The following is a 51209-nucleotide window of genomic DNA, read 5'->3' as shown; positions in this document are numbered from 1 at the left end:
TCCAACCCCTCACCACTCACCGAGGCAATCGCAGCCAGCTGCAGTGCTTCGGCCTCTTCGGCATCCGGCAGCAGCCCGGGCAGACGTGAGGCCAACAGCGTCTTGCCGCAGCCCGGGCTGCCGATCAGCAGCAGATGATGGCCACCGGCCGCAGCCACCTCCAACGCGCGCCGCGCATGCCCCTGCCCGCGCACGTCGGCCAGATCGGGCAGCGGCAGCGGTGGGGTGTCCACGCGCTCCACGGGCGGCAACAGGCGCGGGTTGCCCAGCCCGGCGCAGCATTCCAGCAACGTGCGCGCCACCCGTACATCGGCGTGCTCGGCCAGCGCCGCCTCGGCGGCATTGCCGGGGGGAACCACCAGAATGCGCCCGGCTTCAGCGGCGGCAATCGCGGCGGGCAGCGCACCGGCCACCGGGCGTAGTTCGCCAGTGAGTCCCAGCTCGCCCAGGAATTCGTACTGCAGCAGCGACTGCGGATCGACCTGTCCGCTGGCCGCGAGGATGCCCAGCGCAATGGCCAGGTCGTAGCGCCCGCCTTCCTTGGGCAGATCGGCGGGGGCGAGATTCAAGGTGATGCGCCGTTGCGGGAAGTCGAAGCGTGCGCAGAGCAGGGCGGCACGTACACGTTCGCGCGATTCACGCACGCTGGTTTCGGCCAGGCCCACGATCTGGGTAGCGGGCAGGCCACCGGAGAGATGCACTTCCACCCGCACCAGTGGGGCATCAACCCCGGCGCGGGCACGGCTGTGGACCAGCGCCAGGCTCATGAACGGTTTCCTGCGGAGGGACGCTTGATGGTGCGGCAGGCGCGTTGCGGCGAACCATCGGGAATTGCGGGTGAAGTGGCTAGGGGGATTCTGGCAGATGGTAGGAGGTCACCTGGCTTCTATAGTGATGCCGCCGCTACTTGCACTGCTGGGCAACATCAATGCCATCGCGGTACTTCAGGACGATGGAGTTCAACAGGCCGAACTGATCCAACGCTGGGCGTGGATCCAAAGGGGCTCCCGACGGCTGCAGTCGAGCTTCCAGCTGGCTACGGAAGTGCATGACATCAGGCGCACGGGCATCGGCCCCAGCCATGATACTCATGGTCATCAGGATCGAGCTGTTATCGACGAAGAGCAATGGAACGCCTTTGCAGTAGAAGCCGAAAGACGGCGACCCAGGTTCCCCGGCGACGATCCTGATTCCCTTTGATGCTGTCGCACGGGAGAGGTCCATGGCCTCCTTTCGCACAAGCGAAAAGTCGTCGTCGGAGATCGTTCGATAGGTCCTTAGCTCAGCCTCGAATGTGGTCGGATACACCACCCATCCGAGCCCACAAAGCAGGATGATGGCAACGACGAGAAAGTTGGCAAGTGACTTCATCCGGGCGCTCCCACTTTGCCGGACCGATGTCCTCTGGTTTTGAGTAGCACGAAGATTCGGAATTCAATTCCCAAACAGACACCTCTGCTTATCCGGCATCGCCCCATCGAAGCGCATCAACCGCGTCTCAACCCAAGATGGCCCCGCGCGCTCCACCAGCAGCCGCCCCTCAATCTGCTGCACAAACAGCCAGCGCTCGAAGCTCATGCGCAGGCGCTCGATATCCGGTGCCCGCCACGCGGCATCGGCAGGCATCCGGATCAGCACGCGCGAGGGCGCACTCTCCACCTCCATCACCACAACGCCCTTACACCGGATCTCGAAAGACGTCGCCCCAGCATAGCGCGTGTGGAATTCAAAGCCTTCGACGGCCTTGGCGGTAACGAAGCCCAGCGCGTCGCCGTGCAGCAACCGGTAATCGAAGGGCTTCAGCTTCTGGTAGGCCCACTCCCGATCACTCGCTGGCTCGGGCCACGCGGCCCATACCACGGCGATCAGCACGATGCAGGCCGCCGCAGCGACAAGGCTGTGCTTGTTCATCACTCACCCCGACCTCAGGCCTTGGGCCGCATGCGCTCGTGGATGAACGCCGTGAGCGCCATATCGGCCATCACCAGCCCTTCCATCACGCGGTCGCCCACGTACTGATCGGGCTCACCGTTCTGGCGCGTGCGCTCGGCTGCCAACAGGATTTCCTGCACGATGCGCTGGCCGGTTGCCGCGCAGTCGGCGTCGGACATCGCCATCTGTCGGCTGCGCAGCAGGTGGCGTTCGGGCCAGGGCCGGCCGTCGGCGGCAGCGCCTGCGCCGATGGCGCGCAGTGTGGCAATGAGGCTGTTGGGGGCCGGCGCGGGCGCGGGTGACGGCGCTTCCTGGATGGGGCGCGGGGGCGGGGAGTGCGGCGTGGTCATGGCAGGCTCCGTGCAAGCAGGCGGAAGCCGCCACCGATAAAGGTGGCGGACAGGGCGTGGCTCGAAAACCGGTTGCTAGACAAAGCCGGCGGGCACGAGGCCCCCACGCCCCGCCCGCCATAGCCGGCAGACGGATTGCCAGCCGGCACCACGCGCGGTGGTGCCGGCTGGCAAGCGCAAACTTACGTCTAGCAATCCGGGTTTTCGAGTCCCGACCACCGATGCACGGTGGCGCAGTAACGATTACCTGCCGTTGTACGGAATGCCAAGGGGTAGGGGCCAATGCCGCCAAAACCCGAGACGTTTTCGGCATTGTCGCATAGCGCGGAAAGGGGCGAGAGCCTTGGCGGGCTAGGCGTACAGGCACTTCTGGAACGGAGTCGTCAGATCCTTCCATCAAGGATGCAAGGCGCGGCAAATGCGACAGCACTCGCTCATCGGGCATGCGTGATCGCTCATGCAACCGAACCGCTGCGACACCGGCTAGATGGTTTAAATGACTTCCTGCCTATTGAACCTACCGAGTGTCGCGCGCAATCTGACTACCGCTGTAGTCAATCAAGGCCATCCTGCCCGCAGCAGGGATGGTTCTGCAGCGCTCGAATGGATTCCACCCACTGGCGTAGGCTAAAACAAGGATCACTGCACGTGCAACGCCGCAGCCGACTGCTTCTCTGCGCGGGTCTGATCCCGCTTCCGTGGTTCCTGTTCTGGACCAGCGTTGCCGCCGTATTTGCACCGGGCTACAACCCGCTCGCACAGCACGCCAGCGAACTGCTGCAGGCGCCCACACTCGCAAGCATCTGCGCCAGGATCGCCGCCCTCGGCTCCGGTGTGGGGTTCGTGGCGTTCTCCATCGGGATATGGCGGGAGTCCGGCCGCCGGATTGCCGTAGGCGCGATCTGCTGGATGATCTTTGGCATTTCCATGCTGACCAACGGGCTCTGGCCCATGGGCCATCCGATGCACGGCTTCTACACCATCGGTATCGCCAACATCATCGCGCCGGCGATGTCGCACATCGAGTTGAGCGCGTGGTCTGCCAACCGGAGGGCATACGCCGTGACCGCTGTGGTGAGCGTCGCGAGCGTCGTCTATCTCTGGTTGAACGTGGTGGGCGCGGACCCGGATGGCTTCAGGGGGCTGACTCAGCGCGTGTTCTCGTCCATCAACTCGCTCTGGCCGTTCCTGGTTGCGCTGTACCTGCTGCGAAGCGGTTCAAGCGCGCTGAAGGCGGAGCCTGCGCATTGATGGATAGGCATGCAGTTGCATGGATGGCTGTTGAGCGCGTGGTTTTGAGATGGGGATGAAGATCTTTCGCCGTCAGCTGATCTACGTTCGAGTACACCAGGACCACTTCATTGCGCGCGTGGTGGGTGGAGACAGGACCATCTGTCGTCAGTGTCATGCCCTTGGCAATCGCACGGGTCCGATCAAGGACTTTTCGAGTATCCGGCCCCTGCTCAAGGCGATCTTCTCGGAACTCCTGCCTGGGTTCTCTCTCGTCAAGCCATGGGGGATTCTGCACTTTGATCCGGTTGAGTACCCGGTCACGAAGGAAGAACTGGCCGGGTTCCAGAAGGCTGCCATGCGCAGCGGGGTGAGTTTCTGCTTTCTCTCCACGTGGGAGCAGCGGCATGAAGACAAGGACTTGATGGACATCTTCAAGTAGGGGCCGGTCTGTTGCACGTCGGGTTCACATCAACATGGAAGGATTTCAACCCGCTGCGGGGCAGCAGCACTTTCAGGTCTTCCAGGTATTGGACAGCTAACCCTCGATCCGCGTTTCCGGAGCCCTTCTCCTTGATGCGGTACAGCGTCCTGTACCATCCCGTCGAGTCCTCAAGCAGAGTCCTTGTGTCTGCGGATGCGATTACTGCATGACCCATGCTACGTGCGGGCGGGCGCGGCGGTTCGAAACATGCCACAGAACATTCCCGTCCAGATGATCCTTGTACGCACCCGGCAACTGGCGACCGGCCCGGTTGGCGGACTTCTGATAGATTCGAGGTACTTGCAGCTGAGGCCACGGAAGAATCGCCATGGTGTTCAACATCGTAGTGACAGTTGCGGTCGTGTTCTCGCTCATCCATCTTCTGGTCTTCTACCGATTTGCATTCCGCTTCCAAGGACGGTACCCCGAACTGTGGCGAGCTCTGGACTGCCCGGAGCCATTTGGAATCCGCGGGCAAATGACCTATCTGGCCGTGGTGTTGGGCCTTGAGCGGAAGGCGCCCCTGCAAGCGCTGCAAGAGGTTCGAAATGAAGTGATCGTGATGCGAATCGCGTTCGCAATCGCCTTCGCTGCATACGTCGTGACATTCGCATGGTTGGGCTGAGATGATCAGCGTTGCGGCGGGTACGTTGACCGGCGCAGCCGTGAGCAGCTTCGCGGTGCCAGGATGAAGGATCACACGCGATGAAGCTGCCGGCCCGCTTCAGGGTGCATCTTTTCAGCCATCTGGGGTTCGTCGCAATCATGGCCGCGCTCTTGGCAAACTGGGTTGGGGTGTTCTTCGAAGCCCTTGTCAGCCAATCCCATGCCCCAGCCGACGTCGCCCGGGTGGGTGATGTAGGAACGGTGTTCGGGTTCTGCATGCTCGCCCTGTTGCTGCTGGGGGCGCTGAGCATCCCGGGCGAACTGTCGGGGCTGGTCAGGCCGTACGGATGCAAGGCGCCCTATCGGCAGGAGGCGCAGGTGATGCATCGGAAGGTGATGCTGATCACCATGGCGGTACTGTCCTGGGCGGCACTGGCGTCGGCTTTTCTCATTGGATCGTTGCTGCGTTCCGGCTAGGCTCCCCTGCTGCAATTGCCTCGCACGGACAACCTGGCAGCGAGCAACAGATCGCAAACCTATCAGGGATTCAAGCGGCAAAGTGGCTATTCGGTCCTGAAGTCAATACCCATCTATGTGAGACTCCCCCGGCACAAGATCGTCGATCTTGTGCTACATCAAGCAATGGTCTACGACATTCCGACTGAACACCATGACCGTAGAAGGCATATCCAACTCAATGCGGATACGCTCAGATGGCTCATCACGCAGCACTCGCTTTTCGATGAGAAACGCACCAAGTACATGATCCTTCGAAACCGAACTACATTCGCGGGTCGGGTTCAATTTGTCGTTGAGTGACACAGAGGTCTGCCGGAACTTTGAGGAGATATCGCGGCAAGCGACTGGCGCTGTACACAGTACAATTCCGATCGTTCGGCCACGGAGTTAGGCTCAGCGGCAGAGCTTGCTGTTCTCTACGTGCCCAGTGATTTTGGCGCTGCGCTAACGTGTTATCCGCCTTGTAGCTCGAGGCGCTCCCTTGAATAGCGAAAGAGCTTTACTATGACTCTGAGAGCCATAGCTTCGATAGCTTCAATAATCGAGTCCGGATCAGCGGCTGGGCCACGGTAGTAGACTTCCGATTGCTCACTCTCAACCTGAACGGTGGCCGTGAGGTATCCGCTCTCAAATCGAACAACGTGTCGAAACCGAGCCAAGATGTCTGAGCTGTTCTGCAACACCAGGAAAAATTGAAGCTCAACAGCTTGGTTTCGATCGGTGAGGTTTGGCCCGCTACCACCACTTACGAACCCCGTCCCTTGAAGCGCCTTGTGATGGACGTCGAGGTAGCGTTGAGATGCATCTAGCATAGTCTGTGAGGCGGCGGCGACTGCGCGACCTTTGTCGGAGCCCGTAATCTCACGAATCCGAGCGAGTTCCTCCTCCGCTCCGGCGGCCACATCACCGATCGGAGGCGGTAATAGACTATCAAGCCGTTCAAGCACGTCCTCCACAGTCGAGAACCTTGATGCGATGCTTGACTGAAATCCGACATTGAATATGCGGCGCAAGCGAGGCCAGCGTGGATCGTCCGTAACGGCGGGAGCAAACGACGACGAGAACCGCTCGTGAGGCATCGCACCCGATGCATCGCTCAGAATTCTGGGTGCCTGCCGGGCGAGCATGTAGAACAACAGCCCCACCACCATCGTTACGTCCGATGCGCTGTGGTACTCATGACGACCTGCTGCATGCTCAGGCAATCTCAAGAATCGATTTCCGATCTCTTGGCCAACTGCCGTTTCGAACGCCCTAGTATCATCTACGCTCTCTTCTGGCTTTGACCAAGACATTCCAAAGTCAACTAGAACGGGTTCGCTCGCGTTGGGAACGATTACGTTGTCCGGCTTGAGGTCCCTGTGAAAAATTCCAAGTTGGTGGCATCTACCGACGGTAAGAAGCAATGCTCGAGTAACTGAGATTGCATCGTCGAATGGTACTTGGCCGCTATCAACGTACCTCGACAGAGTTGGTCCTTCTACCCATTCCATGACCAAGTAGAGTTCAACTCCTTCTGCCTCCCAACTCTCGGCATTGGTCTCAAGTACTCTCGGACATCCTTGACCATCGAGCGCTCTCAGCGCGGTCACCTCCTGAAACACTCTGGCGCGGCGTTCACGGATCTTCAGATGATCACTGTGCATGCACTTCAGGGCGCCCTTGGCCCCATCTGCGCGCCGAACAACGGCACGAACTTCGCCTTGGCCGCCTTTCGCCGTCCCGTCAGTGCTCACGTTCTGAGCTAGCTCCCAACGCTCGTTCCAAGACATCGAATGATCCATTCGTATGACGCATCCCTTCGTCAGCTATTGCTTAACAAAAGCGTACCGTGAAAGTCGCCTTTCGGCCATGGGACAATAGCGAGAATGGCCCATGCTCGTGATTGACCCATTTCGTCGGGAGAGACGGCCGCGCAGACTGAAAATGGGAACGTCCAGGTCATAATCGTATCCTTGAGTTCAGACGCGTCCGCTCCTGGCCGATAGCCAACATCAACAGAACGCACGCAACTGGAATCCAATGACCATACTCCATCACTCCCTGGTCACCCTCCGGTTCTTCGGGGATGAGCTCAATCCAGACGAGATCACTGCCTTGCTTGGCGCGAGCCCAACCGCCGCGCATCACAAGGGCCAGCAGCTCACAGGCAGCCAACCCGGCGCCGTGCGCATTGCCGGGACCGGAAGCTGGCGACTCAGCGCGCTCCGGCGTGAGCCTGAAGATCTGGAAGCGCAGATCTTCGAGATCCTCGATAAACTCACCGGCGATCTCGCTGCATGGCAGTCTCTGGCACCGTTCCGGCCGAACCTGTTCTGTGGCCTTTTCATGGGCAGCGGCAATGATGGTGTCTCGCTTTCGCCGCGTGCGCTGCTCGCGCTGGGGCAGCGCGGCATCGAGCTTGGGCTGGACATTTACGATGCCGAGGAAGAAGAAGAGCCCACCGCTCCGCGCGCAGCGCCCATCAGTTGATGATCTCCCCACTGCCCGAAGCAACAAACGCCTTCAACTGTCGAACGAACTCCGCGTCGTACAGCTCCCACTCCGTAATCTCCCCCACCACCCGTAACGGTTGCGCACTGCGATACGACCGCGTCGGGTTGCCGGGAAACTTCTTGTTGGTCACATTCGGGTCGTCTTCAAACGGACCGGTCGGCTCCACGATGTACACACGCGGTCGCCCTTCACCCCGGGCCATCTCCGCAGCCAGCCCCGCGCCCTTGGCAATGCTGGTGAAGTAGATGTGGTTCATCACCACGCTGTCGCGATAGTTGGACCTGAAGCCCGCGCTCAGCAGTTCGCCCACCGCCAGATCGGCGCGGGTGCCGTGATAGAACGGCCCGGCGACCTGGCCGCAGGTGTCATGCGTAACGGGTGTCCATTCGGTGTCCTGTGCCATCGGCACTGCCCCTGACTGTCCTGCCGGATCGACAGGCCGGCGAGTCTAGGGCGCCGCACGGGCCTTGCGGCAAGGCCCCATCCGCGAAATACTCTGTAAGTGGGAGGCGCCGTGCGCCTCCTTTTTTCATTCTGCGGCGCTGCGGCCTTCCAGCTCGCGTACGGCCTTTTCCAGCGCGTCCAGCCCCGCGGCCACCAGTGATGAGGTTCGTGCCACAGAGCGGAGTGCTTACGGCACGGAGGCGGTTGTTGCGAAAGGCCTTGGGATCAACATCAGCAAGAGTGAACAGGCCAAGGGGGTGGAGGGTTCTGTTGCAAACTGGGAAGCACGTCAGCCCAAGACCGAGAAGGACAAATGACTATGAAATCAGCGTCATTAGTGCCCATGCTGGGCCTGCTGCTATCTGCCTGTGCCAGTGGGGGAGCGACAACCGTAATCGACGATCCTCATGATGAAGTGCTGTGTGCCATCGCTAAGAATCCCGGCGAATATGATCGGGAAGAGGTCGTGTTGTCAGCTCGATATGTAACGGATAACCGCCACGAAGAGGTTCTGCGTAACTCCCGGTGCAGCGATGGCGCACATATCCTCGGTATCGGCAAGCATGGGGCCGCCAGTTCGGTCGCACGTTTTTACGCCGAACAGAAGCGTATATGCCTGGAGCGTAACAGTCCTGGCCTGTGCAATATCTCTGCCAGCGTGCAGGTGTCCGGGCGGATTCGGCTGACGCAGGATCGTGCCGTGTTCGATCTCGAGGACGTGAGGCACTTCGCGTTTGACGATGAGCGGTAGTCTGCTTTTCGCCTCGCTGTCTGGCGAAAGTGGCGTCAACTCAATCTGACGTCGAGCGCCCTTCCAGTTCGCGCACGGCCGTTTCCAGCGCGTCCAGCTTCTCGCGGGTCTTCAGCAGCACGGCGCGCTGCACTTCGAACTCCTCGCGGGTCACCAGGTCGAGCTTGGCCAGGCCGGCCTGCAGCGCGCTCTTGAAGGTGGCCTGCAGTTCCTCGCGCGATTCGCGCAGGCCCGGCGGCACCATGTCGCTGAGGCGACGCGCCAGGTCATCGATTTGGTTCAGGTCGATCATGGTGTGCTCCGTGAGTGTGGGCCCGTGCATCCTGCGCGGGCAGGGCGTTCAGGCATAAGGATACTGCTGGCCCCATGGCTGCGAACAGGCGGCAGGGGTTTCGCACGGGCCGCGTTCAGGCGCTATCCTCCACGCCGGAATACAGGAGATCGACGATGAAGATGGTCATGGCGGTGATCAAGCCGTTCAAGCTCGACGACGTGCGCGAAGCGCTGGCCGAGCGCGGGGTTACCGGGATCACGGTGACGGAAGTAAAGGGCTTCGGGCGCCAGAAGGGCCATACCGAGCTGTACCGCGGGGCGGAGTATGTGGTCGATTTCCTGCCCAAGGTGAAGCTGGAAGTGGCGGTGACCGACGACCAGGTGGAGGCCGTGGTCGAGGCCATCGTGAAGGCGGCCGGCACCGGCAAGATCGGCGATGGCAAGGTGTTCGTGTACGACCTGGGCAGCGTGGTGCGTATTCGTACCGGCGAACTGGACGCGGACGCGCTGTAACCCGTTCGGCGCGATGTTGTAGAGCCGAGCCGATGCTCGGCTGCATTTCGCGCGATGTACGCAGGGCAGCCGAGCGTGGGCTCGACTCTACAGAACAGCGGTCGAGCAAGCTCGACTCTACGAAGGCGATCAGCGGCGCTTGGCCCACCTGTAGAACCGCTTCCAGCCCTGGCGCACGGCGGCCACCCAGCCCGGGTCGGCCACCAGCGCGGCCTGCGCGGCGCTCGGCGCCTGGCCGGTCACGCGCTGGCGGATCTTCAGCAGGTTCTTCATGTCGCTGCGGCGCATCTGCCGGCTCAGCGGGTTGCGCCGCAGCCAGCGCGGGGCGCGCCAGGCCGAGGTGAAATCCAGCAGCACCGGTACGCCGGCGCTGACCACCACATTGGTGCCGTGCAGGTCGTTGTGGGTGATGCCGGCGGCGTGCAGGCGGCTGAGGGCGTGCTGCAGCTGCTCGAACACTTCGTTGCCCACCGCCTGGGCGCTGCTGAGGGTCTGGCCGGGAATGAATTCCATGCCCAGCGCCAGCCCGCCCAGCGTGCCGAGCAGGGCCGGGGCGTGCTTCCAGCCGCCCAGGCGCTGCAGCATGCGTGCTTCGCGGCGCACCATCAGCCGGGCGATCAGCGAGACCGGGGTGCCGCGGTAGCGGGAGTAGTCCTTGACCACCGCCTCGCGCCCATCCAGGCAGGTGCGGTAGACATCGGGGGCGAGGAAGCGTTCGCCGCGCTTGAGCAGCAGCGGGCCGGCGGCGTCATCGCCGCAGGAGGAGGGGGGCAGGGCAGGAAGATACATGTCGGGGTCTCGGACGACCCGGTGGGTGGCGCAGAGCGTCAAGCGAACCGGTGTTACAGGGAGTTACTAATCTTTCGTTAATTTTAGTACCCGCCAGTTCGGTATTCCACGATTTGTCGGAGAAATGTCGGGGTCGTGGCTGGAACAGTTCGTCGCGTCTGCTCGGACAATTCTGTCTCACTTGTCTGGCAAGTCATTGATGATCAATAACTTACGGCCAATGGCCGGCGGGCCGGGCACGCTGGGCTGAATGCGGCGCACGCTTCGCTTGACCCCGACGCACGCCCTGCCGACCATAAGCTGTTAATCCGCGACATCGGCGGCCGCCCCCTTCGGCACGTCCCCGCTCCCTGCCGCGTTCCCCACCGGTGCTGGCCGCCAGGCCGTGCATCGCCCCCGTTTCCCGTTCCGGCCACGGCTGGAGGAAAGTGCTTTGACCATCAAGATCGTCCTTGCAGTGCTGTTCGTGGCCTGCGTGCTGTACATCCATTTCCGCGGCAAGGTGCGTGCGCGCTGGTCGCGCCAGCTGCTGGACCATTCCAGTTTCATGGCCCCGATCAACGTGATCATGTACCTGTTCTCGAAGGTGCCGACCACGCCGTTCCTGGACCCGGGCAAGGAGCTGCCGCAGCTGGAGCCGCTGCGCCAGAACTGGCAGGTGATCCGCGATGAGGCGCTGGCGCTGCGCGATGCGCAGAAGATCGCCGCCTCCAGCAGCTACAACGATGCCGGCTTCAATTCCTTCTTCCGCCGTGGCTGGAAGCGCTTCTACCTGAAGTGGTACGGCCCGTCGCACCCGTCGGCCAAGGCCATGTGCCCGAAGACCGTGGCGCTGATCGAATCGATTCCCGATGTGCGCGCGGCGATGTTCGCGCAGCTGCCGCCGGGCAGCGAACTGCGCCCGCACCGCGACCCGTTCGCCGGTTCGCTGCGCCTGCACCTGGGCCTGAGCACGCCCAACGACGATGGCTGCTACATCGTGGTGGACGGGGTGAAGAAGAGCTGGCGCGATGGCGAGTGGATGATGTTCGACGAGACCTACATCCACCATGCGCACAACGAGACCGACCAGGACCGCGTGATTCTGTTCTGCGACATCGCCCGCCCGCTGCGCTTCGGCCTGCCGGGCCTGTTCAACCGCGCGGTGGCGGCCACGCTGCTGGCTGGCGGTGCCTCGCCGAACCTGCCGGGTGACCCGACCGGTGGCGTCAACAAGGCCTTCGGTGGCCTGTACAAGGTGCGCCTGAAGGCCAAGGCTCTGCGCGAGCGCAGCGTGGTGGCCTACCAGGTGATCAAGTGGGGCCTGGTGGCGGCGGTGATTGCCGGTATCTGGGCGCTGTGAAGCGCTGGGTTTGATGGGGTTGCCGGCCAGCGGCCGGCACTACCGGAACATGAAAAACCCGCGCTGTTGCCAGCGCGGGTTTTTGTTTGGATCAACCCTTCAATGCAGCCTGCACGAACGGCGGGGTTACCAGCACGCCGGTGTGCAGCGCGGCGGTGTAGTACAGGGTGTTGAAGGTCTTGGCGGCCGAGTCGGCCTGGCGGAAGTCGAAACCGCTCTCGCCCTTGCGCGCCATGGTCACGCTCCACCAGCCGGTGGGGTAGCACGGCTGCGGGAACGGCAGGGTCTTGAACGAGCCGAAGCCAGCCTTGCCCATCTCGGTGCGCATTTCGTTGATCAGCTCCAGCTGCATCAGCGGCGATTCGGACTGCTGCACCAGGATGCCGTCGTCCTTCAGGGCCTTGAAGCAGCTCTCGTAGAAGGCCTTGTTGAACAGGCCTTCACCCGGGCCGACCGGGTCGGTCGAGTCCACGATCACCACGTCTACGCTGCCGGCCGGGCAGTTGGCCATGTAGGCCACGCCGTCGTCGAACAGCAGCTCGGCGCGGGCGTCGTCGTTGGAATCGCACAGTTCCGGGAAGTGCTTGCGCGCCATCACGGTGACCTGCTCGTCGATATCGCACTGGGTCACGCTCTCCACGCCCTTGTGCTTGAGCACTTCGCGCAGGGTGCCGCAGTCGCCGCCACCGATGATCACCACGCGCTTGGGCGCGGCGTGGGTGAACAGCACCGGGTGGCTGATCATCTCGTGGTAGAAGAAGTTGTCCTTGCTGGTCAGCATGATGGCCCCGTCGATGGTCATCAGGTTGCCCCAGTCGGTGGTCTGGAAGATCTCGATCTTCTGGAACGGCGACTGCACCTCGTCCAGCTTGCCGGTGATGCGGTAGCCGATGGCCGAGCCGGTGCGCTCGAAGTGTTCGATGTACCAGTTGTTGCTGTCAGTCATGGAAGTACGGTCCTGTTCGGAGGGGTAAAGCCGGGCTGGCGGGCGGGGCCGCGTGGCACAGATGCCACATCCGGACGGATCGGCCCGTTCAGGTTCAGACCTGCCACGGGCGCGGGCGCGCATGATAACGAACCTGTGGGCATATAGGCGTTATCATGCCCCCCCTTTTATTTGCCACAAGGCCGACTGCAATGACCGATTGGTCCCTCGACCAAGCCCGCAAGACCTACTCGATCCCGCATTGGGCGGATGGTTATTTCGATGTGGATCAGGCTGGGCACATGGTGGTGAGACCGACCGGGGCCGATGGCCCGGTGGTGTCGCTGCCCAAGGTGGTGGACGCCGCGCGCGCGGCCGGTGCCAAGCTGCCGCTGCTGGTGCGCTTCCCGGACATCCTCGGCCAGCGCCTGGGCAAGCTGCAGGCGGCCTTCGCCCAGGCCCAGCAGGACTGGGACTACACCGGCGGCTACACCGCGGTGTACCCGATCAAGGTGAACCAGCACCGTGGCGTGGCCGGCACCCTGGCCAGCCACCACGGCGAAGGCTTCGGCCTGGAAGCGGGCAGCAAGCCCGAACTCATGGCCGTGCTGGCGCTGTCGCGCCCGGGTGGCCTGATTGTCTGCAACGGTTACAAGGACCGCGAGTACATCCGCCTGGCCCTGATCGGCCGCAAGCTGGGCCTGCAGACCTTCATCGTCATCGAGAAGCCGTCCGAGCTGAAGCTGGTGCTGGAAGAGTCCAAGGCGCTGGACGTGAAGCCGGGCCTGGGCGTGCGCATGCGCCTGGCCTCGCTGGGCGCCGGCAAGTGGCAGAACAGCGGTGGCGACAAGGCCAAGTTCGGGCTGTCCCCGCGCCAGCTGCTGGACCTGTGGAAGTCGCTGCGCGATACCGAGTACGCCGACTGCCTGAGCCTGCTGCACTTCCACATGGGCTCGCAGATTTCCAACGTGCGCGACATCGCCAACGGCATGCGCGAAGCCACCCGCTATTTCGTCGAGCTGTCACAGCTGGGCGCGAAGATCACCCACGTGGACGTGGGTGGCGGCCTGGGCGTGGACTACGAAGGCACCCGTTCGCGCAGCTTCTGCTCGATCAACTACGGCCTGCATTCCTATGCCAGCAACATCGTGCAGCCGCTGGCCAACGCCTGCGAAGAACACGGCCTGACCCCGCCGCGCATCGTGACCGAGTGCGGCCGCGCGATGACCGCGCACCACGCGGTGCTGATCGCCAATGTCTCTGAAGTGGAGCAGGCGCAGGAAGGCCGCGTGCCGGACCAGCACGATGACGAGCCGGCCGCGATCCGCCACCTGCGCGAGATCCATGAGGAACTGGACGTGCGCCCGGCGGTGGAACTGTTCCAGGAAGCGCAGCACTTCCACGCCGAAGGCCTGGCCAGCTACGCGCTGGGCCAGATCGATCTGCCGCAACGTGCGCGCATTGACGATCTGTTCTACGCCATCGCCCACGGCGTGCGTGCGCGCCTGAGCTACGACGAAAAGAGCCATCGCCCGGCACTGGATGAATTGAACGAGCGCCTGGTCGACAAGTACTTCGTCAACTTCAGCGTGTTCGAATCGATTCCCGATGCGTGGGCGATCGACCAGGTGTTCCCGATCGTGCCGATCGAGCGCCTGAACGAAACGCCGGACCGTCGCGGCATCATCGCCGACATGACCTGCGACTCGGACGGCATGGTGAAGACCTACGTCGAGAACGAAAGCCTGGACACCTCGCTGCCGCTGCACGCGATCAAGCACGGGGAAAGCTATCGCATCGGTTTCTTCATGGTGGGCGCGTACCAGGAAATCCTGGGCGACATCCACAACCTGTTCGGTGACACCGACGCGGTGGAAGTGCTGGCCGATGCCGATGGCTACGCGATCACCCAGCAGCGCCGTGGCGACACCACCGACGTGATGCTGGACTACGTGGGCTACAAGCTGGACGACCTGCGTGCGGCCTATGCCCAGCGCGTGGCGGCGGCCGACCTTTCGCCGGAACGGGCGCAGGAACTGTCGCAGGCGCTGGAAGCGGGCCTGACCGGCTACACCTACCTGTCCGACGAACCGCTGGTGTGATGTTCATGGGAACGCCGGGCATCGCCCGGCGCCACCTGCCCTGATGAGCGCGCGCGCGATCTTCCACCTGTTCCTGCATGCCGCCGTGCCAGCCCTGCTGGCATGGCTGTTCTGGCGCAAGCGTTTCGCCTCGGCGTGGTTGTTGATGCTGCTGGGCTGGATCATCGACCTGGACCATCTGCTGGCCGACCCGATCTACGCGCCGAACCGCTGCAGCATCGGTTTCCACCCGCTGCATACTGCGCCGGCCATCGCGGTCTACGCCGGCCTGTGCGTGCCGAAGAAGACCCGGCTGGTGGGCATCGGTCTGATCATTCACATCGTGCTGGACGCGATCGACTGCTGGTGGATGCACCACCGCTGAGCCGAGCATGGCTCGGCGCTACAGGAATATGCGCCGCGTTGATGCCATGCTCGGCTGCTGTTCTGGCCACGCCCGGCGATCACCCGGCCAGCGGCAGCTCCAGCCGCGCGCGCAGCCCCGGGTTCTCGTTCGACAGCCGCAGTGAACCGCCATGGCTGGCGGCGATCTCGGCCGCAATCGCCAGGCCCAGGCCACTGCCTTCCACGCGTTCGTCCAGGCGCACGCCTCGTTGCAGCACGCTCTCCAGCTTGGCCTTGTCCAGCCCGGGGCCGTCGTCGCGCACTTCGATATGCAAACGATCCTGCTGGGCCAGGGCGCGCAGGCGCACCTCGCTGCGCGCCCACTTGCCGGCGTTGTCCAGCAGGTTGCCCAGCATTTCTTCCAGATCGGTGCTGGCGCCGGCAAAGGTGAGGCCGGGGGCAACATCCATCTGGAAGCGGATGTGGCGCCCGGCATGCACGCGGGTCATCAGCCGGCACAGCGCTTCGGCGGCCGGGGCCACCTCGCTGCGCTGCCGATGGTCCACCGCCAGCCCGGCGGCCAGATAGCGGTCGATGCTGGCCCGCATGCGTGCGCCCTGCTCGTGCAGGGTGCGCCGCCAGTCGCGGCCTTCGCCCTGGGCCTCGGCGGCCAGCACGCTCAACGGCGTCTTCAGCGCATGCGCCAGGTCTTCGGCACTGCTGCGGGCGCGCGCGACCATGCGCTGGTGGTGATCGAGCAGGGCATCGAGCTCATCGGCCAGCGGCACGATCTCGCGGTCCAGCCGGTCGCGTTCGATGCGCTCGGCCTCACCGCGGCGGATGCGTTCGAGCTGCTGGCCCAGCCCGCGCAGCGGACGCAGGCCGAACTGGATCTGGCTGGCCAGCACCGCCAGCCACGCGGCTACCAGCACGCCCAGGGCGATGAAGCTGCGCTGGCGGAACGTGGCGACGTCAGCATCCAGAGCGCTGCGGTCGTTGGCGACCACGGCGACGAACGGTGCCTGCGCGCGCGGCAGGCGCACCTGCTGCACCCGCGCCCGCAGCGACTGCTGCATCGGCCCGGGCAGGTTGCGTTCTGCCGGGCCATCGGCTGCGGCGGCCAGCGTCTGGTCCCACAGCGAGCGTGACTGCAGCAGCACCCGGCCGCCGCCATCGGCGATCTGCCAGTAGGCGCCGGAGAACACCCGCTGGAAGCGCGCGTCGTTGGGTTCCTGGCGCAAGTGCAGCTGGCCATCGGCGGACACTTCCATCTGCGCCACCAGAGTCAGCATGTCCTGCTGCAGCTCGTGGTCGAGGCGGTCGCGCGCGCTGCGCTTGAACAGTTCGCCCAGCAGCGCGCTGGCCAGCACCGAGACCAGGATCAGGCCGAGGCCGCCGGCCAGCAGCAGGCGGCGCCGCAGTGAGGGTTGCCGGCTCATGGCGCCGCCAGCCGCCAGCCCTGGCCACGCACGGTCTGGATCAGTTCGGCGCCGAGCTTGCGGCGTACCCGCCCCAGCAACACATCCAGCGCGTTGGAATCCGCATCCAGGCCGCCATCGAAGACCTGTTCGCCCAGCCGGTCGCGGCCGATCACCTGGCCGACGTGGTGGATGAAATAGCTGAGCAGGCGGAACTCCTGCGGGCTGAGCGCAAGCGGCTGGCCGTCCAGCTCGAAGCGGCCGCCGTTGATGTCCAGCTGCAACGGGCCGCAGTGCAGGCGCGGGCTGGCGTGGCCATGGCTGCGGCGGATCAACGCGCGCAGGCGCAGCACCAGCTCGTCGGCCTGGAAGGGTTTGGTGAGGTAGTCGTCGGCGCCGGCATCGAAGCCGGCCAGCTTGTCGTGCCAGCGTCCGCGCGCGGTCAGCACCAGCACCGGGAAGTGGCGCCCGTTGCCGCGCCAGCGCTCGATCACGCTCAGCCCATCCAGCCCGGGCAGGCCGAGATCGACGATGGCCGCCTGCAGCGCTTCGATCTGGCCGATCTCCTCGGCCTGGCGCCCATCGGACACCGCCTCCACCACATAGCCGGCCTGTTCCAGCAACGGCACCAGGCGTTGCACCAGCGCAGCATCGTCCTCGACCAGCAGGATACGCATCAGTCGTCCAGCTCCGTCTTCAGCAGCTTTCCATTGCGCGCATCATAGTCCAGCTCCACCACCACGCCGTCGCCACGCAGGATCTCCACCTCGTAGACGCCGTCGTCCAGTTCCACTTCCAGCAGCTGGCCGGGGTAGCGCCGCAGGGCATCGCGGACCACGCCTTCCAGTGGCACGTATCGGCCCTGCTGCACCGCGCGGCGTGCGACCTGCTGGGCAGGGTCCTGCACGGGCGCGGCGGCGACCAGGGAGCCAGACAGGGCCAGCAACAGGGGCAGGGTGGAGAGCATCGCGCACGCCGCAAAGAGAGGGGGGACGGGCGTGAGTGTGCCGATGGCGACTAACCGTTGGCTAACAGCCTTGGCTAGGGCGCTGTTAACCCAGGCGGGCATCGTGGCGTTGCCGGGATGGTCCGGCCACGAACAGGAGAACCCCCATGTTGAAGTCGCTCACCCTCGCCACCGTTGCCACCCTGGCGCTGGCGCCGGCCGTGCAGGCCGCGCCGCTGGGCCTGGCCCAGGCCGAACAGACCCTGCGCAAGGCCGGCTACACCCAGATTCACGAGATCGAACGCGAGGATGGCCTGTGGGAAGCGGACGTGAGCCGCGCCGATGGCCGCTTCAGCGAGGTCTTTGTGGACCCCAGGACCGGCGAGATCTTCGACGAGCACAGCGGCCGTGCGCTGCTGAGCACCGAGCAGGTGCTGGCACGGGCACAGGCGCATGGCCTGCGTGACATCCACTCGCTGGAACGCGATGGCGCGACCTGGACGCTGGAAGCCCGCAATGCGCGCAACCAGAAGGTGGAAGTGCGCCTGAGTGGCCATGACGGCCGCATCCTGCACAGCGAGCGCGACGGCTGGCTGGATTGATTCCGGCCCATGTAGAGCCGAGCCCATGCTCGGCTTTGCGGCCAACAACAGCCGAGCTTGGGCTCGGCTCGACAGAATGATTACCAGCCGTACGGCGGCGGGTAATCCCAGCCCGGGCCACGGCCGTAGTAGCCGCCATAGGGGCCGAAGAAGCCCGGGCCCTTGCCCTCGCTCACATGGATGTTGAGGTTGACCCCGCGGGTCTTGCCTTCATCGGTGGTGTAGTTCTTGCTCAGGTTCAGCGTGGCTGCGTTGTAGTGGCTGTTGCCGCCGCCCTTGGAATAGCCGATGCCGGTGGTGAAGCTGCCGGACACCTTGACCTTGTCGTCGGTCACATCGGCGATCTTCGCGTCGTCGTGCACGCGCGGGCCGCTCTTGTCACCGTAATAGGTGCCGGGTGGATCCTGCTGTACGGACGGATCGTTGAGGTAGCGCATCGGCGCCTGCGGCACGGTCAGATCCAGGCCAGCGGCCTGCGGCGCGGTGGCGCCGGCAGCGGACTGGGCCAGCACGGTTCCCGGCAGGGCCAGGCACAGCAGCAGGGTGAGGGGGCGGATCATCACGGCGCTCCAGCGGACAGGGACCACGCAACATGCGGCGGTACAGCCCGACGCTAGCAGGGCCAGCTTGAATGATGCCTGTCGCGGGCCCGTAGCGTCGAGCTTGCTCGACTGCCTCTGCCAGAAGCAGTCGAGCATGGCTCGACTCTACCCAGGCGTTACGCCATCCGTTCAATCCTCGGCGTCATGCCACCCGCCCGAACCCGAACAGCTCCTCCAGCGGGTGCTTCCGCCGCTCGATCCGGGCCCGCAGCAACTGCGCCCCGATCATGGAATAGGTGATTCCGTTGCCGCCGTAGGCCATGGCGAAATGCACCCGGGGGCCCCACTGCGCATGCGGGCCGAAGAACGGCAGGCCGTCGGCGGTCTCGGCGAAGGTGCCGGCCCAGGAGAAAGCGGGCACCGGGTCCAGCCGTGGGAACCAGTGCCGCAGCTGCTTCATCAGCTGGTCGGCCTTGCGCTGCACACGGCGGTCGCGGCGGGCGGGGATATCGATGGCGTCGTCCAGGCCCCCCACCAGCAGCCGCTGGTCGCCGGTGGCGCGCAGGTACAGGTAGGGCCGTGCGCTTTCCCACACCATCGTGTTCCGTAGCCGCCCCAGCCGGTCCGTGTCGATGGGATCGGTGATGAAGGCATAGCTGCTGCGGTTACGGGCCACGCGCTGATCGAGCCAGCGCTGGTTGGCATAGCCCATCGCCAGCACCACATGACGCGCACGCAGGGTGGCACCGTCTTCGGTGCGAGCGCTCACGCCACGCGTGCTGGGCGTGAGCGTATGCAGGACGGTGCGGTCATGCACGTGGCCACCACGCCGGCGCACGCGCTGCAGCAGTGCATAGGTCAGCCGGTACGGGTCGACGCGGGCCGCCTGCCGGGTCACCAGGGCGCCGCCGCCCGCCACGTCGAACCGCTCGCGCAGCGCGTCCGGCCCCAGCCAGCGGGCATCCAGGCCGATGCCGCGGCGGGCATCACCTTCGGCCATCAGGCGTGGCACGTCGCGCGTGCGGCTGGCCAGGTACAGGCTGTCCATGCGCTGGAAATCCACGTCCTTCAGGCCGTGCGCCACCTCGCCCAGCGCCGGGATCGCCTCGGCACAGGCGAGGTAGGCCCCCGCCGCCGCGTCATGGCCGTAGCGCTGGGTCAGTTCCAGCAGGTGCGTGTCGATTTCGTACTGCAGCAGCGCCGTGCTGGCGGCGGTGCTGCCCCAGCCGATGTCGCGCTGCTCGATCACCGCAACATCCTGGCCATGCCGGGACAGTTCGTCGGCGATCAGCGCACCGGTAATGCCGCCGCCGACCACCAGCACGTCGCAGCGCAGGTCCTGCTGCAGCGGCGGGAAGGCGTGGATCAGGCCGTTGCGTACCGCCCACCACGGGTAGCCACTCTTGAGGTCCATGGGGTGGTGGCTCAGGCCGTGGGCTGGCCGGTATGCGGGGTCTGGATCAGTTCGGACAGATCGAAGCCCTGCAGGCGCGCGGCCGCCAGATAATGGTCCTGCACGGTGGCGTCCAGGCGGGGCTCGCGGGCCAGCAGCCACAGGTACTTGCGATCGGGGCTGCCGACCAGTGACACGCTGTAGTCCGGCGCAACCTGGATCACCCAGTAGTCGCCCTTGGCGAACGGCAGCCAGCGCAGGCCCTTGGGCAGGAAGCTGACCTCCAGCCGCGCACTGTCGTTGTCGATGGCGCAGGCTTCGCCGCTGGCCTCCTCGATCTCACCGTCCATGCGGCAGCGGTTGGTGACCCCGACGTTGCCGTTGTCGAGCAGGGTGTAGTGCGCCGACACATCGGTGCAGCCCTCCGGTTCGTGGCGCATGGGCAGGCGCGCGATCTCGTACCAGGTGCCCAGGTAGCGGGGCAGGCGCAGGTCGGCAACGGTCTTCAGGGGCGGCAGTTCGGTCATCGGTGGGCAGGGCTGGGCAGTGGCCTCCACCATGCCGATGGCCCTGCCACGGACGGGTGAAGCCGGGGCGATGGCCGTGTCCAGAACGTTGCGTCGCCCCGGCGCTGCGTCCGCTGTCACCGGCGCGGCGGTATCCTGCTGCCAGCGCCGGTCTTTTCCGTTCCAACCGAGGTGGAGGTGCCGATGTACCAGGTGATCCTGTTGAAGAGTGAATCCGCGTTCGCACGCGAGCAGTGGCCACAGGTCGATGACTTGGTGGATTACGAAGGCGTCAGCTACAGCCTGCGTGCCGGCCCGCGCCAGCCGCTGCCCACCGACCACGACTGGCACCCGGTGGCGGTGTATGCGCCGGACGAGATCACCGAGGAAGAGTTCCAGGACTGGTACGCGCTGCAGCAGTCCACAGTGGAAGAGCTGCGGCTGAAGTACTGATGCTGGCGATGGGGCGTGGGACCACGCAGACGCGTAGCGTCGAGCTTGCTCGACGGCCCTTCCATCCGCCCTTTACCAGCTCTGCCGTATAGTCGCGCGCAGGCGCGGTGGTCCGCGTGAACCGGTGTGGCTGGCTTGTCTTCCTTCCTGCAATTGATCCGTAAACGGGGGCCCTGGCTGGCCCTGCTGCTGTGCAGCGTCTTCCTGTTGTCCGCGCCGGTACTGGCGCAGGATGAGGACCCCACGCCCAAGCAGCAGCTGGCGGACATCGATGCGAAGCTGAAGGACGTTGACCGTAAACGCGGCGATGCGGAGGCCATCGAAACACTGGCCATGCTGTCCGAGGATGCCTCGAAGGCGCGGCGTGATGCCGAGGCACTGGAAAAGGCGCTGCAGCCACAGAAGGACCGGCTCGACGAACAACTGGCGCAGCTGGGCACGCCTGCCGAAGGCGTTACCGAGCCGCCCGAACTGGCAGCGCAACGACGCACCCTCACCAAGCAGCGCGACAACCTGGCCGCCTCGGTCGCGCAGGCCAAGGCCAGCGCCGTCCGCGCGCAGCAGCTGGCGACCGACATCGACCAGCAGCGCACCGCACAGCGCACTGAAGAACTGGGCCAGAAGGTGGCCTCGCCGTTGTCGCCGGCATTGTGGAGCAAGGTCGCCGAGCGCTTGCCGATCGACATCGCGCGCGTCGCCCCGCTGGCCGAGCAGGGGCGCGCTGCGCTGGTGGCCGGCATCGCCACCCACGGGTGGGGCACCCTGCTGCTGGGCGTGGTGGTGGCACTGGTGATGATGTTCCCGCTGCGGCTGTGGCTCCGCGCGCTGGGGCGGCGCTTTGCCGCGTCCGAGCGTGCGCCCGATGGCCGCCTGCGCCGTTCCGGCCTGGCCATGTGGCTGCTGCTGGTGGGCACGCTGCTGCCCGGCTACGCGGTGGTGGTACTGATGGCGGCACTCAAGGCCATCGATGCGATCGCGCCGCGCCTGCAGGTGGTGGCCGACGGCCTGGAGAGCGCGACCTTCCGCGCGGCCTTCATCGCCGCACTCAGTGCCTGCCTGCTGGTGCCCAAGCGCCCATCGTGGCGCCTGTTGAACCTGGATGACACCGCCGCGCTGAAGCTGCGCAAGTACGCCTGGGGCGCGGCAGCCCTGGCCTGGCTGAGCACGGTGCTGGTGGCGATCGACCAGGCCACGCGCACCAGCGATGTGACCACAGTGGCGCTGGATGGCCTGATCGCGCTGACCTACCTCGGCCTGATCATGGCCATGTTGGTGACACTGGCCCGCCTGCACCGCCGGCAGACCGCCGAAGCCGAAGCCAAGCTGGAGGCACAGGCCGACGGGCAGGGCGCGAGCACGCCAGTGCGGCGCAGCAGCTGGCTGGTGCTGGCCCGGGTGGCCGGCAACATCGCGGTGGTGGCCGCCATCGTTGCAACGTTGCTGGGCTACCTGAACTTCGCCAAGTTCGTGAACCAGCAGCTGATCGGCGGCAGCATCGTGGTGCTGGCCGCGACCCTGCTGTTCAAGTTCGTGGATGACCTGAGCACCTGGATGCTCAACGCCGACAGCAAGGTCGGCCAGACCATCCTGCTCAGCGCCGGCCTGAGCGTCTCGCGGCTGGAGCAGGCCGGCGTGCTGCTGTCGGCGGCGCTGCGTACGGTGGTCGTGCTGCTGGCACTGCTGGCGCTGGTGGCGCCGTTCGGCAACATCGGTGCGGTGGTGGAGCGTTTCGCTTCGCTGCTCACCACCGGCATTCCGCTGGGCGGCACCACGTTGAAGCCGATGGGGATCGTGCTGGCGGTGCTGGTGCTGCTGGCCGGCCTGGCCGTCACTCAGCTGGTGCAGCGCTGGCTGACCGATACCTACCTGCCCAAGACCGAGCTGGATCTGGGCGCGCGCAATTCGGTGAGTACGGTGGCCCGGTATCTGGGCATCATCATCGCCGTGTTCTGGGCGCTTTCGGCGATGGGCCTGCCGCTGAGCAAGCTGGCGTTGCTGGTCAGCGCGCTGTCGGTGGGTATCGGCTTCGGCCTGCAGGTGATCACCCAGAACTTCGTGTCCGGCCTGATCCTGCTGGCCGAGCGTCCGGTGAAGATTGGTGACTGGGTGAAGCTGGGTGACCAGGAAGGCGACATCCGTCGCATCAGCCTGCGTTCGACCGAGATCCAGGTGAGCGACCGGTCGACACTGATCGTGCCTAATTCCGAGCTGGTCACCAAGACCGTGCGCAACATGACGATGGGCAACAACCAGGGGCGCATCCAGATCCAGTTCGCAGTGCCGCCCAGCACCGATGTCGGCAGCCTGCGCGATGCGCTGTTGCAGGCCTACGCCGCGCATACCAACGTGCTGAAGCAGCCGGAGCCGTCGGTCTACATCGACAGCATTGCCGGAGGGCAGATCACCATCAACAGCTTTGCCTATGTGGCCAGCCCGCGGCAGGTGTACGCCACCCGCAGCGATCTGTACTTCAGCCTGCTGCAGATTCTGGGCGAGCGGAACATTCCGCTGTCGACGCCGACCGACATCCACATCACCCGCGACCCGCAGGAATAAGGGGCTCTGCAGGGCTACGCCCTGCACGCGCGTAGTGCCGGCCGCTGGCCGGCAACATCGATCCGGGGTCAGATCCGTCTTCCGCAGGAAAATGGATCTGACCCTTTGCGCCGAGCGTATCCACGCATGCCGTGGATCTACCCGCGCGGTCGGCTGCGCGAGGGCACCAGTGCGAAGGTATCCACCGCCAGCTTCTCGGCATGGTTCAACCACGCGCGGATCTCCAGATCGTCCACTTCGTGGTCCAGCCCGAACGACACGTTGATCTTGCCGTCCGCATCAGGCTGCACCCACTGCTGGGCCAGCACCACCTTGCGCTGCGAGGACACCGCTTCGATCCAGAAGCCGCGATCCGGGCGCGTGCTCGCCACCAGCTGCAGCATGTACTGGCCGGCACGGGTGCGACGGCCCTTCTGGGTGATCATGTGTGCCTGGCGCACGCTCGGACGGGGGCCCTGGAACGCATCCAGCGGCGCATCCACGGCGATGCCGCCGCGCAGGTCGTTGTCGCGGTACAGCTTGATGCCGTTATCGCGGTTGACCAGCAGTGCACACCAGTCGCCGTCGGCCGAGCCATCCTCGAACGCGGTACAGCGATCGACATAGGCCAGCGTGTTGTCCGGGTCCGCATCATCGAACTGGCGTGAGGTGTTCTCCAGGTACACCGACTTCAGGCCCCAGTTCTTGTCGTACTCCAGCAGCACCGGCGGCTGCACCTGCTGCAGGCCGACCAGCACCTGGTCGTCGCCGTTGATCTTCAGTTCGCGGGTGGGCTCGCCCAGCCACAGCGAGCGGGCGAAGGCGAGGTACTGCGGGTAATCGCGGCCGCCCTCGCGGCGGGTGGCCACGCTGGCGCTGGGCGCGCGCTGCGGGTCGATCAGCGAGCGGCCAAAGCCCATCGTCTTCAGGTTCGGGTCCAGCAGGCTGAGCAGGGTGGCGCCCGAATCCAGCGTGGTGCCGGCGTCGCTGGCCAGCTGGCGCGGGGCAATGCCATCGCCCAGGAACAGCAGCAGGTTCTCGCGCTTCTGCTGGGTCAGGATGTGGCTCAGATCGTTGGGCATGGCCAGATGATCGGAGGCGATCACGATCAGCGTGTCCTTGCCGTACGGGCTGGCCTGGATGCGCTGCACCAGCTGCGAGATCAGCCGATCGCTGCACTTCAGCGCGTTGAGCATGTTGATGTTGCCGTACGGCCCCTGGTAACGCTGGCCCTTGCAGGCCACCGGCAGATGCCCGGCCGGGTGGTGCGTATCCATGGTCAGCGTGGTCAGCATGAACGGCGCTCCCTCGCGCGAGAGCTGCTCAAAGTGCTGGTAGGCCGTATCCAGCAGCACGTCGTCGTGCACGCCCCACGGCGAGTAGTGCATCCGGCCGATCTTCTTCTGCTGCTTGAACCAGTCCAGATCGTGTACTTCGTCGAAACCGTGGCTGGCCAGGAACCGGCCCTTGCCGGCGAAACGGCCGTTGGCACCGCCCAGGTAGTGGTTGGTGTAGCCCTGCTGCTTCAGGTAGTCGCCCAGGCACACCGCCTTGGGCAGGAAGCTGCCCATGCGGTCCATGCTGTTCTCATCGCCCTGCGAGGTGGTCAGCGGCACGCCGCACATCGACGACACCAGCCCGGCGATGGTCCAGCCGCTGCCTTCGGCTGAGGCCAGACCGCGAACGTCCAGCGATCTGGCGGCCAGCCGGTTGAGGTTGGGCATCAGGCCGGGAAACACCGCCTCGTCCAGATAGGTGCGCTCCAGGCTTTCACCGTAGATCCAGACGATGTTGCGCGGGCGCTGCAGCGGCTGCGTCGGTACCTGGTATTCAGGGGCGATGCGGGCGAAATCGACCGGGCGCAGCTGCTGGTAAAGACGCTGGCCGTCGCGGGCCAACGGGCTGATCGTGACCGTGGCCAGCCACACCGCCGCGAAACCGGCAAACCATGCACCGCCCGGGCCGGGCCGGCGCCAGCGCTTCACCCGCGTGGCAAACAGCGGCAGCAGCGAGACCAGCGCCAGCACGATGAAACCGGCGATATAGCCCTTGAAGTCGGAGACGCCGGCGCCCTCCATGTCCGCGCCGAGGTGGTACAGGGTGGCGGCGTTGAGCCCATCACCCGAGAGCTTGTCGATCAGCCACCACGCGCTGAGCATGAGCAGCAGCAGCGAGAATGCAGCGGCCTTCCACCACACCCACTTTGCGGACGCGAGGAACAACCAGCACAGCAGCAACAACGACAGCAGCAGTATCCAGAGCATAGGCAGCTTCGGCAGTGACGGGGTGGTGGCGATGGACGTCGTACCGACGCGTGTCCATCCGACCGGCGCTGCCGCAAGCACATACACATGACAGGCCGATGACCCGATAGTGCATGCACGAACCTGACTGAAATGTTTGTTGAAATGACGCGCGCGAAATCGCGCTCAGAAGGTAAAACGAGCGTGAAAGGCTTCGTTGGATTGCATTAAAAACCGCATGAATACGGCGGTTTGTTCGACGTCAGCGATGGCCCCGTTCTTCGCGTGCACGCGCGCGGCGATCGAACAGCAAGGCGCTGGTCACGATGCCCAGCCCCAGCACCACGCCGATCAACAACAGCACCAGCGCGATCAGTGGATAGCCGAACAGATGCCATCCGGTGTCGATCTTCATCATCATCGCAGCGGCCATGATCAAGGCAGCACTGATGATGCCGGCGGCCACGCGGTTGGCGATCTTCTGCAGATTCTCCATCAACCGCGATTCTTCCAGCCCGGTCACTTTCATCTGCAGACGGTTCTCGGCCAGCAACGCCATGATGTCCGACAGCTTGCGCGGCCCGTCGCGCAGCAGCTGCTGCAGTTCCATCGCCTCGCTGGCGATGTTGGCCGCCGACAGCGATTTCTTCAGGCGTGCGCGCATCACGTGCTGCAGCTGGCGCTCGACGATGCGGCGTGTGTCCAACTCCGGCGCCAGCAGCCGGCACACCGTTTCCAGGTTGAGCAGGGCCTTGCCCAGCAGGCTCAGTTCCGGTGGCGTGCGCAGCCCACAGGCGGTGGCGATGCGCACCATGTCCAGCACCACGCGGCCTTCGGAAAAGCTGCCGCTGGCCGCGTAGCGTGCGATCAGCTGGCCGGTTTCGCGCAGGTAGCGCTCTTCGTCGAACGCTTCCAGTCGCGTACTGATGCTGATCAGGTCATCGGCCACTTCCTCGCCACGGCCATCAACGGCGGCGAACAGGATCTTCAGCAGGCGTTCGCGCAGGCGCGGCGGCATGTGCGCGACCATGCCCAGGTCGAAGATCGCCAGGCGCCCGTCGGGCATCACCCGCAGGTTGCCTGGATGTGGATCGGCGTGGATTTCGCCGTGCACGAAGATCTGGTCCAGGTAGCCGCGGATCAGCGCGGCCGCCAGCGGGTCCATCGATTGTTCGGTGCGGCGCACGCCGGGAATCGCATCCACGCGCACGCCGGTGGCCAGCTCCATGGTCAGCACGCGCTGGCTGCTGTAGTCCCAGATCGGCTGCGGCACCCACAGCCGGCGGAAGGGCTTGAGGTGGCGGCCGAAGCGCGACAGGTTCTCGGCCTCGGCTTGGTAGTCCAGCTCCTGCATCAGCGTCTTGGCGAACTCGTTGAGCCAGTCGCGCAGCCGAACGCGGCGGCCGACCTGGGTCAGATGGTCGGCCGCCAGCGCAAAGCTGCGCAGCGCTTCAAGGTCAGAACGTACCTGTGCGGCGACCTCGGGCTTCTGCACCTTCACCGCGACCTGGCGGCCATCGTGCAGCACCGCGCGATGCACCTGGGCCAGCGATGCGCACCCCAGTGGCTCGGGATCGAACGCGGCGAACAGCTTGTTCACCGGCGCCCCCAGCTCCTGCTCGACGATGGCGTGGATGCGCTCGACCGGTACCTCGGCCACCTTTTCCTGCATGCGCTCCAGCGCGGTGGCGAACTCCACTGGCACCATATCCGGGCGCGTGGAGAGCATCTGGCCCAGTTTGACGAAGGTCGGCCCCAGCGCTTCCAGGTCGCTGACGAACTGCTCCGGGTTGCCATCGGCCGGCACGTCGGCATGGTTGCTGGCCGCGTCCAGGTTCATGCCCGAGAACACGCCCGAATGCCGGTAGCGCATCAACAGGCGCAGGATCTGGCTGCGCCGGTTCATGCCTTTGACCAGTGGAGGATTGCCAGCGGCGGTGGGCGGGTTGCTCAAGCGGAACTCCCATGCGGCGAAGACGGGGTAGTGCCGGCCACTGGCCGACAATGTGCGGGTCCTGCAGTGTCGCCGGGGCAGGGTAGGCACGCGGTGAACTCGCCGGCTTCCGCAGCGGCCCCGGTATCGGTCAGAATCCGCACATTCCCTCTCTTGGACGCCCCATGGCCGGTGCCAGCCTGTTTGCCCTGCTCGACGATATCGCTTCCCTGCTCGACGATGTCTCGGTGCTGACCAAGGTCGCTGCCAAGAAGACTGCGGGCGTGCTCGGCGACGACCTGGCGCTGAACGCGCAGCAGGTGACCGGCGTCAACGCCAATCGCGAGCTGCCGGTGGTATGGGCGGTGGCCAAGGGCTCGCTGGTGAACAAGGTGATCCTGGTACCGGCGGCGCTGGCGATCAGCGCGCTGGAGGCGTGGCTGCATGGCCGCGGCTGGAACGTGCCGCTGATCGTGCCGCTGATGATGATCGGCGGCGCGTTCCTGTGCTTCGAGGGCGTGGAGAAGCTGGCGCACCGCTTCCTGCATTCCTCCGACCACGATGCCCAGCGCCAGGCCGAGCGCCGCAAGGCGTTGGCGGATGCCGAGGTGGACATGGTGGCGTGGGAGAAGGACAAGGTGAAGGGCGCGATCCGCACCGACTTCATTCTTTCGGCCGAGATCATCGTGCTCACCCTGGGCGTGGTCGCCACTGCGCCGTTCACCAATCAAGTGGTCACGCTGGCGGTGGTCGCGCTGGCGATGACGGTGTTCGTGTATGGGCTGGTGGCGGGCATCGTCAAGCTCGACGACGTCGGCCTTTACCTGTCGCGCAAGGGCGGTGCCATCGCCGCGTTCGGTCGTGGCCTGGTTGCCTCGGCGCCGTGGTTGATGAAGTTCCTGTCGGTGGCCGGCACCATCGCCATGTTCCTGGTCGGCGGCGGCATCCTGGTGCACAACGTGCCGGCGCTGCACCACGCGGTGCAGGCGATGGGCGGCGAAGGGTCGTGGGGTTGGCTGATCAGTGCCGCGGCCAACATGGTGGTGGGCATCGTCGCCGGTGCTATCGTGCTGGCGGCGGTGACCGGGTTCCAGAAGCTGCGCGGGAAGTAACCTGTAGAGCCGAGCCCACGCTCGGCTGTTCTACGGCGCTCCGCGCCGCCGCTAGCGGTGGTTTCGTCGAGCTTGCTCGGCGGCTGTTTGCGGGGAAGAAAAGCAGTCGAGCAAGCTCGACTCTACGCAAGGGTCATTCAACCCGCCTGCACCCGGTTCTTGCCCTGGCGCTTGGCCGCATACAGCGCATCATCGGCACGCCGCAGCAGCGCGTCGGCATCGTCGCCGGGCTGCCATTGCGCCAGGCCGGCACTGAAGTGCACCGGCACGCGCCGATCCTGTACGGTCAGCACGCGGTGCGCCAGCGAGCGCTGCAGGCGCTGTACGGTGGCCATGCTGTCGGCCCCCTGGGTTTCCGGCAGCACCAGCACGAACTCGTCGCCACCCAGCCGCGCGATGCCATCGGTGGCGCGCAGCAGCAGCTTGCAGACGCTCACCAGGTGCTGCAGCAGCGCATCGCCGCCGGCATGCCCGTGCGCGTCGTTGGTATGGTGGAAATCATCCAGGTCGATCACCGCCACGCCCAGTGGTGAGTTGTTGCGCGCGGCGCGAGCCAGCTCGCGCTGCAGCAGTTCGTCCAGGCCGCGGCGGTTCAGTGCCTGGGTCAACGGATCGATGCGCGCCAGATCACCGGCCGCGCGCAGTTCCTTTTCCAGTTCGACAATGCGCTGTTCGGCACGCTCCACCTCCTGCCGTGCGTTGGCCAGATGATCGCGGGCCTGCGCCGCCTGCTGCTGCACCTTGCCGGTATCGCGCATCACCTCCTGCAGCAGCTGGTTGAGATCGGCGATGCTGCGTGCCTCGCGCAGCTGCAGCGCATAGCTGCCGATGCGGTCGTGATACTCGCCGGTGCTGGTGGCCATGCCATCCATGCGCTCGATGAACTCGCCCATCAAGCCGCGCATCGCCGCCTTCGAATCGTCGATGCCCTGGCGCAGCAGGCCCTGCTTGTAGATCACTTCGCGCAGCTCGGCGCGGGTGCGTTCGACCGCTTCGGCTTCCAGCGGACCATCCAGCAACTGGCGTACCGCCGCGATCTGGCCCTGCAGCCAGCTGCGGTCATCCAGCAGCTCGCTGACGTTCTCCAGCAGCAACGCGAACAGCTCCAGCAGCAGCGCCTGCTGCTCCTGCCAGCTCTCGGCGCGCACACCCACCTGGTGGCCGAGCTCGCGTACGCCCTGTTCGATCGGTTCCAGCGCCGTGCCCGGCTGCCACTGGCGCAGGCGCAGGGCCAGGGCCTGCGCCTGTTCGCGCAGGTCCGGGTCGTGCTGCAGCAGGGCCACCACCGCACCGCCCAGCAGCAGCCGCAGCTGCTCGGACAGGCGCAGGCTTTCCGGTTGGCCGTCCGGCGAATGCTGCTCGATGGTGCGGATGTACTTGTCGATGAGCTGCCGCATGGCCCGCCCATAGCGCGGCCAATCGGCGCTGGCCTGTGCCGATTGCAGGCGGTCACCCATGTCACCCAGTTCGCCGGGCAGGGTGGCCATGCCATTGGCGAACGCGGCCAGCAGCGGCTCCGGCGCATCGGCGCCGGCGAACAGCTGCTGCAGGGCCACGCCACCGCCGCCCTGCAGTACCACGCGGTCACCCCGCCCATCGTCGGCCACCGCGCGCACGCGTGCCGGCGGCCCAAGGGCGGTACCGGGTGCGGGGCGGGGGTCGGGCTGGTCCGTCATGGAGCGAATCCTGGGGTTGGCAGGGGCAGGTTCCAGCATATCGGCGCGGCCGCCGATCGCTTGAACGTCTAGGATGGGCGACAGGATGCCGCAGTGGAGGTGGTGATGCGCGTGATGTTGCTGGGGGCGACCGGCCTGGTCGGTGGGCTGACCCTTCCCAGGCTGCTGGACGACCCGCGCTGCAGCGCCGTGGTGGCGCCCACCCGCCGCCCGTTGGGCGTAACCCACGGGAAGCTGGAGAACCCGGTGCTGGCCTTCGACGCGTTGCCCACCTCGCCCGAATGGGCGCGCGTAGACGCGGTCATCTGCGCGCTGGGCAGCACCATTGCCCAGGCCGGCAGCCGCGAGGCTTTCCACCGAATCGACCATGATTACCCGCTGGCGTTCGCACGGCTCGCACAGGCACAGGGGGCCAGTACCTATGTGCTGAATTCCGCGGCCGGCGCCAACCCGCAGTCGTCGATCTTCTACAGCCGGGTGAAGGGTGAGCTGGAGCGCGATCTGGCCACGCTGGGCTTTGATTCCCTGACCCTGGTTCGCCCGGGGCTGATCGGCGGCGAGCGCAGTGAGGTACGCCGTGGCGAGCGCCTCGCGTTGAAGGTGCTGGGCGTGCTGGGGCCGGTGCTGCCGCGTGCGTGGCGGATCAATCCGGCCACTGAAATCGCCAAGGCACTGATCGAGGCCGCGCTGGCACCGCAACCGGGTCAGCATGTGGTGGCATCGAGCGCGCTGGTCGGCTGATGTCGCGCGCGTTGCGCCTGGCCCAGCTTCAACAGCTGTTGCGCCGCCATCGGCGGCCGGTGGCGGGGCAGGTGCTGGCTGATGCGCTGGGCATCAGCCTGCGCACGTTGTACCGCGATATCGAAACCCTACGCGCGCAGGGCGCCGACCTGCGCGGTGAGGCCGGCATCGGTTACCAGCTGGCGCCGAGCGACACCCTGCCGCCGATGACCCTGCCCCCGGCCGAGATCGACGCGCTGGTGCTGGGCCTGCGCTGGGTCGCGGCCCGTACCGAGCCGGCGTTGGCCGAAGCCGCACGCGATGCGCTGGCGCGTATCGCGCATGTGCTGCCTGCGGCGCGCCGCGAAGCGCTGCGTGACAGTGGTCTGCGCGTGGGGCCTTCACGCGTCGCGGCCAAGGTGCCGGCAACGCGACTGCAGGCGGTGCGCGAAGCGGTAAGTGCACAGCAACGGCTGCAGTTCGGCTACCAGGACGCGCAGGGCCAGCGCACCGAGCGCATCGTCTGGCCGTTCGCGCTGGCCTATTTCGATGAAGTGCCGATGCTGGCCGCGTGGTGCGAGGGTCGCGAGGATTTTCGCCACTTCAGACTGGACCGCATCCGCCAGGTGCGCGTGCTGGAGGATCGTTACCTTGTGCCGCGCGCTGCCTTGCTGCGGCGCTGGCAGAAGGCGCAGGGCATCGCCCCGGACTGGCTGGACCGGTCGTAGCGTCGAGCAAGCTCGACGCTACTGACAGAAACTGTCAGCAGGGCCGTTCCATCATGAACGCTCCCAACCACGGAGCCTTCCCATGTTCACGCCCAGCACCCTGCTGCAATACGTGCGCGACGTTGCCGCCAGCGCCACCTTCTACAGAGGCATCCTCGGCACGCCACCGGTCGAGCAGTCGCCGGGCTTTGCCCTGTTCCTGCTTGGCGATGGCGCTGCCTTGGGCCTGTGGCAGCGTGACGACGTGCAACCGTCGGTGTCCGCACAGGCCGGCGCCGCCGAACTGGCGATGGTGGTGGCCAACCCTGATGCCGTGCAGCAGATGCACGACGCGTGGCGCGCCCTCGGTGTGCAGATCCTGCAGGCGCCGGTGACGCTGGAGTTTGGCCACACCTTCGTCGGTGCCGACCCGGATGGCCATCGCCTGCGTGTCTACAGCCGTGCCGAGGGAATGGTCGCCCGCGATTGATCGCATGCGTTCTGTAGAGCAGAGCCGATGCTCGGCTTGCGTTTCAGTAGATTCACGCCATGCGTGGATGGAGGTAAAAGGCAGCCGGGCACGGCTCGGCTCTACAGTAGAGCGCGCACAAAAAAACGCCGGGCATTGCCCGGCGTTTCCTGTGTTTCAGAGGGGGGGGCGATCAGCTGGCCAGCGCCAGGTCGTCCATCATCGCGCGCAGGAAGCGTGCGGCCTCGCCGCCCGTCGCCGCGCGGTGGTCGAAGGTGACCGACAGCGGGATCACCTTGTGCGCTTCCACGCCGCCCATCACCGGGGTCATCTGGTGGCGGGCACGGCCGGCACCGACGATGGCCACGCACGGCGGCACCACGACCGGGGTCGCGTAGCGGCCGGCGAACATGCCGAAGTTGGACAGCGAGATGGTGTAGCCGCTCAGTTCCGAGGCAGCGATCGAACGCGATTCGACCTGCTCGCGCAGGCGGTTCACGCCCTCGCGGATGCCACGCGCATCGAGCATGTCGGCATTGCGCAGCGCGGGCACGAACAGGCCATCGTCGGTGTCCACGGCGATGCCGATGTCCACCTGGGCGTGCAGGGTGCGGGTCAGCGCTTCACCGTCGAACCAGGCGTTCATCGCCGGCACCTTCTGCGCGGCCACCACGATCGAACGCACCAGGCGTGCGGTGACGTCGTTGCCCGGCAGCCAGGCATGGATGTCGGCGTCGTCGTTCAGCGTGGTCGGCACGACCTTGCTGTGCGCATCGGCCATGACGCGGGCCATATTGCGGCGCACGCCCTTCAGCGGCTCCGGCTGGCCCTTGGCGACCACGCCCGGCGGCTGGGTGCGCATCGGCTTGCCGGCGGCAGACAGCGGGGTGCGGGCTTCGCTCTGCACCGGGGCAGACACCTGCGCCGGGGCCGGGGCGGCATACGCGGCGGCAGCGACCGGCGCCGGCGCAGCGCCGAGCTTGGCGGTGCCGTTGGCGGCGGCCTGCTTGACGTCGGCCATGGTCACCGCGCCATCGGTGCCGGTGGCAGGCACGCGGCTCAGGTCCACGCCCAGCTTGCGCGCCATCGCACGCACGGCCGGCACGGCCTTGACGCCGCCGACGGCCAGCGCCTGCTCGGCGTGCACGGCGTTGGAGCTCTGCATCGCGCCAACCACGGTGCCGGCGTCATCACGCTCGGCGGCAACCGGCTTGGCTTCTGCGGCAGCCACCGGGGCGGCAGCGGTCGGCAGCGGCGGCGGAGTCGGTGCGGTGGCCGGCGCGGCATGGCCGTGGCTGTGGCCGGTGTCCTGGCCATCAGCGCGCTGCGGCAGGTTCGGGTCCAGTTCGAAGCTGGCCAGCACCGAGCCGGTCGGGATGATGTCGCCGGCGCCGCCGGACAGCTTCAGCACCTTGCCGGAGAACGGCGAGGGCACTTCGACGACGGCCTTGGCGGTCTCCATCGAGACCAGCGGCTCGTCCAGCTTGATCACATCGCCTTCCTTGACGAACCACTCGACGATGGTCGCGTCCGGCAGGCCTTCGCCCAGGTCGGGCAGGTTGAAGTTCTTGGTCTGGCTCATTTGCAGTTCTCTTCCAGCAGTTCCAGTTCGCGGGCCGGCAGCCAGCCCGTCGCGCCATTGGCGCGCTCGGACCACCACCACCCACCGTGTTCGTGATGAAGCTTCACCATCTCGCCACTTTCCACATCCAGCTCGCGGGCGTCGTAGTCGCACAGGGCTTCGGCGCGACCCTCGTCCAGCAGCTGCAGCCAAGCGATGGGCGCCCATCCAGCGCGCCCATCGTTGGTGCGTACCCAGGCAAACGCCGGCCATTCCTCGTCACGTACACCGACTTCGACGATCTGGCCGGCGCGGAACCGGAGCGGGTTGGGATACTGGCTGCGGTAAGCCCCCAGAAGGCGGGCCCGCATGTCAGCCGGCCGCCACCGCGCGCTTGGCCGCCGCCACGATCCGCTCAACGCTCGGCAGGTACTTCATTTCCAGGCGGAACAGCGGAATGTGGGTGTCGTAGCCAGTGACGCGCTCGACCGGGGCCAGCAGGTCGTAGATCGATTCCTCAGCCAGGCGCGCGGCGATCTCGGCGCCGAAGCCCGCGGTCTTCGGCGCCTCCTGCACGATCACGCAGCGGCCGGTCTTGGCCACCGATTCGGCGATGGTGGCGAAGTCCAGCGGACGCAGCGTGGCCACGTCGATGACTTCGGCACTGATGCCTTCGCCGGCCAGCTTGTCGGCCGCTTCCAGTGCTTCCTTCACCTGCGCGCCCCAGGTCACCAGGGTCACGTCGGTGCCGTCGCGCAGCACGAAGCAGACGTCCAGCGGCAACGCTTCGCCGTCGTTGACGACCACTTCCTTGTACTGGCGATAGATGCGCTTGGGCTCCATGTAGATCACCGGATCCGGTTCGCGGATCGCGGCCAGCAGCAGGCCATAGGCACGCTGCGGCGAGGACGGCAGCACCACGCGCAGGCCCGGCACGTTGGTGAAGATCGCCTCGTTGGCTTCGCTGTGGTGTTCCGGCGCGCGGATGCCGCCGCCCCACGGCACGCGCAGCACCATCGGGCAGTGCAGGCGGCCACGGGTGCGGTAACGCAGGCGTGCGGCGTGGCAGACGATATGGTCGACCATCGGATACATGAAACCGTCGAACTGGGCCTCGGCCACCGGCTTCATGCCCTGCGCGGCAAGACCAATGGTCAGGCCGGCGATGGTGGTTTCATCCAGCGGGGTGTCGAGGATGCGCTCAGCGCCGAAGCGCTGCTGCAGGCCGGCGGTGGCGCGGAACACGCCGCCGTTGACGCCCACGTCCTCGCCCAGCACCAGCACCGACGGATCATGCTCCAGCTCCCAGGCCAAGGCCTGGGTGATGGCTTCGATGAGGGTGATCGGCGTGGTGGTCATGCTTTCTTCTCCGCGCGCGATGGCTGCGCTGTCGGCGGCGTTGGTGTGCGCGCCGGGCGCGCCGTTCTTGATCTCATCCATGGCGCTTCTCCAGGGCGATCGCCTGGGCACGCTGGGCCAGCAGGTCCGGCGGCGGATCGGCATACAGGAAATCGAACATCGCCTCGACCGGCTGCACCGGCGTGTTGAGGTACAGGTTCACTTCCTCGTCCACGCGCGTGCCGCACTCGGCAACCCAGGCGGATTCTTCTTCTTCGCTCCACACACCGGCGTTGATCAGGTACTTGCGCAGGCGCAGCATCGGTTCGCGCTGCCAGGCATCCTTCACCTCGGCATCGTCACGGTAGCGGCGCGCGTCATCGGCGGTGGTGTGGTCGGACAGGCGGTAGGTCATCAGTTCCAGCACGGTGCCACCGTCGCCAGCCAGCGCACGTTCGCGCGCCTGTTCCATCGCCGCCAGCACCGCAATCAGATCGTTGCCATCCACCTGCAGGCAGTGCAGGCCGCCGGCCAGGCCCTTCTGCGCCAGCGTCTCGGCACCGGTCTGGGCCGAACGCGGAACCGAGATGGCCCAGCCGTTGTTGACGATGCACAGGATCAGCGGCAGCTTGTAGGCGCCAGCCGAGTTCAGCGCTGCGTAGAAGTCGGTCTTGGAGCTGCCACCGTCACCGCACACCGCCACGGCGATCTGCGCTTCCTTGTTGAGCTTGAACTTCAGCGCGGCACCTGCGGCGTGCAGGCACTGGGTGGAGATCGGCACGCAGAACGGGAAGTCCTTGGCCGCGTTGCCACCGTAGTCGTTGCCGCGCTCGTCGCCGCCCCAGTACATCAGCACGTCGTGCGGGCGCACGCCACGCATGAACATCGCGCCGTACTCGCGGTACGAAGGGGCGAACACGTCGTCCTTCTGCATCGCAGCGCCGATGCCCACGTGCGCCGCTTCGTGGCCCAGGCAGGCGGCATAGGTGCCGAGCTTGCCGGTGCGCTGCAGCGCGATGGACTTGCTGTCGAACGTGCGTACGAACAGCATCTGCTTGAACAGCGGTACCAGGACCTTGGGGTCGCGCAGCGACGCGGGCAGGTCATCGCGGACGAGCTTGCCGTCCGCGTCCAGGTACTGCAGGTATTCGATCTTGAATTCAGCGGCAACCGTCATTGCGTACTGCACCTTCGACAGAGAAGTTACAAATGATATGAATCGCCATGTTAAGGAACGCGTACGGAATAGCCTTCCTGCGCCGCAACACGGCGATTCCCCGTTTTACCCCTGCCGGCGGGTGGGGGGCCAATAACAACAACGTATTCAGTCGTTGCTGCAAAGCATCAGAATACGCCTCTGGCTGACCGCCAGCGCAACGCCCTGATCGGTTCCACGCGCAGCCCCGGCATCGGCCGATGCTCCACGGCCAACCGCACGCCCCGGTATGGACCCGGCGGCTGCCAGCGCGGCGGCAACGCGCTACCCTTGCCGCCCCTGATCTGGTCCCACCCATGTCCGTCGACAACAACCAACGCGACCTCGAAGCCGGCATCCACACCGATCTGCACGGGCGCCTGACCTACGGCGGCTACCTGCGGCTGGACCAGCTGCTGAGCGCGCAGCAGCCGCTGTCCAACCCGCCGCACCACGACGAGATGCTGTTCATCATCCAGCACCAGACCTCGGAGCTGTGGCTGAAGCTGCTGGGTCACGAGCTGCGTGCGGCGATCGGCTTCCTGCAGCGCGATGAAGTCTGGCAGTGCCGCAAGGTGCTGGCGCGCAGCAAGCAGGTGCTGCGCCAGCTGACCGAGCAGTGGTCTGTGCTGGAAACGCTGACCCCCTCCGAATACATGGGTTTCCGCGACGTGCTGGGCCCATCCTCGGGTTTCCAGTCGCTGCAGTACCGCTACATCGAGTTCCTGCTGGGCAACAAGAACGCGCAGATGCTGCAGGTGTTCGAGCACGACCCGGCCGGGCAGGCGCAGCTGCGCACCGTGCTGGAGGCGCCGAGCCTGTACGAGGAATTCCTCAAGTACCTGGCCCGCTTCGGCCATGCCGTGCCGGTGGTGTACGAAACCCACGACTGGACCCAGCCGCATGTGGCCGACGACGCCCTGCAGCCGGTGTTCGAGCGCATCTACCAGGACACCGACCGCTACTGGCGCGAATACTCGCTGTGCGAAGACCTGGTGGACCTGGAGACCGCCTTCCAGCTCTGGCGCTTCCGCCACATGCGTACGGTGATGCGGGTGATCGGCTTCAAGCGCGGCACGGGCGGCTCGTCCGGGGTGGGCTTCCTGCGCCAGGCGCTGGAGCTGACCTTCTTCCCCGAGCTGTTCCAGGTGCGCACCACCCTGCAGGCCGCGCCCCCGGCAGAACGGGGCTGACCCGTATTCAGCTTGGACCCCGGCAGGTGGCTGGATCGTTTCAGATGCAAGTTCAGCGAGCAGGTGGGCACCTGCCTCAAACGGCGTGTATTTGACGTGAACGCCACAAGTCGGTGATCCTCGCGCGTTGCTTCAACTGCACATCGGACGTGCTCGTCATCCACCGAACCAGGAAACCCGCATGAGCGTAAACGCCACTGCGAACACCCCGGAGCCGGCGCTGCCGGACTTCAAGACCACGCTGGGCCACCCGCGCCCGTTGTGGATGCTGTTCATGACCGAGTTCTGGGAGCGCTTTGCGTTCTACGGCATCCGCTGGGCCTTGGTGCTGTACATCGTCTCCCAGTTCTACAGCGGCAACGCCGCCGGTGAGGGCGACGCCAGCCGCATCTACGGCGCCTATCTGGCGCTGGTGTACGCCGCGGCCATCTTCGGTGGCTACGTCGCCGACCGGGTGCTGGGGTACCAGCGTTCGATCCTGACCGGCGCGATCATCATGGCCGCTGGCCTGTTCATGATCTCGCTGCCGCAGGAGCACATCTTCAAGCTCGGCCTGGCCACGATCATCGTCGGCAACGGCCTGTTCAAGCCCAACATCTCGACCATGGTCGGCAAGCTGTACGGGCTGAAGGATGAGCGCCGCGATTCGGGCTTCACCATCTTCTACATGGGCATCAACATCGGCGCGATGATCGCCCCGGTGCTGACCGAGTACCTGGCCCGCAAGGTGTTCGGTACCTCGGAAATGCCGTCGTACAAGGTGGTGTTCATCGCCTCGGGCGTGGGCATGCTGATCTCGCTGGTGTGGTTCTACATCGGTCGTGCCGGCCTGAAGGGCATCGGCGCACCGCCGGCCGGCGCCGAAGGTTTCGGCCGCATCATCATGGTGCTGGTCGGTGCCGTGATCGCCATTCCGGTGGCCTACTTCCTGCTGGCCACCGGCGCTACCGCGCTGGCCTGGATCCTGGGTGCGATGTTCACCGCGCTGGCCATCCTGCTGCTGGTGGAGGGCATCCGCGAGGGCAAGGTGCAGCGCGACCGCGTGATCGCCATGCTGATCATCTTCGCCTTCAACGTGATGTTCTGGATGTTCTTCGAACAGGCCGGCAGCTCGTTCACCTTCCTGGCCGAGAACATCGTCAACCGCCAGATGGGTGACTGGACCTTCCCGACCGCGTGGTTCCAGTCGGTCAATTCGGTGGCGATCATCACCCTGGCGCCGGTCATCGCCTGGATCTGGGTGGCCCTGGGCCGCGCCAATCCGTCCATCCCGCGCAAGTTCGGCCTGGGCCTGCTGTTCAATGGCGCCGCCTTCGCCCTGCTGATGTACGCCCTGTCGCAGATGGTCGTGGACGGCAAGATTCCGTTCTGGACCCTGTTCATGGTCTACGTCATCCAGTCGGTGGGCGAGCTGTGCCTGTCGCCGATCGGCCTGTCGATGGTGACCAAGCTGGCCCCGGTGCGCCTGGTCGGCTTCGGCATGGGCGGCTGGTTCCTGTCCACCGGCATCGGCAACAACCTGTCGGGCATCTTCGCCGGCGTGGTCAGTGGTGAAGGCGGCATGACGGTCGAGTCGGCCCTGAAGGGGTATACCTTCGGGTTCTGGGCCCTGATCGGCTCCGGCGTGGTGCTGTTCCTGATCGCCCCGCTGATCAACAAGCTGATGCACGGCGTCAAATGATGATGAGAGGGTAGAAGGCATGCGCATGAAGCTCGGTGGTGCAATGGTGGTGGTCTGTGCGGCGCTGATCGGCGCCTGTTCCCAACCGCAACCGCCTGCCGCCGCCGAGCCCACGCAGCCTCTGGATACCCGACCCACCGAGCCACCGGTCGCTGACCCCAGCGAACCGGTGGCCTCGGGCAACACCCCGGTGGCGGCGGACATCGCCGCCATCGCCGGGCTCGGCGCGCAGTTCGACCCGGCCCGCAACCCCGCCGACGACCTGGCCACCGCCAAGGTGGAAGCCCAGCGCGGCAAGAAGCGCATCCTGCTGGAGGTCGGCAACGCCGCCTGCGACCGTTGCCACGCGCTGGATGAGATCGTGGAAGGCAACGGCGACCTGCGCCGCTTCCGCGATGCCCACTACGTGTGGGTGAAGGTCAATGTCAGTGACGAACAACCCAACACCGCCTTCTTCGCCCAGTTCCCGGTGATGGAGCGCGACTATCCGCACCTGCTGGTGCTGGATGCCGACGGCGGCCTGCTGGTCTCGCAGGCCACCGCTGAGTTGCGCCGGGGCGAAGCGTTCCAGCCCGCGCGGGTGAGTGCCTTCCTCAAGCAATGGGCACCTGACCGGTAGTGCCGGCCGCTGGCCGGCATGCTCTGGTGGGTGCCGACCGTTGGTCGGCATTGAGGCACATCCACGCCTCGCGTGCCTCTACTGCGCGCGCCGTCACACTCCCTGAATCGGCATCTCAACTTCGCGACGCGCTCGCCGTTACCGGCAAGGACCTCAGTCGACATCCCGTCGATGCCCCCTACCGGAACGCCCATGCACAGCGACCACGCCGAACGATTGCCCGAACCCGCCAGTGAGCTGGCCGAGGCCGGAGCAGGCGAGGGCGTGACCCTGCCGCCGCAGGAAGCGCTGCTGGATGACGCCGGCACTGGCGAAGGCACCGTTGAACTGGCGCCGCCACGCCACCGCCTGCCGCAGATCGCGCTGCCCGACAACGCAGTGCTGAAGGGCGCGGTGCAGAAACTGGTGGAGCAGAAATCGCGACTGGACGCATTGGCCGCCGAGGGTCAGCTGGCCGGCCTGCTGCCGCCGGAATGGCAGGGCCACGGCGTGCGTGCGATCGAACTGTCCACCTTCATCCAGGGCGTGCTGCCCTTCCTGCAGCCGGGCGAGCGCGGCGAGACCGCTCCGGCGCGCCTGCCGGTGCGTCATGTGCTGGGCGACGACAGCCGCTGGGGCCTGGCCGATGTGTCCGAACCGAAATCGCTGGCGTGGTACCTGGCCAGCGACGAGCGCGCCACCGCCGGCAGCAAGGACGTGGCAGAAGCCTACCTGGTCGGTGCGCTGGGCCTGGCGTGGATGCAGGAAGGGCGCAGCCGGCCGGGCTTCCTGCGCGCGATGGGGCAGGACAGCCTGGCCGCGCGGGTGACCATGCTGGGGTATCCGCCGGCCAGCGAACTGGCGCTGTACAGCGTCACTGCGCTCGGCCAGCGGCAGATCTGGTGCGTGCATGGCCGCCGCCGCATGCGGCCGCTGGTGGCACCGTGGCTGAGCGTACCGCTGCTGACTGCCTATGGCGTGCCGGCGCCGGTGGCGTGGCCGACCACGTTCCCGCCGGTGGACGCGGTGGCCGAACTGCTGGCCGCCGCGCGACTGGGGCGCGCGCTGCCCGAAGTGGACCTGGGCAAGGCGGTGGCGAAGATCGCCGAGGACGCCGCCTCGGAGGCCTGGCAGCCGGTCAGCCTGCTGCAGCTCAACACCTGGTCGCCGCGCTGGCACTTCTTCCTGGGCACCTTCGTCGGCCTGCCGTCGCTGCTGCTGGTGGCTGCGGCCCTGGCGTTGCCGGGGGCGGTCGAAGCGGCCACGGTTGCCGCCTCGCTCGGCTTCGCCGGCGGCGCCATCGCGGCGCTGGCGGTGCCGTGGATCCACGCACGGCGCAAGCATCTGAGCTGAAAAAAGGGGACGGAGGGGATTAAGCCGCAATCAGCACAGGTGTGCTTGAAACGACTTAATCCCCTCCGTCCCCTTTTTCACTCACACCCCTTCGCCCATCCGCTCCAGACCATCGCCGGCCAGGCGCAGGATCAGCTTCTCCAGCAGCTGCTCCTCCTCCTCGCTCAGCACCGACATCAGCTTGCGGGTGATCTCGATCACCATCGGTGCGATGGTCTCGTACACCTCGAAGCCGGCCGCCGACAGCGCCAGCACCGAGCGGCGGCGGTCATCGCCGTGGGTCTCGCGCTTGATGAAGCCGCGCTCCAGCAGGCGGGCCACGGCGCGGCTGACCGCCACCTTGTCCATCGCCGTGCGGTCGGAGACCTCGCTGGCCGAGGAACCCGGGTACAGCGCCAGGATGGTGATGACCCGCCATTCGGGAATCGCCAGACCGTAACGATCACCGTATAGCTTGGCGATGTTGCCGCTGACCCGGTTGGACAGCACGCTCAGCCGGTAGGGCAGGAACTGTTCCAGGTCGAGCAGGACGTGCGAGGCACGCAGGCGGGTCGAGGCGGGATCGGCGGGGCTCATGTTGCGGTGCACCTTGCTGGTGGTTTCAACTGTAACTATAAGGGGGAGGTCCAGACCCTGCATTCTCGCCGGGTCCCAACCTGCCCGCACCTGGTTTGTACCGATGCGGTACCGATTCGGAGCCACGCCATGAATACCGCAGTCCCGACCACCTCGCACCCCAACCCCGGCATGCAGGTCACCACCTTCGAGAACCCGATGGGCATCGACGGCTTCGAGTTCGTCGAATTCGCCGCCCCCGCCGGCCGTGGCCAGGAGTTGCACGCGTACTTCCGGAAGATGGGCTTCAGCGCGGTGCTCAAGCACAAGCAGCGTCCGATTACCGTCTATCGCCAGGGCGACGTCAACTTCCTGGTCAATGAAGACCCCGATTCGTTCGCCGCCGACTTCGCCGAGAAGCACGGCCCCTGCGCCTGTGGCTTCGCCATCCGCTTCAAGAAGCCGGGCCAGGAGGTCTACCAGACTGCGCTGGGCAACGGCGCCGAAGCGGTCGCCTTCAAGCCGGACAGCAAGGCGGTCAACGCCCCGGTCATCAAGGGTATCGGCGACTGCATGCTGTACCTGGTGGACCGCTACGGTGCGGCCGGCAGCATCTTCGACGGCGACTACGAGCCGATCGCCGGCGCCGACCTGCACCCGTTCGGCTTCGGCCTGACCTTCATCGACCACCTGACCCACAACCTGTACTTCGGCAACATGCAGCAGTGGTCGGACTACTACGAGCGACTGTTCAACTTCCGCGAGATCCGCTACTTCGACATCAAGGGCCTCAAGACCGGCCTGGTGTCCAAGGCGATGACCGCCCCGGATGGCATCGTGCGCATCCCGCTGAACGAATCGTCCGACCCGAAGAGCCAGATCAACGAGTACCTGGACGCGTACAAGGGCGAGGGCATCCAGCACATCGCCTGCTTCACCGACAACATCTACGAGACCGTTGAGGCCATGCGCGCGCAGGGCGTGGACTTCCTCGACACGCCGGAGACCTACTTCGACGTGATCGACCAGCGCGTGCCGAACCATGGTGAAGACGTCGCGCGCCTGGCGAAGAACAAGATCCTGATCGACGCCGACCCGGAAACCCACCAGCGCAAGCTGCTGCAGATCTTCACCCAGAACTGCATCGGCCCGATCTTCTTCGAGATCATCCAGCGCAAGGGCAACGAAGGCTTCGGCGAAGGCAACTTCACCGCGCTGTTTGAGAGCATCGAGCGCGACCAGATCCGCCGCGGCGTGCTGTAAGGTCTGCACGGGCAATGTCGGCCTCCCGCCGGCATTGCCTGCTTGAATGGTAGTGCCGGCCGCCGGCCGGCAATCTCAGGAGCCCCCATGTCCACCGCCATCACCGCCCGCGGCTACCAGTCCGGTTTCGGCAACGAATTCGCCACCGAGGCCGTTGCCGGCGCGCTGCCGGTCGGGCAGAACTCGCCGCAGAAGGTAGCCCACGGCCTGTACGCCGAACAGTTGACCGGTACCGCGTTCACCGCGCCGCGTGGCAGCAACCGCCGCAGCTGGCTGTACCGGATCCGCCCGGCGGTGACCCATGGCGAGTTCACCCCGTTCGCGCAGTCGCAGCTGCAGTGCGATTTCGGCGCACAGCCGGCCTCGCCCAACCAGCTGCGCTGGAGCCCGCTGCCGTTGCCGGAACTGCCGACCGACTTCGTCGAAGGCCTGTACACGATGGGTGGCAACGGCTCGCCTGACGCGCATGCCGGTGTCGGCATCCATTTGTATGCCGCCAACCGCGACATGGTCGGCCGCTACTTCTACAACGCCGATGGCGAACTGCTGATCGTGCCGCAGCTGGGCGCGCTGCGCCTGCTGACCGAGCTGGGCGTGATCGAGATCGAGCCGCAGCAGATCGCGGTGATTCCGCGTGGCGTGCGCTTCCGCGTCGAACTGCCCGATGGCCCGAGCCGCGGCTACATCTGCGAGAACTACGGTGCGCTGCTGAAGCTGCCCGACCTGGGCCCGATCGGCTCCAACGGCCTGGCCAATCCGCGCGACTTCGAGACCCCGCATGCGGCGTTCGAGGATGTGGATGGCGACTTCGAACTGATCGCCAAGTTCGAAGGCCGGCTGTGGCGTGCGCCGATCGACCATTCGCCACTGGACGTGGTGGCCTGGCACGGCAACTACGCGCCGTACCGCTACGACCTGCGCCGCTTCAACACCATCGGCTCGATCAGCTACGACCACCCGGACCCGTCGATCTTCCTGGTGCTGCATTCGCCCAGCGACACGCCGGGCACCAGCAACATGGATTTCGCGATCTTCCCGCCGCGCTGGCTGGTGGCGCAGAACACGTTCCGCCCGCCGTGGTTCCACCGCAACATCGCCAGCGAGTTCATGGGCCTGGTGCATGGCGCCTACGACGCCAAGGCCGAAGGCTTCGTGCCGGGCGGCGCCTCGCTGCACAACTGCATGAGCGGCCACGGTCCGGATGCACCGACCTTCGACAAGGCGTCCAATGCCGATCTGTCCAAGGCCGACGTGATCAAGGACACGATGGCCTTCATGTTCGAGACCCGCGGGGTGATCCGCCCGACCGCGCAGGCGCTGGCTGCCGGCCATCGCCAGGGCGATTACCAGCAGTGCTGGAACGGCCTGCGCAACAATTTCCGGCCGACCCGCTAGGTGGGTGGATGCCGACCGTTGGTCGGCACGGATGCTTTCCGCCGGAACCTGCGCTTACGCCACCTCGGCGAACGCGTCGCAATGCTCCAAGGGCAATGCCTCCAGCAGGCGCTGCCGCACGCGCTGGCAATAGCCGTCCGAGGTCAGCCCGGGCAGCATCCGCATCGCCGAATGCAGCCGCTGCACCACCTCGTCTTCCGCGCGTGCCTGCTGCAGGTCGCGGAACAGCGCCGCTGCCTGCGGGTGGCGCTGCATCTCCAGGATGCCCAGCACATAGATGCGTGCGGCCACCAGCGAGCGGCGGCGTTCGACTGGCGGGGCGGCGGGCGCTGCCGTCACCTGCGCCGGTGCGGCCCTGGCCGGCTCGGCAACGGCTGGGGGGGAGGGGGCCGCCGCTGCCGGGCCGGTGCTCAGGTACCCTGCCTGCACCAGCTGGATGACCATCGCGGGCGCTTCCTGCCCGAGCAGGCCGGTCAGTTCGGCGATGCTGCGCTGGCCATCGCACAGGATCAGCAGCCGCCGCTGGCGCATGTCCAGCGGCGCGCGATGGGCCTGCAGCGCGGTTCGGGCGAGATCGGTCTTGCGCGGTTGCATGGAAGGGACAGCCAAGTCGGTGCACGCCGAGCCTGAACGAAGGCGATGAAACGGCGATGACAATGCAGCGCCTGCACGCGCGCTGCGCTAGCGTGCAGCCAACCACGTGCCAGGGAACCGCACCGATGAAGCATCTTCCACTTGCTGGTCTTCTGCTCCTTTCGCTCGCCGCCTGCGGCCGTGCGCCTGAAACACCCGCTGAGGCCCCGGCCAAAGGCACGGCGCCGCCCACTGCAGCGGCCGATGCCGATCTGGCGACCCGATCGCCGGCCGATCCCCGCACCGACAGCCCTGCGCGGCTGGATGGCTACGGCGGTGCAACGCTCGGCGCCGGCATCGCCGAGGTCCGCAGTGGCTTCGGCACGCCGCTGCAGGGGCTGGGTACCGACGCCGCCGGCAAGCCATTGCCGGCCGACGACAGCAATGACGGCTGCTACTTCCTGCGCCCGCAGGGCGCCGAGGATCCGCGCCTGATGATCGAGGCCCGCAAGCTGGTGCGCTATGACGTGCGCAGCGCGGCGATCACCGCGCCGGGCGGTGGCAAGGTCGGCATGACGTTGGGCGAACTGCAGGTGCTGTATCCCGAGCGCGCCGACGTTGGCCCCGACAAGTACGATGAGAAGGCCCAGCACCTGCGCGTGCGCCCGGCGCAGGAGGGCGCGGCGGTGATCGACTTCGCGCTCGGTGCCGATGGCCGGGTCGGCGCCTGGCGGGTCGGTCGCACTCCGCAGGTCGATTATGCCGAAGGCTGTGGCTGATCCTTGATCCACGGCCCTGCCACGCGGCTGGGCCCAGCGTAGAATCGCGCCACGACCGCTGGGGGAGTGCTCGATGATCGCCATTGCCATTGCCTGGTTCCTGCTTGGCCTGCTGCTGCTGGCACTGGGCGGGGACTCCATCGTCAAGGCGGTGTCCGGCCTGGCCCAACGCTTCGGGGCCACGCCCTTCACCGCAGGCCTGCTGCTGCTCGGGGTGACCACCTCGCTGCCCGAGCTGGCGGTGAATGCACGCGCATTGGCGGTCGGACAGCCCGAGCTGGCACTGGGCAATGCGGTGGGCAGCAGCGTGGTCAACCTGGGCCTGACCCTGGCCGTGGCGGCCATGGTGGCGCCGTTGCTGCTGCGCGCACGCCTGCAGACGGTGTTCTGGGGGGCGCTGCTGGCGGCCGGCGTGCTGTTGATCCTGTTCGGCCTGGATGGCCGGCTGGTGGGTTGGGAAGGCGCGGTGCTGGTGGCCGGCTTCATCGTCATGCAGGTGCTGCTGCTGCGTCGTGGTCGCAGCGAAAGCGCCGAGGTGCAGGCGGCCATTGCCGAATCCGCGCTGAGCCGCACCAGCCTGCCATTGAACGTGTTGCGGGTGTTGATCGCGGTACTGGCGCTGTACTGGGGCGCCCGACTGGTGGTCGGTGCCGCTGCGGACTTCGGCGCCGCGCTGGGTTGGACGCCGCTGCTGGTGGGCCTGTTGCCGGTGGCGATCGGCACGGCGCTGCCGGAGGTGGCCACGGCCATCGCGGCCGCACGCCGCGGGCATGGCGACATGGTGCTGGGGCATGTGCTGGGATCCAGCGCGGTGAACCTGCTGCTGGTGGTCGGCGCGATGGCGATGCTGCAACCGCTGGCGCTGCCGGCTTCGTTCGTGCGGCTGGAACTGCCGGCACTGCTGGCGTTCGCGCTGGTGCTGTACCCGATGCTGCGCGGCGACCTGAAGATCAGCCGCGGTGAAGGCGCGATCCTGCTGGTCGCGTTCGCCGGCTGGTTCGTGCTGGAGCTGCTGCTGGTGGGCGCGCCGGCGTTGTAACGGTGATCCACGCCACGCGTGGATGCGGTTACCGGTCAACGTAGCGATGATGCGGTAGCTGCCAACCTTGGTTGGCACTCATGGAAACAATGCGCCGACCAAGGTCGGCCTCTACCGGAGTTACCGGCCCGGCGAACCATCCTCTTCCCGCGCCGGTTCCGGCGGCGGCAGCTGCTCTTCGGCGGCCGGCTCGTTGCCGGGCAGGCTGGGGCGGGTCTCCATCAGCAGCGACAGCGCGGCCTTGGCCATCATGTGTGCGCTGATCGGTGCGGTGATGAACAGGAACACGGTGATCAGCAGCTCGCGCGGCTGCGGGTCCTGGCCCAGGAAGATGTGGTAGCACACCGAACACACCAGCACGCAGCCCACGCCCAGCGTGCTGGCCTTGGTGGGGGCGTGCAGCCGCTTGAAGAAGGTGGACAGCTTCACCAGGCCCAGTGCGCCGACCAGGATGAAGAAGCTGCCGAACAGCAGCAGGATCGACAGGCCGATCTGGATCGCGGTGATCATTCGACGATGTCCCGGCGCAGCACGAACTTGCTCAGCACCACCGTGCTGCCGAAGCCGAGCATGGCGATGATCAGCGCGGCCTCGAAGTAGATCGGCGAGTTGAGGTACATGCCGAACAACATCAGTTCGGCGATCGCGGTCACCGACAGGGTGTCCAGCGCGAGGATGCGGTCGGGCACGGTCGGCCCGCGCAGCAGGCGCCAGGTGGCCAGCAGCATGGCCAGGCCGACCACGTGCATGCATACCACCAGGGTGGTCTGGATGACTTCAAAACCGGTCATGGGAAGATCTCCATCAACGGCGCCTCGTAACGGCGCTTGATCGTATCGATCAGGTCCTGCGGGTCCTCCAGGTGCAGCACGTGCACCAGCAGGAATCGGCGGTCGTCGCTGAGCGCGGCCGAGACCGTGCCCGGGGTGAGGGTGATCATGCTGGTCAGCGCAGCGATGCCGTGGATGTTGGCGATGTCCAGCGGCAGCCAGATGAAGCCCGGATGGATGTTCTTCTCCGGGCCCAACACCTGGATGGCCACGCGGATGTTGGACATCAGGATGTCCCACAGGGTCACGCACAGCAGCTTGGGCAGCGGCCGCAACGTACCGATGCGGGCGAACTCGCGGTCCAGGCGCGCGGCGAACAGCGGCACCACCACGCCCAGCACCAGCCCCAGCACGATCTGGCCGAGGGTGAAGCTGTCGGACATCAGCAGCCAGAACGCCACCACCATGATGCTGAGCATCGGCGAGGGAATCAGGCGGCGGAACAGGGAACGCTGGGCGGTCATGGCTGGCGGATCTCCGGCGTGGTCGCACGCAGCTGCTGCACATACTCGCTGGGCTGCAGCAGCTGGGCGGCGGTGGCGTCGGTGTAGCGCATAAGGGGCGCAGCGGCCAGGGTCATGCCGATGCCGTAGGCCAGCAACAGGCACGCGGCGTACAGCTCGACCCGGCGCAGGCGTGCCTTGCGCGGCTTCGGGGCATCGGCCTCCACCGGCGGCACGCGCCAGAACAGGCGGATGCCACCGCGGGTCAGGCCCATGATCACCAACAGGCTGCTGACCAGCACCGCGATCCAGACCGGGCCGGTGTACTGCGCCGGCATGCCGGCCAGCAGTGCGGCCTTGGCCAGGAACCCGGAGAGCGGCGGCAGCCCGGCCACCGATACCGCACCGATCAGGAACAGCACCGCCGGCGTTTCCTTGCCCGGCATCGGCGCGACCACTTCCTTGCGGTCGCTGGCGCCGCCACGGCGGCGGCGGATCAGGTCGGCGATCAGGAACAGCGCAGCAGCCACAAAGCTGCTGTGCGGCAGGTAGTACAGGCCGGCCGAGAGTACCTGCGGTGTCCCCACCGAGAAGGCGATGAACAGGGTGGCCGCCGACACGATCACCAGGTAGGAGATCAGGACGCGCAGGCGGGTCGCGGCCAGTGCACCCAGACCGCCGAGCACCAGCGTGGCCACGCCGGCCCACAGCAGCCAGTCGCGGCCATAGCCGGCCATCGCGCCGGCATCGTCGCCGAACCACAGCATCTGGATGCGCAGCACCGAGTACAGGCCGACCTTGGTCATGATCGCGAACAGCGCAGCCACGGCCGCTGGTGCGCGCGAATACGCTTCCGGCAGCCACAGGTAAAGCGGCATCAGCGCGGCCTTGGCGCAGAACACCAGCAGCAACAGGCCCATGGTCGCCTTCACCAGGGTCAGCTGCGCCGGCGGCACCTGTGCGATGCGCTGCGACAGCTCGGCCATGTTCAACGAACCCAGCGAGGCGTACAGCAGGCCCAGCGCGATCAGGAACAGGGTCGAGGCGGTGACGTTGAACACCACGTAGTGCAGGCCGATGCGCATGCGCAGGCCGCGGCCGCCGCTGAGCAGCAGGCCGTAGGAGGCGATCAGCATCACCTCGAAGAACACGAACAGGTTGAAGATGTCGCCGGTCAGGAACGCGCCGTTCAGGCCGACCAGCTGGAACTGGAACAGCGCATGGAAGTGCGGTGCGCGCCGGTCCCAGCCCGAGCAGGCGTGCAGCAGGCACGGAATGGCCAGCAGCAGGGTGGTCAGCAGCATCCACGCCGACAGGCGGTCGGCCACCAGCGCGATGCCCAGCCGCGACGGCCAGTCGCCCAGCAGATAGACGTTGATCTCACCGCTGGCGGTACTGGCGAACAGCAGGCCCACCGCCAATGCCAGCGCCGACAGCGAGGTCCAGGCCACTGCGCGCTGCACCTTGGGGCCGTAGCGGCGGTGTTCGACAAACAGCGACAGTGCGGCGCCGAGCAGGGGAATCAGGATCGGCAGGATCACCAGATGGTTCATGCGCGGTCCCCGCCCTGGCGCGGCGATGCGCTCTCATCCTGCAGGTCGTCGTCAGGCTCGTGGGCGTCCACGTGGTCGCTGTGGTTGTCGCTGCGGCTGCGCATGGCCAGCACGATGCTCACCGCAGTCATCGCGAAGGCGATCACGATCGCGGTCAGCACCAGCGCCTGCGGCAGCGGGTCGGTGTAGTTGCCCAGGTGGCTGTCCACGCCGTCCTGCAGCACCGGCGCCTTGCCCAGCACCACGCGGCCACCGGCGAAGATCAGCAGGTTGGTGGCGTAGGACAGGAAGGTCATGCCGAGGATCACATCGAAGCTGCGCGCGCGCAGCAGCAGGTAGATGCCGATCGCGGTCAGCACACCGATCGCGGTAGCCAGGGCCAGTTCCATCAGTGCATCTCCCCGGTGCGGGCCGAACGGCGTTGCAGGTCGATCTCGCCCTTGCGGGCGGTGCGGGTACGCGAGGGCTTGATCGTGCCCATCATCGACAGCATCAGCATGGCGCCGCCGAACACCACCAGGTAGACGCCGATGTCAAAACCAATCGCGCTGGCCAGCGGCACCTCGCCGATCAGTGGCAGGTGCAGGTCGAGGTGGCCGCTGGTCAGGAACGGCACGCCGAACAGCATCGAGGCGCTGCCACTGAGCAGGGCGATCAGCAGGCCCATGCCGATGCAGCGGATGTAGTCGAAGCCGAAGCGCGATTCCACCGACGCGGTGCCCTGGATCACATACTGGATCAGCAGTGGCACCGCCAGCACCAGGCCGGCGATGAAGCCACCGCCCGGCGCGTTGTGGCCGCGCAGGAACAGGAAGATCGACACGGTCAGGGTCAGCGGGAACATGATCTGCGCCAGGTCGGCCGGCACCGGCAGCTTGATCGGCGGGCCGGGCATGATCTGCTCCGGCGCCATCCGCGTGCGCCGCAGCAGCGCATGCACCACCAGCGCGGCGATGCCGAACACGGTGATCTCGCCAAAGGTATCGAAGCCACGGAAGTCGACCAGGATCACGTTGACCACGTTCTGCCCATACGCCTCGGGCAGGGCACGGGCCAGCAGCTCACCGGCCATGGTGTTCGGCGGCAGGGTCATCGCGGTGTAGGCCAGCGCGCCCAGGCCGGCGCCGGCGATGATCGCGATCACCGCGTCGCGGCGCTTGCGCCAGCGCGGCCGCTCCGGGCCGGACTGCGCGGGCAGGTAGTTCATGCCCAGCAGCATCAGCACCAGGGTGACCATCTCCACCAGCAGCTGGGTCAGTGCCAGGTCGGGCGCGGACAGGAACACGAAGGTCAGCGCCACCATCAGGCCGACGCCGCCGACCAGCAGTACCGCCAGCAGGCGCTGCTTGTAGACGCGCAGGGTGGCCACCGCGCAGGCCATCATCACCAGCCACAACGCCCAGCCCAGCAGCGGCATCGGCTGCGGCGCGGTCCAGTTCGGTGAGGCCGGATTGGCCACGAACGGCGCGGCGGCCACGGTGATGGCCACCAGCACCAGGCCCAGCAGCATGCGCTGCAGGCTGCC

The 51209-nt window shown here is 66.3% G+C and carries 55 protein-coding genes (1 of these 55 running past the window's edge); 25 read left to right on the top strand and 30 right to left on the bottom strand.

The window, feature by feature from the left end:
• From AC5YGJ_RS18800 to AC5YGJ_RS18785, 4 genes are all read right to left on the bottom strand, one after another.
• A partial coding sequence (locus tag AC5YGJ_RS18800) for a magnesium chelatase domain-containing protein (protein WP_496187398.1) occupies positions 1-767 on the bottom strand: 767 nt, incomplete at its 3' end.
• A 136-nt stretch (positions 768-903) separates the two neighbouring features.
• Positions 904-1371: a hypothetical protein gene (locus tag AC5YGJ_RS18795; RefSeq protein WP_496187397.1), complete on the bottom strand. Its 468-nt coding sequence runs from the start codon at positions 1369-1371 to the stop codon at positions 904-906.
• 63 nt (positions 1372-1434) lie between these two features.
• Positions 1435-1911, bottom strand: coding sequence for a cold-shock protein (locus AC5YGJ_RS18790; RefSeq protein ID WP_496187396.1), 477 nt, complete (start codon positions 1909-1911; stop codon positions 1435-1437).
• A gap of 14 nt (positions 1912-1925) precedes the next feature.
• On the bottom strand, positions 1926-2282 hold the full coding sequence (locus AC5YGJ_RS18785; RefSeq protein ID WP_496187395.1) for a hypothetical protein: 357 nt from the start codon (positions 2280-2282) through the stop codon (positions 1926-1928).
• A gap of 648 nt (positions 2283-2930) precedes the next feature.
• Between AC5YGJ_RS18785 and AC5YGJ_RS18780 the strand changes: the two genes are divergently transcribed.
• The 4 genes from AC5YGJ_RS18780 (at position 2931) to AC5YGJ_RS18765 (ending at position 5079) form a co-directional block, all read left to right on the top strand.
• The gene (locus tag AC5YGJ_RS18780) at positions 2931-3533 is read left to right on the top strand and encodes a DUF998 domain-containing protein (RefSeq protein ID WP_496187394.1); all 603 of its coding nucleotides are present in this window, start codon (positions 2931-2933) and stop codon (positions 3531-3533) included.
• A 55-nt stretch (positions 3534-3588) separates the two neighbouring features.
• Positions 3589-3954 carry a hypothetical protein gene (locus AC5YGJ_RS18775; protein WP_496187393.1) on the top strand — a complete coding sequence of 122 codons (366 nt, stop codon included), beginning with the start codon at positions 3589-3591 and terminating at the stop codon, positions 3952-3954.
• A 370-nt stretch (positions 3955-4324) separates the two neighbouring features.
• Complete coding sequence (locus AC5YGJ_RS18770) at positions 4325-4621, top strand: hypothetical protein (RefSeq protein ID WP_496187392.1); 297 nt, start codon at positions 4325-4327, stop codon at positions 4619-4621.
• Positions 4622-4701: 80 nt separating this feature from the next.
• Complete coding sequence (locus AC5YGJ_RS18765; protein ID WP_496187391.1) at positions 4702-5079, top strand: hypothetical protein; 378 nt, start codon at positions 4702-4704, stop codon at positions 5077-5079.
• 494 nt (positions 5080-5573) lie between these two features.
• Here AC5YGJ_RS18765 and AC5YGJ_RS18760 read toward each other — a convergent pair whose 3' ends face one another.
• On the bottom strand, positions 5574-6893 hold the full coding sequence (locus AC5YGJ_RS18760; protein WP_496187390.1) for a serine/threonine protein kinase: 1320 nt from the start codon (positions 6891-6893) through the stop codon (positions 5574-5576).
• Between the two features lie 250 nt (positions 6894-7143).
• On the opposite strand from AC5YGJ_RS18760, the gene AC5YGJ_RS18755 reads away from it, so the two are divergent.
• Positions 7144-7593, top strand: a complete 450-nt coding sequence (locus AC5YGJ_RS18755) for a DUF4279 domain-containing protein (protein WP_496187389.1) — start codon at positions 7144-7146, stop codon at positions 7591-7593.
• Here AC5YGJ_RS18755 and arr read toward each other — a convergent pair.
• Positions 7586-8020 (bottom strand): NAD(+)--rifampin ADP-ribosyltransferase, encoded by a 435-nt coding sequence (arr, locus tag AC5YGJ_RS18750; protein ID WP_496187388.1) that lies wholly within the window; start codon positions 8018-8020, stop codon positions 7586-7588. The two genes, AC5YGJ_RS18755 and arr, sit on opposite strands and share 8 nt — an antisense overlap.
• Positions 8021-8404: 384 nt before the next feature.
• Between arr and AC5YGJ_RS18745 the strand changes: the two genes are divergently transcribed.
• Positions 8405-8812, top strand: a complete 408-nt coding sequence (locus AC5YGJ_RS18745) for a hypothetical protein (protein ID WP_496187387.1) — start codon at positions 8405-8407, stop codon at positions 8810-8812.
• 40 nt (positions 8813-8852) lie between these two features.
• Here AC5YGJ_RS18745 and ubiK read toward each other — a convergent pair whose 3' ends face one another.
• Positions 8853-9104, bottom strand: a complete 252-nt coding sequence (gene ubiK / locus AC5YGJ_RS18740) for a ubiquinone biosynthesis accessory factor UbiK (protein ID WP_496187386.1) — start codon at positions 9102-9104, stop codon at positions 8853-8855.
• A gap of 155 nt (positions 9105-9259) precedes the next feature.
• Between ubiK and AC5YGJ_RS18735 the strand changes: the two genes are divergently transcribed.
• Positions 9260-9598, top strand: coding sequence for a P-II family nitrogen regulator (locus tag AC5YGJ_RS18735; protein WP_005411374.1), 339 nt, complete (start codon positions 9260-9262; stop codon positions 9596-9598).
• Between the two features lie 129 nt (positions 9599-9727).
• Here the strand turns inward: AC5YGJ_RS18735 and AC5YGJ_RS18730 are convergent, their stop codons facing one another.
• Positions 9728-10387, bottom strand: a complete 660-nt coding sequence (locus AC5YGJ_RS18730; RefSeq protein WP_309340212.1) for an RIO1 family regulatory kinase/ATPase domain-containing protein — start codon at positions 10385-10387, stop codon at positions 9728-9730.
• A 433-nt stretch (positions 10388-10820) separates the two neighbouring features.
• Between AC5YGJ_RS18730 and AC5YGJ_RS18725 the strand changes: the two genes are divergently transcribed.
• Positions 10821-11729, top strand: a complete 909-nt coding sequence (locus AC5YGJ_RS18725; RefSeq protein ID WP_249842618.1) for an aspartyl/asparaginyl beta-hydroxylase domain-containing protein — start codon at positions 10821-10823, stop codon at positions 11727-11729.
• 91 nt (positions 11730-11820) lie between these two features.
• Here the strand turns inward: AC5YGJ_RS18725 and speE are convergent, their stop codons facing one another.
• The gene (speE, locus tag AC5YGJ_RS18720; protein WP_496187385.1) at positions 11821-12675 is read right to left on the bottom strand and encodes a polyamine aminopropyltransferase; all 855 of its coding nucleotides are present in this window, start codon (positions 12673-12675) and stop codon (positions 11821-11823) included.
• 191 nt (positions 12676-12866) lie between these two features.
• On the opposite strand from speE, the gene speA reads away from it, so the two are divergent.
• On the top strand, positions 12867-14756 hold the full coding sequence (gene speA / locus AC5YGJ_RS18715) for an arginine decarboxylase (RefSeq protein ID WP_107232872.1): 1890 nt from the start codon (positions 12867-12869) through the stop codon (positions 14754-14756).
• A 43-nt stretch (positions 14757-14799) separates the two neighbouring features.
• Positions 14800-15120 carry a DUF6122 family protein gene (locus AC5YGJ_RS18710; protein WP_049417052.1) on the top strand — a complete coding sequence of 107 codons (321 nt, stop codon included), beginning with the start codon at positions 14800-14802 and terminating at the stop codon, positions 15118-15120.
• Positions 15121-15199: 79 nt separating this feature from the next.
• Here the strand turns inward: AC5YGJ_RS18710 and AC5YGJ_RS18705 are convergent, their stop codons facing one another.
• From AC5YGJ_RS18705 to AC5YGJ_RS18695, 3 genes are read right to left on the bottom strand one after another with little or no spacing between them, the layout of a single operon-like run.
• On the bottom strand, positions 15200-16519 hold the full coding sequence (locus AC5YGJ_RS18705; RefSeq protein WP_496187384.1) for an ATP-binding protein: 1320 nt from the start codon (positions 16517-16519) through the stop codon (positions 15200-15202).
• Complete coding sequence (locus tag AC5YGJ_RS18700) at positions 16516-17175, bottom strand: response regulator transcription factor (protein WP_496187383.1); 660 nt, start codon at positions 17173-17175, stop codon at positions 16516-16518. Before AC5YGJ_RS18700 ends, AC5YGJ_RS18705 begins: the two co-directional genes overlap by 4 nt.
• Positions 17175-17465, bottom strand: a complete 291-nt coding sequence (locus AC5YGJ_RS18695) for a PepSY domain-containing protein (protein WP_496187382.1) — start codon at positions 17463-17465, stop codon at positions 17175-17177. The genes AC5YGJ_RS18700 and AC5YGJ_RS18695 overlap by 1 nt, the downstream gene beginning before the upstream one ends.
• A 146-nt stretch (positions 17466-17611) precedes the next feature.
• On the opposite strand from AC5YGJ_RS18695, the gene AC5YGJ_RS18690 reads away from it, so the two are divergent.
• Entirely contained in the window at positions 17612-18046 is a 435-nt protein-coding gene (locus tag AC5YGJ_RS18690) for a PepSY domain-containing protein (RefSeq protein WP_496187381.1), read from the top strand.
• Between the two features lie 80 nt (positions 18047-18126).
• On the opposite strand, the gene AC5YGJ_RS18685 is transcribed toward AC5YGJ_RS18690, so the two are convergent.
• The 3 genes from AC5YGJ_RS18685 to AC5YGJ_RS18675 form a co-directional block, all read right to left on the bottom strand.
• Complete coding sequence (locus AC5YGJ_RS18685) at positions 18127-18606, bottom strand: hypothetical protein (protein ID WP_249842623.1); 480 nt, start codon at positions 18604-18606, stop codon at positions 18127-18129.
• A 184-nt stretch (positions 18607-18790) separates the two neighbouring features.
• Positions 18791-20002: an NAD(P)/FAD-dependent oxidoreductase gene (locus tag AC5YGJ_RS18680; RefSeq protein WP_496187380.1), complete on the bottom strand. Its 1212-nt coding sequence runs from the start codon at positions 20000-20002 to the stop codon at positions 18791-18793.
• A gap of 11 nt (positions 20003-20013) precedes the next feature.
• The gene (locus AC5YGJ_RS18675) at positions 20014-20508 is read right to left on the bottom strand and encodes a lipocalin family protein (RefSeq protein ID WP_107232880.1); all 495 of its coding nucleotides are present in this window, start codon (positions 20506-20508) and stop codon (positions 20014-20016) included.
• 183 nt (positions 20509-20691) lie between these two features.
• Between AC5YGJ_RS18675 and AC5YGJ_RS18670 the strand changes: the two genes are divergently transcribed.
• Together AC5YGJ_RS18670 and AC5YGJ_RS18665 are read left to right on the top strand one after the other, a co-directional pair.
• Complete coding sequence (locus AC5YGJ_RS18670; RefSeq protein WP_249842625.1) at positions 20692-20940, top strand: hypothetical protein; 249 nt, start codon at positions 20692-20694, stop codon at positions 20938-20940.
• Positions 20941-21066: 126 nt separating this feature from the next.
• Positions 21067-23496, top strand: a complete 2430-nt coding sequence (locus tag AC5YGJ_RS18665) for a DUF3772 domain-containing protein (protein ID WP_496187379.1) — start codon at positions 21067-21069, stop codon at positions 23494-23496.
• 137 nt (positions 23497-23633) lie between these two features.
• Here the strand turns inward: AC5YGJ_RS18665 and AC5YGJ_RS18660 are convergent, their stop codons facing one another.
• A complete protein-coding gene (locus AC5YGJ_RS18660) occupies positions 23634-25739 on the bottom strand; it encodes a phosphoglycerol transferase I (RefSeq protein WP_496187378.1) in 2106 nt (701 codons plus the stop codon).
• Between the two features lie 241 nt (positions 25740-25980).
• Positions 25981-27624, bottom strand: coding sequence for an ABC1 kinase family protein (locus AC5YGJ_RS18655; RefSeq protein WP_496187399.1), 1644 nt, complete (start codon positions 27622-27624; stop codon positions 25981-25983).
• Positions 27625-27836: 212 nt separating this feature from the next.
• Between AC5YGJ_RS18655 and AC5YGJ_RS18650 the strand changes: the two genes are divergently transcribed.
• Positions 27837-28763, top strand: a complete 927-nt coding sequence (locus tag AC5YGJ_RS18650; protein ID WP_249842627.1) for a DUF808 domain-containing protein — start codon at positions 27837-27839, stop codon at positions 28761-28763.
• Positions 28764-28900: 137 nt separating this feature from the next.
• On the opposite strand, the gene AC5YGJ_RS18645 is transcribed toward AC5YGJ_RS18650, so the two are convergent.
• Positions 28901-30439: a GGDEF domain-containing protein gene (locus AC5YGJ_RS18645; protein ID WP_496187377.1), complete on the bottom strand. Its 1539-nt coding sequence runs from the start codon at positions 30437-30439 to the stop codon at positions 28901-28903.
• A 105-nt stretch (positions 30440-30544) separates the two neighbouring features.
• Here AC5YGJ_RS18645 and AC5YGJ_RS18640 point away from each other — a divergent pair, with 105 nt between their 5' ends.
• From AC5YGJ_RS18640 to AC5YGJ_RS18630, 3 genes are all read left to right on the top strand, one after another.
• Complete coding sequence (locus AC5YGJ_RS18640; RefSeq protein WP_409460582.1) at positions 30545-31180, top strand: Rossmann-fold NAD(P)-binding domain-containing protein; 636 nt, start codon at positions 30545-30547, stop codon at positions 31178-31180.
• Positions 31180-31887, top strand: a complete 708-nt coding sequence (locus AC5YGJ_RS18635; protein ID WP_496187376.1) for a helix-turn-helix transcriptional regulator — start codon at positions 31180-31182, stop codon at positions 31885-31887. The genes AC5YGJ_RS18640 and AC5YGJ_RS18635 overlap by 1 nt, the downstream gene beginning before the upstream one ends.
• An 82-nt stretch (positions 31888-31969) precedes the next feature.
• A complete protein-coding gene (locus AC5YGJ_RS18630; protein WP_409460580.1) occupies positions 31970-32356 on the top strand; it encodes a VOC family protein in 387 nt (128 codons plus the stop codon).
• A 172-nt stretch (positions 32357-32528) separates the two neighbouring features.
• Here the strand turns inward: AC5YGJ_RS18630 and AC5YGJ_RS18625 are convergent, their stop codons facing one another.
• From AC5YGJ_RS18625 to pdhA, 4 genes are read right to left on the bottom strand one after another with little or no spacing between them, the layout of a single operon-like run.
• Positions 32529-33917, bottom strand: coding sequence for a dihydrolipoamide acetyltransferase family protein (locus AC5YGJ_RS18625; RefSeq protein ID WP_249842632.1), 1389 nt, complete (start codon positions 33915-33917; stop codon positions 32529-32531).
• On the bottom strand, positions 33914-34267 hold the full coding sequence (locus tag AC5YGJ_RS18620; RefSeq protein WP_107232888.1) for an SH3 domain-containing protein: 354 nt from the start codon (positions 34265-34267) through the stop codon (positions 33914-33916). Before AC5YGJ_RS18620 ends, AC5YGJ_RS18625 begins: the two co-directional genes overlap by 4 nt.
• A 1-nt stretch (position 34268) precedes the next feature.
• A complete protein-coding gene (locus tag AC5YGJ_RS18615) occupies positions 34269-35336 on the bottom strand; it encodes an alpha-ketoacid dehydrogenase subunit beta (RefSeq protein ID WP_181358752.1) in 1068 nt (355 codons plus the stop codon).
• Entirely contained in the window at positions 35329-36411 is a 1083-nt protein-coding gene (gene pdhA / locus AC5YGJ_RS18610; protein WP_496187375.1) for a pyruvate dehydrogenase (acetyl-transferring) E1 component subunit alpha, read from the bottom strand. Before pdhA ends, AC5YGJ_RS18615 begins: the two co-directional genes overlap by 8 nt.
• 335 nt (positions 36412-36746) lie before the next feature.
• Here pdhA and AC5YGJ_RS18605 point away from each other — a divergent pair, with 335 nt between their 5' ends.
• The 4 genes from AC5YGJ_RS18605 to AC5YGJ_RS18590 all read left to right on the top strand — a co-directional run bounded on the left by AC5YGJ_RS18605 (position 36747) and on the right by AC5YGJ_RS18590 (position 41254).
• Positions 36747-37622: a tryptophan 2,3-dioxygenase gene (locus AC5YGJ_RS18605; RefSeq protein WP_249842634.1), complete on the top strand. Its 876-nt coding sequence runs from the start codon at positions 36747-36749 to the stop codon at positions 37620-37622.
• 181 nt (positions 37623-37803) lie between these two features.
• The gene (locus AC5YGJ_RS18600; RefSeq protein ID WP_107232891.1) at positions 37804-39303 is read left to right on the top strand and encodes a peptide MFS transporter; all 1500 of its coding nucleotides are present in this window, start codon (positions 37804-37806) and stop codon (positions 39301-39303) included.
• Positions 39304-39322: 19 nt separating this feature from the next.
• Positions 39323-39922 carry a thioredoxin family protein gene (locus AC5YGJ_RS18595; protein ID WP_496187374.1) on the top strand — a complete coding sequence of 200 codons (600 nt, stop codon included), beginning with the start codon at positions 39323-39325 and terminating at the stop codon, positions 39920-39922.
• Between the two features lie 192 nt (positions 39923-40114).
• The gene (locus AC5YGJ_RS18590; protein WP_496187373.1) at positions 40115-41254 is read left to right on the top strand and encodes a hypothetical protein; all 1140 of its coding nucleotides are present in this window, start codon (positions 40115-40117) and stop codon (positions 41252-41254) included.
• A gap of 81 nt (positions 41255-41335) precedes the next feature.
• Here AC5YGJ_RS18590 and AC5YGJ_RS18585 read toward each other — a convergent pair whose 3' ends face one another.
• The gene (locus AC5YGJ_RS18585; RefSeq protein WP_010482680.1) at positions 41336-41830 is read right to left on the bottom strand and encodes a MarR family winged helix-turn-helix transcriptional regulator; all 495 of its coding nucleotides are present in this window, start codon (positions 41828-41830) and stop codon (positions 41336-41338) included.
• A 129-nt stretch (positions 41831-41959) separates the two neighbouring features.
• Here AC5YGJ_RS18585 and hppD point away from each other — a divergent pair, with 129 nt between their 5' ends.
• Positions 41960-43072: a 4-hydroxyphenylpyruvate dioxygenase gene (gene hppD, locus AC5YGJ_RS18580; protein WP_249842637.1), complete on the top strand. Its 1113-nt coding sequence runs from the start codon at positions 41960-41962 to the stop codon at positions 43070-43072.
• Between the two features lie 87 nt (positions 43073-43159).
• On the top strand, positions 43160-44467 hold the full coding sequence (hmgA, locus tag AC5YGJ_RS18575; protein WP_496187372.1) for a homogentisate 1,2-dioxygenase: 1308 nt from the start codon (positions 43160-43162) through the stop codon (positions 44465-44467).
• 54 nt (positions 44468-44521) lie between these two features.
• Here hmgA and AC5YGJ_RS18570 read toward each other — a convergent pair whose 3' ends face one another.
• Entirely contained in the window at positions 44522-45061 is a 540-nt protein-coding gene (locus tag AC5YGJ_RS18570; protein WP_496187371.1) for a hypothetical protein, read from the bottom strand.
• Between the two features lie 125 nt (positions 45062-45186).
• Here AC5YGJ_RS18570 and AC5YGJ_RS18565 point away from each other — a divergent pair, with 125 nt between their 5' ends.
• On the top strand, positions 45187-45819 hold the full coding sequence (locus AC5YGJ_RS18565; protein ID WP_409460577.1) for a hypothetical protein: 633 nt from the start codon (positions 45187-45189) through the stop codon (positions 45817-45819).
• A 73-nt stretch (positions 45820-45892) separates the two neighbouring features.
• On the top strand, positions 45893-46858 hold the full coding sequence (locus tag AC5YGJ_RS18560) for a sodium:calcium antiporter (RefSeq protein ID WP_496187370.1): 966 nt from the start codon (positions 45893-45895) through the stop codon (positions 46856-46858).
• Between the two features lie 120 nt (positions 46859-46978).
• On the opposite strand, the gene AC5YGJ_RS18555 is transcribed toward AC5YGJ_RS18560, so the two are convergent.
• The 6 genes in view from AC5YGJ_RS18555 to AC5YGJ_RS18530 are tightly spaced (each overlapping or abutting the next) and all read right to left on the bottom strand, a layout consistent with a single transcriptional unit that may run on beyond the window.
• Positions 46979-47368: a Na+/H+ antiporter subunit G gene (locus AC5YGJ_RS18555; protein WP_249842642.1), complete on the bottom strand. Its 390-nt coding sequence runs from the start codon at positions 47366-47368 to the stop codon at positions 46979-46981.
• Positions 47365-47649, bottom strand: coding sequence for a K+/H+ antiporter subunit F (locus AC5YGJ_RS18550; protein WP_005411334.1), 285 nt, complete (start codon positions 47647-47649; stop codon positions 47365-47367). Before AC5YGJ_RS18550 ends, AC5YGJ_RS18555 begins: the two co-directional genes overlap by 4 nt.
• Positions 47646-48152: a Na+/H+ antiporter subunit E gene (locus tag AC5YGJ_RS18545; protein WP_107232899.1), complete on the bottom strand. Its 507-nt coding sequence runs from the start codon at positions 48150-48152 to the stop codon at positions 47646-47648. Before AC5YGJ_RS18545 ends, AC5YGJ_RS18550 begins: the two co-directional genes overlap by 4 nt.
• On the bottom strand, positions 48149-49684 hold the full coding sequence (locus AC5YGJ_RS18540) for a monovalent cation/H+ antiporter subunit D (protein WP_496187369.1): 1536 nt from the start codon (positions 49682-49684) through the stop codon (positions 48149-48151). Before AC5YGJ_RS18540 ends, AC5YGJ_RS18545 begins: the two co-directional genes overlap by 4 nt.
• The gene (locus AC5YGJ_RS18535) at positions 49681-50073 is read right to left on the bottom strand and encodes a Na+/H+ antiporter subunit C (protein ID WP_249842644.1); all 393 of its coding nucleotides are present in this window, start codon (positions 50071-50073) and stop codon (positions 49681-49683) included. Before AC5YGJ_RS18535 ends, AC5YGJ_RS18540 begins: the two co-directional genes overlap by 4 nt.
• A protein-coding gene (locus tag AC5YGJ_RS18530) for a monovalent cation/H+ antiporter subunit A (protein WP_496187368.1) crosses the window boundary here: on the bottom strand, positions 50073-51209 show its final stretch. Its footprint extends 1695 nt past the window's final position; 1137 of the gene's 2832 nt are visible here — the last part of the coding sequence; its start codon lies beyond the right edge, outside the window; it ends in the stop codon at positions 50073-50075. Before AC5YGJ_RS18530 ends, AC5YGJ_RS18535 begins: the two co-directional genes overlap by 1 nt.

Source organism: Stenotrophomonas sp. CS3K5, assembly GCF_059515225.1.
The sequence above is the reverse complement of the archived record's forward strand: the minus strand, read 5'-3'. Positions and strand labels throughout refer to the sequence as shown.

Coding starts and splice junctions, on each gene's coding strand:
- AC5YGJ_RS18795 (WP_496187397.1), bottom strand. CDS start 1,371: ATGAAGTCACTTGCCAACTTTCTCGTCGTTGCCATCATCCTGCTTTGT.
- AC5YGJ_RS18790 (WP_496187396.1), bottom strand. CDS start 1,911: ATGAACAAGCACAGCCTTGTCGCTGCGGCGGCCTGCATCGTGCTGATC.
- AC5YGJ_RS18785 (WP_496187395.1), bottom strand. CDS start 2,282: ATGACCACGCCGCACTCCCCGCCCCCGCGCCCCATCCAGGAAGCGCCG.
- AC5YGJ_RS18775 (WP_496187393.1), top strand. CDS start 3,589: ATGAAGATCTTTCGCCGTCAGCTGATCTACGTTCGAGTACACCAGGAC.
- AC5YGJ_RS18770 (WP_496187392.1), top strand. CDS start 4,325: ATGGTGTTCAACATCGTAGTGACAGTTGCGGTCGTGTTCTCGCTCATC.
- AC5YGJ_RS18765 (WP_496187391.1), top strand. CDS start 4,702: ATGAAGCTGCCGGCCCGCTTCAGGGTGCATCTTTTCAGCCATCTGGGG.
- AC5YGJ_RS18760 (WP_496187390.1), bottom strand. CDS start 6,893: ATGTCTTGGAACGAGCGTTGGGAGCTAGCTCAGAACGTGAGCACTGAC.
- AC5YGJ_RS18755 (WP_496187389.1), top strand. CDS start 7,144: ATGACCATACTCCATCACTCCCTGGTCACCCTCCGGTTCTTCGGGGAT.
- arr (WP_496187388.1), bottom strand. CDS start 8,020: ATGGCACAGGACACCGAATGGACACCCGTTACGCATGACACCTGCGGC.
- AC5YGJ_RS18745 (WP_496187387.1), top strand. CDS start 8,405: ATGCTGGGCCTGCTGCTATCTGCCTGTGCCAGTGGGGGAGCGACAACC.
- ubiK (WP_496187386.1), bottom strand. CDS start 9,104: ATGATCGACCTGAACCAAATCGATGACCTGGCGCGTCGCCTCAGCGAC.
- AC5YGJ_RS18735 (WP_005411374.1), top strand. CDS start 9,260: ATGAAGATGGTCATGGCGGTGATCAAGCCGTTCAAGCTCGACGACGTG.
- AC5YGJ_RS18730 (WP_309340212.1), bottom strand. CDS start 10,387: ATGTATCTTCCTGCCCTGCCCCCCTCCTCCTGCGGCGATGACGCCGCC.
- speE (WP_496187385.1), bottom strand. CDS start 12,675: ATGACTGACAGCAACAACTGGTACATCGAACACTTCGAGCGCACCGGC.
- speA (WP_107232872.1), top strand. CDS start 12,867: ATGACCGATTGGTCCCTCGACCAAGCCCGCAAGACCTACTCGATCCCG.
- AC5YGJ_RS18710 (WP_049417052.1), top strand. CDS start 14,800: ATGAGCGCGCGCGCGATCTTCCACCTGTTCCTGCATGCCGCCGTGCCA.
- AC5YGJ_RS18705 (WP_496187384.1), bottom strand. CDS start 16,519: ATGAGCCGGCAACCCTCACTGCGGCGCCGCCTGCTGCTGGCCGGCGGC.
- AC5YGJ_RS18700 (WP_496187383.1), bottom strand. CDS start 17,175: ATGCGTATCCTGCTGGTCGAGGACGATGCTGCGCTGGTGCAACGCCTG.
- AC5YGJ_RS18695 (WP_496187382.1), bottom strand. CDS start 17,465: ATGCTCTCCACCCTGCCCCTGTTGCTGGCCCTGTCTGGCTCCCTGGTC.
- AC5YGJ_RS18690 (WP_496187381.1), top strand. CDS start 17,612: ATGTTGAAGTCGCTCACCCTCGCCACCGTTGCCACCCTGGCGCTGGCG.
- AC5YGJ_RS18685 (WP_249842623.1), bottom strand. CDS start 18,606: ATGATCCGCCCCCTCACCCTGCTGCTGTGCCTGGCCCTGCCGGGAACC.
- AC5YGJ_RS18680 (WP_496187380.1), bottom strand. CDS start 20,002: ATGGACCTCAAGAGTGGCTACCCGTGGTGGGCGGTACGCAACGGCCTG.
- AC5YGJ_RS18675 (WP_107232880.1), bottom strand. CDS start 20,508: ATGACCGAACTGCCGCCCCTGAAGACCGTTGCCGACCTGCGCCTGCCC.
- AC5YGJ_RS18670 (WP_249842625.1), top strand. CDS start 20,692: ATGTACCAGGTGATCCTGTTGAAGAGTGAATCCGCGTTCGCACGCGAG.
- AC5YGJ_RS18660 (WP_496187378.1), bottom strand. CDS start 25,739: ATGCTCTGGATACTGCTGCTGTCGTTGTTGCTGCTGTGCTGGTTGTTC.
- AC5YGJ_RS18655 (WP_496187399.1), bottom strand. CDS start 27,624: ATGAACCGGCGCAGCCAGATCCTGCGCCTGTTGATGCGCTACCGGCAT.
- AC5YGJ_RS18650 (WP_249842627.1), top strand. CDS start 27,837: ATGGCCGGTGCCAGCCTGTTTGCCCTGCTCGACGATATCGCTTCCCTG.
- AC5YGJ_RS18645 (WP_496187377.1), bottom strand. CDS start 30,439: ATGACGGACCAGCCCGACCCCCGCCCCGCACCCGGTACCGCCCTTGGG.
- AC5YGJ_RS18640 (WP_409460582.1), top strand. CDS start 30,545: ATGCGCGTGATGTTGCTGGGGGCGACCGGCCTGGTCGGTGGGCTGACC.
- AC5YGJ_RS18635 (WP_496187376.1), top strand. CDS start 31,180: ATGTCGCGCGCGTTGCGCCTGGCCCAGCTTCAACAGCTGTTGCGCCGC.
- AC5YGJ_RS18630 (WP_409460580.1), top strand. CDS start 31,970: ATGTTCACGCCCAGCACCCTGCTGCAATACGTGCGCGACGTTGCCGCC.
- AC5YGJ_RS18625 (WP_249842632.1), bottom strand. CDS start 33,917: ATGAGCCAGACCAAGAACTTCAACCTGCCCGACCTGGGCGAAGGCCTG.
- AC5YGJ_RS18620 (WP_107232888.1), bottom strand. CDS start 34,267: ATGCGGGCCCGCCTTCTGGGGGCTTACCGCAGCCAGTATCCCAACCCG.
- AC5YGJ_RS18615 (WP_181358752.1), bottom strand. CDS start 35,336: ATGGATGAGATCAAGAACGGCGCGCCCGGCGCGCACACCAACGCCGCC.
- pdhA (WP_496187375.1), bottom strand. CDS start 36,411: ATGACGGTTGCCGCTGAATTCAAGATCGAATACCTGCAGTACCTGGAC.
- AC5YGJ_RS18605 (WP_249842634.1), top strand. CDS start 36,747: ATGTCCGTCGACAACAACCAACGCGACCTCGAAGCCGGCATCCACACC.
- AC5YGJ_RS18600 (WP_107232891.1), top strand. CDS start 37,804: ATGAGCGTAAACGCCACTGCGAACACCCCGGAGCCGGCGCTGCCGGAC.
- AC5YGJ_RS18595 (WP_496187374.1), top strand. CDS start 39,323: ATGCGCATGAAGCTCGGTGGTGCAATGGTGGTGGTCTGTGCGGCGCTG.
- AC5YGJ_RS18590 (WP_496187373.1), top strand. CDS start 40,115: ATGCACAGCGACCACGCCGAACGATTGCCCGAACCCGCCAGTGAGCTG.
- AC5YGJ_RS18585 (WP_010482680.1), bottom strand. CDS start 41,830: ATGAGCCCCGCCGATCCCGCCTCGACCCGCCTGCGTGCCTCGCACGTC.
- hppD (WP_249842637.1), top strand. CDS start 41,960: ATGAATACCGCAGTCCCGACCACCTCGCACCCCAACCCCGGCATGCAG.
- hmgA (WP_496187372.1), top strand. CDS start 43,160: ATGTCCACCGCCATCACCGCCCGCGGCTACCAGTCCGGTTTCGGCAAC.
- AC5YGJ_RS18570 (WP_496187371.1), bottom strand. CDS start 45,061: ATGCAACCGCGCAAGACCGATCTCGCCCGAACCGCGCTGCAGGCCCAT.
- AC5YGJ_RS18565 (WP_409460577.1), top strand. CDS start 45,187: ATGAAGCATCTTCCACTTGCTGGTCTTCTGCTCCTTTCGCTCGCCGCC.
- AC5YGJ_RS18560 (WP_496187370.1), top strand. CDS start 45,893: ATGATCGCCATTGCCATTGCCTGGTTCCTGCTTGGCCTGCTGCTGCTG.
- AC5YGJ_RS18555 (WP_249842642.1), bottom strand. CDS start 47,368: ATGATCACCGCGATCCAGATCGGCCTGTCGATCCTGCTGCTGTTCGGC.
- AC5YGJ_RS18550 (WP_005411334.1), bottom strand. CDS start 47,649: ATGACCGGTTTTGAAGTCATCCAGACCACCCTGGTGGTATGCATGCAC.
- AC5YGJ_RS18545 (WP_107232899.1), bottom strand. CDS start 48,152: ATGACCGCCCAGCGTTCCCTGTTCCGCCGCCTGATTCCCTCGCCGATG.
- AC5YGJ_RS18540 (WP_496187369.1), bottom strand. CDS start 49,684: ATGAACCATCTGGTGATCCTGCCGATCCTGATTCCCCTGCTCGGCGCC.
- AC5YGJ_RS18535 (WP_249842644.1), bottom strand. CDS start 50,073: ATGGAACTGGCCCTGGCTACCGCGATCGGTGTGCTGACCGCGATCGGC.